The sequence below is a fragment of the Spirillospora sp. NPDC000708 genome (genome assembly GCF_040299565.1).
GTDB lineage: Bacteria > Actinomycetota > Actinomycetes > Streptosporangiales > Streptosporangiaceae > Spirillospora.
On record NZ_JBEPCJ010000001.1, the window covers coordinates 57,281 to 97,832 of the forward strand.

The 40,552-nt window shown below is 72.6% G+C and carries 42 protein-coding genes (1 of these 42 only partly in view); 29 read left to right on the forward strand and 13 right to left on the reverse strand.

The features are described from left to right. From kdpB to ABT299_RS00270, 4 genes are all read right to left on the reverse strand, one after another. A protein-coding gene (kdpB, locus tag ABT299_RS00255; protein WP_500249232.1) for a potassium-transporting ATPase subunit KdpB crosses the window boundary here: on the reverse strand, positions 1–112 show its start. The gene continues 2,066 nt to the left of window position 1, outside the view; only the first 112 of its 2,178 coding nucleotides appear in the window; it begins with the start codon at positions 110–112; its stop codon lies beyond the left edge, outside the window. Beyond that, positions 109–1,779: a potassium-transporting ATPase subunit KdpA gene (kdpA, locus tag ABT299_RS00260; RefSeq protein WP_500249233.1), complete on the reverse strand. Its 1,671-nt coding sequence runs from the start codon at positions 1,777–1,779 to the stop codon at positions 109–111. The genes kdpB and kdpA overlap by 4 nt, the downstream gene beginning before the upstream one ends. Further along, on the reverse strand, positions 1,780–1,869 hold the full coding sequence (gene kdpF / locus ABT299_RS00265; RefSeq protein WP_190851987.1) for a K(+)-transporting ATPase subunit F: 90 nt from the start codon (positions 1,867–1,869) through the stop codon (positions 1,780–1,782). Positions 1,870–1,945: 76 nt separating this feature from the next. Beyond that, the gene (locus ABT299_RS00270) at positions 1,946–2,461 is read right to left on the reverse strand and encodes a hypothetical protein (RefSeq protein ID WP_500249234.1); all 516 of its coding nucleotides are present in this window, start codon (positions 2,459–2,461) and stop codon (positions 1,946–1,948) included. A 392-nt stretch (positions 2,462–2,853) separates the two neighbouring features. On the opposite strand from ABT299_RS00270, the gene ABT299_RS00275 reads away from it, so the two are divergent. From ABT299_RS00275 to ABT299_RS00285, 3 genes are all read left to right on the forward strand, one after another. Then, the gene (locus tag ABT299_RS00275; RefSeq protein ID WP_387020444.1) at positions 2,854–4,284 is read left to right on the forward strand and encodes a sensor histidine kinase; all 1,431 of its coding nucleotides are present in this window, start codon (positions 2,854–2,856) and stop codon (positions 4,282–4,284) included. Continuing rightward, positions 4,281–4,958, forward strand: a complete 678-nt coding sequence (locus ABT299_RS00280) for a response regulator (RefSeq protein ID WP_190851980.1) — start codon at positions 4,281–4,283, stop codon at positions 4,956–4,958. Before ABT299_RS00275 ends, ABT299_RS00280 begins: the two co-directional genes overlap by 4 nt. 145 nt (positions 4,959–5,103) lie before the next feature. Further along, positions 5,104–7,074, forward strand: a complete 1,971-nt coding sequence (locus ABT299_RS00285) for an APC family permease (RefSeq protein ID WP_500249235.1) — start codon at positions 5,104–5,106, stop codon at positions 7,072–7,074. Positions 7,075–7,083: 9 nt separating this feature from the next. Here the strand turns inward: ABT299_RS00285 and ABT299_RS00290 are convergent, their stop codons facing one another. From ABT299_RS00290 to ABT299_RS00315, 6 genes are all read right to left on the reverse strand, one after another. Further along, a complete protein-coding gene (locus tag ABT299_RS00290) occupies positions 7,084–7,566 on the reverse strand; it encodes a MarR family winged helix-turn-helix transcriptional regulator (protein WP_500249236.1) in 483 nt (160 codons plus the stop codon). Positions 7,567–7,574: 8 nt separating this feature from the next. Then, complete coding sequence (locus ABT299_RS00295) at positions 7,575–8,564, reverse strand: LysR family transcriptional regulator (RefSeq protein ID WP_500249237.1); 990 nt, start codon at positions 8,562–8,564, stop codon at positions 7,575–7,577. 162 nt (positions 8,565–8,726) lie between these two features. Next, positions 8,727–9,665 (reverse strand): zinc-binding dehydrogenase, encoded by a 939-nt coding sequence (locus tag ABT299_RS00300; protein ID WP_500249238.1) that lies wholly within the window; start codon positions 9,663–9,665, stop codon positions 8,727–8,729. Positions 9,666–9,670: 5 nt separating this feature from the next. Then, the gene (locus tag ABT299_RS00305) at positions 9,671–10,087 is read right to left on the reverse strand and encodes a cupin domain-containing protein (RefSeq protein WP_500249239.1); all 417 of its coding nucleotides are present in this window, start codon (positions 10,085–10,087) and stop codon (positions 9,671–9,673) included. Next, on the reverse strand, positions 10,084–11,019 hold the full coding sequence (locus ABT299_RS00310) for a branched-chain amino acid transaminase (protein WP_433136938.1): 936 nt from the start codon (positions 11,017–11,019) through the stop codon (positions 10,084–10,086). The genes ABT299_RS00305 and ABT299_RS00310 overlap by 4 nt, the downstream gene beginning before the upstream one ends. Positions 11,020–11,365: 346 nt before the next feature. Further along, entirely contained in the window at positions 11,366–12,487 is a 1,122-nt protein-coding gene (locus ABT299_RS00315) for a PucR family transcriptional regulator (protein ID WP_500249240.1), read from the reverse strand. Positions 12,488–12,579: 92 nt separating this feature from the next. Here ABT299_RS00315 and ABT299_RS00320 point away from each other — a divergent pair, with 92 nt between their 5' ends. The 24 genes from ABT299_RS00320 (at position 12,580) to ABT299_RS00435 (ending at position 36,712) form a co-directional block, all read left to right on the forward strand. Next, a complete protein-coding gene (locus tag ABT299_RS00320) occupies positions 12,580–13,584 on the forward strand; it encodes an alpha/beta hydrolase (RefSeq protein ID WP_500249241.1) in 1,005 nt (334 codons plus the stop codon). 142 nt (positions 13,585–13,726) lie between these two features. After that, positions 13,727–14,719 (forward strand): sugar ABC transporter substrate-binding protein, encoded by a 993-nt coding sequence (locus ABT299_RS00325; protein WP_500249242.1) that lies wholly within the window; start codon positions 13,727–13,729, stop codon positions 14,717–14,719. Positions 14,720–14,728: 9 nt separating this feature from the next. Next, positions 14,729–15,493, forward strand: coding sequence for an ATP-binding cassette domain-containing protein (locus tag ABT299_RS00330; RefSeq protein ID WP_190851960.1), 765 nt, complete (start codon positions 14,729–14,731; stop codon positions 15,491–15,493). Further along, the gene (locus ABT299_RS00335) at positions 15,490–16,515 is read left to right on the forward strand and encodes an ABC transporter permease (protein ID WP_387020416.1); all 1,026 of its coding nucleotides are present in this window, start codon (positions 15,490–15,492) and stop codon (positions 16,513–16,515) included. Before ABT299_RS00330 ends, ABT299_RS00335 begins: the two co-directional genes overlap by 4 nt. Before the next feature lie 78 nt (positions 16,516–16,593). Beyond that, a complete protein-coding gene (locus tag ABT299_RS00340) occupies positions 16,594–17,592 on the forward strand; it encodes an alpha/beta hydrolase (RefSeq protein WP_387020413.1) in 999 nt (332 codons plus the stop codon). Next, positions 17,589–18,641, forward strand: coding sequence for a carbohydrate kinase family protein (locus tag ABT299_RS00345; RefSeq protein ID WP_500249243.1), 1,053 nt, complete (start codon positions 17,589–17,591; stop codon positions 18,639–18,641). The genes ABT299_RS00340 and ABT299_RS00345 overlap by 4 nt, the downstream gene beginning before the upstream one ends. Then, positions 18,638–20,110, forward strand: coding sequence for a mannitol dehydrogenase family protein (locus ABT299_RS00350; protein WP_500249244.1), 1,473 nt, complete (start codon positions 18,638–18,640; stop codon positions 20,108–20,110). Before ABT299_RS00345 ends, ABT299_RS00350 begins: the two co-directional genes overlap by 4 nt. 292 nt (positions 20,111–20,402) lie before the next feature. Next, positions 20,403–22,172 carry an AAA family ATPase gene (locus tag ABT299_RS00355; RefSeq protein WP_500249245.1) on the forward strand — a complete coding sequence of 590 codons (1,770 nt, stop codon included), beginning with the start codon at positions 20,403–20,405 and terminating at the stop codon, positions 22,170–22,172. Continuing rightward, positions 22,172–22,750: a Pvc16 family protein gene (locus ABT299_RS00360; protein ID WP_500249246.1), complete on the forward strand. Its 579-nt coding sequence runs from the start codon at positions 22,172–22,174 to the stop codon at positions 22,748–22,750. Before ABT299_RS00355 ends, ABT299_RS00360 begins: the two co-directional genes overlap by 1 nt. A gap of 37 nt (positions 22,751–22,787) precedes the next feature. Beyond that, on the forward strand, positions 22,788–23,921 hold the full coding sequence (locus ABT299_RS00365; protein ID WP_500249247.1) for a phage tail sheath family protein: 1,134 nt from the start codon (positions 22,788–22,790) through the stop codon (positions 23,919–23,921). Positions 23,922–23,930: 9 nt separating this feature from the next. Beyond that, positions 23,931–24,371: a phage tail protein gene (locus tag ABT299_RS00370; RefSeq protein ID WP_190851943.1), complete on the forward strand. Its 441-nt coding sequence runs from the start codon at positions 23,931–23,933 to the stop codon at positions 24,369–24,371. Then, entirely contained in the window at positions 24,368–24,736 is a 369-nt protein-coding gene (locus tag ABT299_RS00375) for a phage tail assembly protein (protein ID WP_190851941.1), read from the forward strand. The genes ABT299_RS00370 and ABT299_RS00375 overlap by 4 nt, the downstream gene beginning before the upstream one ends. After that, positions 24,733–24,888, forward strand: coding sequence for a DUF6760 family protein (locus ABT299_RS00380; RefSeq protein WP_387020397.1), 156 nt, complete (start codon positions 24,733–24,735; stop codon positions 24,886–24,888). The genes ABT299_RS00375 and ABT299_RS00380 overlap by 4 nt, the downstream gene beginning before the upstream one ends. After that, positions 24,885–25,796, forward strand: coding sequence for an eCIS core domain-containing protein (locus ABT299_RS00385; RefSeq protein WP_500249248.1), 912 nt, complete (start codon positions 24,885–24,887; stop codon positions 25,794–25,796). Before ABT299_RS00380 ends, ABT299_RS00385 begins: the two co-directional genes overlap by 4 nt. 1 nt (position 25,797) lies before the next feature. Next, complete coding sequence (locus ABT299_RS00390; RefSeq protein WP_500249249.1) at positions 25,798–26,517, forward strand: CIS tube protein; 720 nt, start codon at positions 25,798–25,800, stop codon at positions 26,515–26,517. Further along, positions 26,514–28,121 carry a phage baseplate assembly protein V gene (locus ABT299_RS00395; protein ID WP_500249250.1) on the forward strand — a complete coding sequence of 536 codons (1,608 nt, stop codon included), beginning with the start codon at positions 26,514–26,516 and terminating at the stop codon, positions 28,119–28,121. The genes ABT299_RS00390 and ABT299_RS00395 overlap by 4 nt, the downstream gene beginning before the upstream one ends. After that, positions 28,118–28,453, forward strand: a complete 336-nt coding sequence (locus tag ABT299_RS00400; RefSeq protein ID WP_387020386.1) for a hypothetical protein — start codon at positions 28,118–28,120, stop codon at positions 28,451–28,453. The genes ABT299_RS00395 and ABT299_RS00400 overlap by 4 nt, the downstream gene beginning before the upstream one ends. Continuing rightward, positions 28,450–28,833, forward strand: a complete 384-nt coding sequence (locus ABT299_RS00405) for a GPW/gp25 family protein (RefSeq protein WP_500249251.1) — start codon at positions 28,450–28,452, stop codon at positions 28,831–28,833. The genes ABT299_RS00400 and ABT299_RS00405 overlap by 4 nt, the downstream gene beginning before the upstream one ends. Continuing rightward, a complete protein-coding gene (locus ABT299_RS00410; RefSeq protein ID WP_500249252.1) occupies positions 28,830–30,899 on the forward strand; it encodes a baseplate J/gp47 family protein in 2,070 nt (689 codons plus the stop codon). The genes ABT299_RS00405 and ABT299_RS00410 overlap by 4 nt, the downstream gene beginning before the upstream one ends. Beyond that, the gene (locus tag ABT299_RS00415; protein WP_500249253.1) at positions 30,896–32,473 is read left to right on the forward strand and encodes a phage tail protein; all 1,578 of its coding nucleotides are present in this window, start codon (positions 30,896–30,898) and stop codon (positions 32,471–32,473) included. The genes ABT299_RS00410 and ABT299_RS00415 overlap by 4 nt, the downstream gene beginning before the upstream one ends. A 12-nt stretch (positions 32,474–32,485) precedes the next feature. After that, complete coding sequence (locus ABT299_RS00420) at positions 32,486–34,360, forward strand: hypothetical protein (RefSeq protein ID WP_500249254.1); 1,875 nt, start codon at positions 32,486–32,488, stop codon at positions 34,358–34,360. A gap of 2 nt (positions 34,361–34,362) precedes the next feature. After that, entirely contained in the window at positions 34,363–34,596 is a 234-nt protein-coding gene (locus ABT299_RS00425; protein ID WP_190851921.1) for a hypothetical protein, read from the forward strand. A gap of 5 nt (positions 34,597–34,601) precedes the next feature. Next, positions 34,602–36,413 (forward strand): hypothetical protein, encoded by a 1,812-nt coding sequence (locus ABT299_RS00430; protein ID WP_500249255.1) that lies wholly within the window; start codon positions 34,602–34,604, stop codon positions 36,411–36,413. Positions 36,414–36,514: 101 nt separating this feature from the next. Continuing rightward, the gene (locus ABT299_RS00435; protein ID WP_387020366.1) at positions 36,515–36,712 is read left to right on the forward strand and encodes a three-helix bundle dimerization domain-containing protein; all 198 of its coding nucleotides are present in this window, start codon (positions 36,515–36,517) and stop codon (positions 36,710–36,712) included. A gap of 20 nt (positions 36,713–36,732) precedes the next feature. Here the strand turns inward: ABT299_RS00435 and ABT299_RS00440 are convergent, their stop codons facing one another. After that, complete coding sequence (locus ABT299_RS00440; RefSeq protein ID WP_500249256.1) at positions 36,733–37,251, reverse strand: VOC family protein; 519 nt, start codon at positions 37,249–37,251, stop codon at positions 36,733–36,735. Between ABT299_RS00440 and ABT299_RS00445 the strand changes: the two genes are divergently transcribed. Continuing rightward, positions 37,250–38,113, forward strand: a complete 864-nt coding sequence (locus ABT299_RS00445; RefSeq protein ID WP_500249257.1) for a helix-turn-helix transcriptional regulator — start codon at positions 37,250–37,252, stop codon at positions 38,111–38,113. The two genes, ABT299_RS00440 and ABT299_RS00445, sit on opposite strands and share 2 nt — an antisense overlap. 123 nt (positions 38,114–38,236) lie before the next feature. On the opposite strand, the gene ABT299_RS00450 is transcribed toward ABT299_RS00445, so the two are convergent. Then, positions 38,237–38,521 carry a hypothetical protein gene (locus ABT299_RS00450; RefSeq protein ID WP_190851906.1) on the reverse strand — a complete coding sequence of 95 codons (285 nt, stop codon included), beginning with the start codon at positions 38,519–38,521 and terminating at the stop codon, positions 38,237–38,239. Between the two features lie 345 nt (positions 38,522–38,866). Next, entirely contained in the window at positions 38,867–39,019 is a 153-nt protein-coding gene (locus tag ABT299_RS00455; RefSeq protein WP_500249258.1) for a hypothetical protein, read from the reverse strand. Between the two features lie 135 nt (positions 39,020–39,154). On the opposite strand from ABT299_RS00455, the gene ABT299_RS00460 reads away from it, so the two are divergent. After that, positions 39,155–40,447 (forward strand): serine hydrolase domain-containing protein, encoded by a 1,293-nt coding sequence (locus ABT299_RS00460; RefSeq protein WP_500249259.1) that lies wholly within the window; start codon positions 39,155–39,157, stop codon positions 40,445–40,447. The last annotated feature ends 105 nt before the right edge of the window (positions 40,448–40,552 follow it).

A 40,552-nucleotide genomic window follows, 5' to 3' on the forward strand; every position in this document is an offset into this window, starting at 1 on the left:
GGGACTTCACCATCTGCTTCGGGTCGAGCAGGCCGCCCTGGATCCTGCCCCCGCCGCGGTGTTCCGGCGGTCGCGGCGCCGAACCCGACGCCTGAACGGTCTGAGTGGTCATGAGTGGATTCCTTCGGCCAACGGCCCCAGCGCCAGCGCGGGGAGGAAGGTGAGCGCGACGAGGACGACGGTGACGCCGACGACGAGGCCGACGAACTGCGGCCGGTGCGTGGGCAGCGTGCCGTCCGACTCCGGGGCCTGCCCCTGCCGGGCCAGCGATCCCGCCAGCGCCAGGACGAAGATCATCGGCAGGAAGCGCCCGAGGGCCATGCACAGGCCGAGCGCGGTGTCGTAGAACACGGTGTTGACCGTGAGCCCGGCGAACGCCGAGCCGTTGTTGTTGGACGCCGAGGTGAACGCGTACAGCACCTCCGACAGCCCGTGCGCGCCGTGGTTCAGCATCCCGTCCCGGCCGCTGCGGGTCGCCATCCCCACGCCCGTGCCGACCAGCACCAGGATCGGCGTGATCAGGAAGTACATCGAGGCGAGCTTGATCTCGCGGGAGCCGATCTTCTTGCCCAGGTACTCGGGCGTGCGGCCGACCATGAGGCCCGCCACGAACACCGTGATGACGGCGAGGATCAGCATCCCGTACAGGCCCGAGCCCGTCCCGCCCGGCGCGACCTCGCCGAGCATCATGTTGAACATCGTCATCATGCCGCCGAGGCTGGTGTAGGAGTCGTGGAAGGAGTCCACGGCGCCCGTCGAGGTCAGCGTGGTCGCGGCGGCGAACGTCCCGGAGTTCGACACCCCGAACCGGGCCTCCACACCCTCCGTGGCCCCGCCGACCGCGGTCGGCACCGTCCCGTGGTGCATGAGCTGGAACACCTGGACGAGCGCCACGCTGATGATCGCGAGGGTCGCCATCACCGAGACGATCGCGTAGCCCTGCCGGTCGCTGCCGACCATCCGGCCGAACGTGCGGCACAGCGCGAACGGGATGAGCAGGATCAGGAAGATCTCCAGCCAGTTCGTCCAGGGGGCGGCGTTCTCGAACGGGTGGGCGGAGTTCGCGTTGTAGAAGCCGCCGCCGTTGGTGCCCAGCTCCTTGATGACCTCCTGGCTCGCGACCGGCCCGCCGGTGATCGCCTGGTGCCCTCCGGCCAGCGTGTTCACCACGTGGTCGTTGGCGTCCCCGAAGTTCTGCACGAGCCCGCCCGCGATGAGGACGAGGGCCCCGACGAACGCGATCGGCAGCAGGATCCGCAGGCTGCCGCGCACCAGGTCGACCCAGAAGTTCCCGAGCCGGTCGGTCCGCTTGCGGGCGAAGCCCCGCACGAGCGCGATGGCGACGGCCATGCCGACGGCGGCGGACACGAAGTTCTGCACCGCCAGACCCGCCATCTGCACCAGGTGGCCCATCGTCGACTCGCCCGAGTACGACTGCCAGTTGGTGTTGGTGACGAAGCTGACCGCGGTGTTCCACGCCTGGTCCGCCTTGACCGGCGGGAAGCCGAGGCTCAGCAGCAGGTGGTTCTGGAGCCGCTGCAGCCCGTACAGGAACAGGATGCTGAGCACCGAGAACGCCAGCACGCTGCGCGCGTAGACGGGCCAGGTCTGCTCGGCGTCCGGTCTCGCTCCGATCAGCCGGTAGATCGCCCGCTCGACGCGCGTGTGCCTGGTACCGCTGTAGACGCGGCACATGTAGTCGCCCAGTGGCCGGTACACCACCGCAAGGGCGAGCACGAGGGATCCGATGAAGATGATCCCCGCGAGGGTCGTACTCATCTAGAAGCGCTCCGGGTACAAGAGTGCGGCGATAAGGAAGATGGTCAGGATCGCGGCGAGTACGAGACCGACCGCGTTCTCGACGGTCACAGCTTCTCCACGCCCCTCACCACTAGCCCGAGCAGGACGAACACGCCCACGGTCAGCAGAACGAACACCACGTCGCTCATAGTCGTTTTCCTTGTCGAATGTCATCGCGGCCGGAACGCCCTTGACGGCGGGCCGTCCGCCGATCGCGCTGGTAAGGGATCGCGTGGGGGACCTTCGCGGAACGGGGCGGCAGACCGTCCGCGCCCGTGTCCGCGTGTTCCGCCGGCCACTCCTCGGGCGGCGCCGGCCAGCCGGACGCCTCCCGCTCGGGGACGGCCCGGCGCATCCGCGCGCCCGCCGCACCCGCGGCGGCGCCCGCGCCGATCAGGACCACGGCCCGGGCGGCGTCCGACGGCCCGCTGACCACCAGGTCACCGGACCCGGCGACGTCGAATCCCGTCACCAGCGCCCAGGCCGCCGTCCCAAGCAGGGCGCCCGCGAAGGGCGGCGCGGCCAGCGACCAGCCCGCCACGGACATCCCGGTGACCGCGAACCCCACCGGCCAGGGGGCGTCCTTGAGCACGACCGTGATCACGAACGCGCACAGCACACCCCCTCCCAGCGGCCACGCGGCCGCTTCCAGGCGCTCCATCGCGGCCTCCCAGCGCATCTCACGCCCCGGCTCCTTCCAGGGCACAATGGAGTAAAGCGCCGTTTTGGGGAGAGTTGACCGACCTTGACGCGTTTTTAGCGGCGCCGGCCGCAGTATTAACGCGTTCCTAACGCCGGGCCCCTCCCGCAGTGGCGCAGGTCACCCACAGCCATGGCGAGCGCACTTCACAGGGACTCGCAAAAGCGGCCTAAACCACTCTCCCGCCGCATTGACGCGCTTTTAGCGCGGTCGATTATCAGCGGTCGCGAAAGCGGTTTCGCGGGTTGCGAAAGGGGGCCGGAGGCCGATGACCGCCGTCAGCGGCCGCCCCTCACGGCCTGCCCCGGGCGGTGGCCTGTGGCGCGGGGACCGCGGCATACGCTGGGATCATCATGAGGACGCCGAAGGACGGCGCGCTGAGCCGCCGCAGGCTGGTCGCCGGATGGGTCCTGGCACTCGCCGGGCCGCCGCTGCTGACCCTGCTGCTCCTGCCGTGGCGCGGCGACCTGGGCCTCGCGTCCGAGCTGCTGGTGTTCCTGACCTTCACCGTCCTCGTCGCGCTCGTCGGCGGGCTCGGCCCGGCGCTGTTCACCGCCATCGCCGGGAACCTCCTGACGAACTGGTTCTTCACCCCGCCCTACTACACGCTCACCATCGCCGATTTCGAGCACGTCCTGGCGCTGGTGCTGTCGGTGGTGGTCGCGGCCGCGGTGTCGCTGGTGGTCGACCTCGCGGAGCGGCGGCGCCGCTGGGCCGTCCAGGCCGGGAGCGAGTCGGTGACGCTGAGCCGGCTGTCCACCACGGTGCTGCTCGGCGAGGACACCCTGCCCGACCTGCTGCGGCAGGCCCGGGAGACGTTCGCGCTGACATCGGTGACCATGCTGGAGCGGACGCGGCACGGCTGGGACGTCATCGGGTCGTCCGGCGACGGGTACTGCACGGACCCGCACCAGGCGGACATGCGGGTGGAGGTGACCGGCGACCTGCTGCTGGCGCTGCGCGGCCGGGTGCTGCCCGAGGCGGACCGGCGGGTGCTGTCCGCGTTCGCGCACCAGGCGGCGGCCGCCGTGGAGCGGCAGCGGCTGCAGGCCGAGGCGACCCGCGCCAGGGAGCTCACCGAGATCGACAAGGTGCGGACGGCGCTGCTCGCCGCCGTCTCCCATGACCTGCGCACCCCCCTCGCGTCGGTGAAGGCGAGCGTGAGCAGCCTGCGCCAGGACGACGTGGAATGGGATCCCGAGGACCGGGCGGAACTGCTCGCCACGATCGAGGAGTCCGCCGACCGGCTGAACCGGCTGATCGCCAACCTGCTCGACATGACCCGGCTGGAGACGGGCGCGGTCGCGCCGCTCACGCGTCCGGTGGCGGTGGACGAGATCGTGCCGTTCGCGCTCGCCGCGGTGCCGGAGGCCCGGATCGAGGTGGACGTTCCCGAGACGCTGCCACCGGTGCTCGTCGACCCCGGGCTGCTGGAGCGCGCGCTCGCGAACGTGGTGGAGAACGCCGTCCGGCACGGCACCGGCCCCGTGCAGGTCGTCGCGAGTGAACTACGCTTCGGCCGTGCGGAGGGGCGGATCGAGATCCAGGTGGTGGACGACGGGCCCGGCGTGCCGGACCACGACAAGGACCGCATCTTCGGGTCCTTCCAGCGGCTCGGGGACGCGCCGAAGGGCGCCGGCGTGGGGCTGGGCCTCGCGGTCGCCCGCGGGTTCACCGAGGCGATGGGCGGGACGCTCGTCGCGCGTGACACCCCGGGCGGCGGGCTGACCATGGTGTTCGCTCTGCCGATCGCGCAGGACCCACCGGTGGCGGAGGACCGATGACCCTGGTGCTCGTGGTGGAGGACGAACCGCAGATGGTCCGCACGCTGCGGATCAACCTGAAGGTGCGCGGCTACGAGGTGCAGGCCGCGCCGGACGGCCGGACCGCGCTCGACCTCGCCGCGCGGCGCCCCCCGGACGTGGTGATCCTCGACCTCGGCCTGCCCGACATGGACGGCACCGAGGTGATCCGCGGCCTGCGCGGCTGGCTGAGCGTCCCGATCATCGTGCTGTCGGCCCGGCACGGGTCGTCGGAGAAGGTCGCCGCGCTCGACGCGGGCGCCGACGACTACGTGACGAAGCCGTTCGGGATGGACGAGTTCCTGGCGCGGCTGAGGGCGGCGATCAGGCGGTCCGCGCCGGTGGAAGGCGGCAGCGCCGTGGTCGCCACCGACTCCTTCACCGTCGACCTCGCCGCGAAGCGCGTCACGCGGGAGGGCGCCGACGTCCGGCTGACCCCCACCGAATGGCACCTCCTGGAGCTGCTGGTGCGGCATTCGGGGCGGCTCGTGAGCCAGCGGCAGCTGCTGCGCGAGGTGTGGGGCCCGGCGTACGAGACGGAGACGCACTACCTGCGCGTCTACTTCGCCCAGCTCCGCCGCAAGCTGGAGCGCGACCCGTCCCGGCCCCGTCACCTGATCACCGAACCGGGCATGGGCTACCGCTTCGAGCCCTGACCGCGCGCTTCCGGCCCGGCGGCGAGCCGGGCGGGATCCCCGCCGAGCCGGGGGTGTTAAGAGCGCGTCAAGATCGACGCCGTCGCCGTCAAGAGCGCGTTAAGGAATCTGTCGACACGGCCGGGCGGGGCGGTCGGATGGGACCGTGCGCAATGTCCTGACCCCCAAGCGCCTGCTGGTCGGCCGCCCCCTGCGGAGCGAGCAGATGGGCGAGACGCTGCTCCCCAAGAAGCTGGCGCTGCCGGTGTTCTGCAGCGACCCCCTGTCGTCCAACGCCTACGCGACCGAGGAGATCCTGCTCGGCCTGAGCCTGGGCGGGCTCGCGCTGTTCCACGTCGCCCCGTGGATCGCCCTCGCGGTGATCGTCCTGCTGACCGTGGTGGTGCTGTCGTACCGGCAGACCTGCCACGCCTACCCCAACGGCGGCGGCGCGTACGCGGTCAGCCGCGAGAACCTGGGCGTGAACGCGTCGCTGACCGCCGCGAGCGCCCTGCTGGTCGACTACGTGCTGACCGTCGCCGTGTCGGTCGCGGCGGGCGTGGCCAACATCGTCTCGGCCGTCCCGGCCCTGGCCCCCTACTCGGTGGTGCTCTGCCTTGGGCTGGTCGCCCTGCTGGCCCTCATGAACCTGCGCGGAGTCAAGGAGTCGGGGGCGGTGTTCGCCGTCCCCACCTACGGGTTCATCGCCGTCATCGGCATCGTGATCGTCTGGGGGCTGGTCCGGGCGCTGCTCGGCGACACCCCGCAGGCCGAATCGGCGCACTTCGGGATCGCGGCGCACCACCAGACCACCGGGCTGCTGGCCGTCGCCCTGATCCTGCGCGCCTTCTCCCAGGGGTGCACGGCGCTGACCGGCGTCGAGGCCGTCAGCAACGGGGTGCCCAACTTCAAGAAGCCCAAGAGCAGGAACGCCGCCGACACCCTGGCGATCATGGGCGGGCTCACCATCGCGATCTTCGCCGGGATCACCTGGCTGGCCCTGGCCTCGCACGTCCGGATCGCCGACAGCGTCTCCGCCCTCACCGGCGCCCCGTCCGGCTACGAGCAGAAGACGGTGATCACCCAGGTCGCCGCCGCGGTGTCCGGCTCCGGATCGTGGCTGTTCTACCTCGTGGCCGGATTCACCGCCGCGATCCTGGTCCTGGCGGCCAACACCGCCTACAACGGCTTCCCGATCCTCGCCTCGATCCTCGGCGAGGACGGCTTCCTGCCCAAGCAGTTCTCCCGGCGCGGCGACCGTCTCGTCTTCAGCAACGGCGTCGTCATCCTCGCCGTCCTCGCCGGCGGCCTCATCTGGATCTTCAACGCCAGCACCACCCGGCTCATCCAGCTCTACATCATCGGCGTCTTCGTCTCCTTCACGCTCAGCCAGGCCGGCATGGTCAAGCACTGGACGACCGCCCTGCGCGCCGCGCCGCCCGGCGCCCGCCACGCGCTGCACCGCGCCCGGGCGATCAACGCGGCCGGCACCGTCCTGACCGCGCTCGTCCTGGTCGTCGTGCTGATCACCAAGTTCACCCACGGCGCCTGGATCGTGGTCATCGCGATGCCGCTGGTGTTCCTGATGATGAAGGGCATCCACCGCCACTACGCGCGGGTCGCCGTCGAGCTGTCGGCCGGCGACGGCTCCCTCGCGCTGCCGAGCCGGATCCACGCCGTCGTCCTGGTCTCCAAGCTGCACGCCCCGACCCTCCAAGCGCTCGCCTTCGCCCGCGCGACCCGCCCGTTCGACCTGACGGCGGTGACCGTGTCGACGTCCGCCACCGACACCACCGCGCTCGAGGAGGAATGGGCCCGCCGCGACATCCCCGTCCCGCTCAGGGTCCTGGACTCCCCCTACCGCGACATCACCGGCCCCGTGCTGGACTACGTCGGCCGGATCCGCCGCAAGAGCCCCCGCGACGTCGTCTGCGTCTTCATCCCCGAGTACGTCGTCGGCCACTGGTGGGAGCACCTTCTCCACAACCAGAGCGCGCTGCGGCTGAAGGCGCGGCTGCTCTTCCGGTCCGGGGTCATGGTCACCAGCGTCCCGTGGCAGCTCGGCTCCGCCGAAGCCGCCTTCGCCCGCCGGACCGACGAGGCGGCGCTGTCCCCCCGCCACCAGGCCGCCCACTGATAGTCCGCTTCAAAGGGCACATCGGCCTCCAAGGGCACGTTCGATCGCGCCGCTGATCGACGTCATCGCCTCGACGATCCGCCGCCGGTCGCTCTCCGAGAACGCGCCCAGCCTGGCGCGCAGCACCTCCGCCATGCGGTCCTCGATGACCTCGAAGGCGGCGCGGCCGCGCCGGGTCAGCCGGACCGTCTGGAAGCGCCTGTTCTCCGGCGACCGGTCCCTGATGATCAGTCGGTCGGCCTGGAACCGCGCCAGGACGCGGCTGAGGTAGCCGGGATCCATGCCGGTCCGCCGGCGCAGCTCCATCACCTCGGTGACGTCCCGCTGCGCCAGCTCGACGATCACCCAGCCCTCGGTCACGGAGTACGGGGCGTTCTCCCAGCTGAGCCGCAGGCCGTCCACCAGGTACCGGTACATCCGGCCGAGCGCCCGCGCGTCGCCGACGAGATCGCCGTCACGCGGCCGCACGGCGGGCTCCGGCGCGATATTCATTGACCAAGTCAAACATATGTGCCCCCGCTCGTCTCCAGCCGGCGGTCCGGGCGCAGAGCGTGCCGCTCGGGCTCCGCGACGGGCAGGCAGTGCGGCCCCAGCCCGGCGGCGACCCGGCGAAGATGCTCGATCATGGCCGACGAGGAGGGCAGCCGGTACTCGCCGGCCGGCGTCGCGGCCGCCACGGTCCGGGTCAGCGACGGCTCGCTCAGCGGTCGCACCACCAGGCCGGACGGGGTCGCCGACAGCGTGAGCGACGGGGCGAGGGCGACGCCCAGGCCCGCCGCGACGAGACCTCGCACCGTCATCTGGTCGTCGGTGCGGAACGCGATCCGCGGCTCGAAACCCGCCTTCCGGCAGGCGCGCGGAAGGACGTCGATGGTCGAGCCGTGATGCACGCCCTGGATCCAGCGGTCCTCGGCGAGGTCGGTCAGCCGGAGCCGCTCGCGGTCCGCGAGCGGGTGGTCGAGCGGAAGCGCGACGTGGAGGGGGTCCACGAGAAGCGGGCTGAGCTCCACATTCGCCGGAACCTCCAGCGGCACTACGGGGAACTCGTAGACGAGGGCGAGGTCCAGCTCGTACATCGCGACCGCGGCCATCGCCTCGTCCCGGTCGATCTCCGTCAGGTCGACCTCCACATCGGGGAGCCGCTGCTGGAACGCGCTCACCGCCCGGGGCATCAGGGTGGCGTTCGCCGTGGTGAACGACCCGAGCCGCAGCCGGCCGCCGGAACCGTGCGCGACGGCGGCCAGGGACGTCTCGGCCGCGCGCAGCTCGGCGAGGACCACCTCGGCGTGCCTCACCAGCACCCGTCCCGCCTCGGTCAGCCGCACGCCTCGCGCATGGCGCACGAGCAGCTGCGCCCCCGCTTCCCGTTCGAGCACGGCGATCTGCTGGGAAACGGCGGAGATGGTGAAGGAGAGGGCCTCCGCGGCGCGGGTCAAAGAGCCGTGCCGCGCCACCTCCCGGAGCACACGCAGCCGCGTCACGTCGAGCATGGCGCAATGCTAGAACGAGGGTTCGGGACTCCCCCGGCTCCCGGGGAAAGGCCCCTCCCGAGCCGGACGGCGGGCCGGGTGAGACCACGCCGACCGCGATGAGGACCCGCTTGCCGCGTCATCGTTCGCCTCCTGGAAAGGGACGCTCGGAAATTCGGCTTGTCAGCCCTGCTTTTCCCTCGTCACCCGGAGCACCGCTTTCCCCGCCAGGCGCCGGTCGCGCAATCGGTGCAGGGTCGCCCGGGCGTCGCGCCAATCGTCGACGGCCGCGATGTCCACTGCCAGCTCCCCCGTGGCGACCAGCCGGGCAAGGTAGGCGAGGTCATCCGCGGTGCGGGGGCCGTCCAGGTCGTTCAGCACGTAGAAGCCGCGCAGAGACGCTTCCTTCGGGTAGAAGTCGCTCACTGAGAACGACGTGGCGGCGCGCGAGGAATTGCCGAAAGAGACCACGGTGCCGTGCGGCGCGACGAGGCGGAGCGCCTCCCGCAGAGACTCACCGCCGCCGGTCTCCAAGACGAGGTCGAACCCCGCCTTCACCCCTTCGACGCCGACGACGACCTCGGCGGCGCCGAGCGCGGCGAGACCCTCGCCGCGCTCGGGCCGGCCGACCACCGCCGTCACCTCGGCCTCGAACCGCCGCGCCAGCTGGACGGCGAACCGCCCGACCCCGCCGGCCGCCCCCGTCACCAGAACGCTGGCCCCAGCCAGGTCACCTCCCATGCGCAACGTCCGCAGCGCGGTCAGCCCGGCGGTCGGCAGCGCCGCCGCCCGCTCGACCGTGAGTCCCTCCGGGACGGCGGCGAGCCGGGCCGCGGGGACCGCGACCCGCTCGGCCCAGCTGCCCCCGTCCGCGATGCCGAACACCCGCGTGCCCGGGACCGGGCGACCGGGGGCCGGGGCGGTGCCGGACGTCCCCTGATCCGCCACCACCCCGGCGAAGTCCCAGCCCGGCCGCCAACCCGCGGCCGCCGCCGTCAGACGGTGCAGTTCGCCCCGGTTGACCGAGACGGCCTGCACGTCCACCAGCACCTCGCCGGCGCCGGCGGACGGCTCGGGCACCCGGACCAGCTCCACCAGACCGTCGTCGCCCGTCGCGGACACGGCTCTCATGATCCGGCCGGCCAGCGCGGAGGCGCTTCGGGTGCCCGGTCCAGCCCTTCCCAGTCGCTCCGGACGGGCGAGAACGCCTCGACGACCACCGCGCCGTCGGCACCGGCGTGCACCTCGTGCGGCACGTCGGCGTGGATCCGCCACATGCCGCCGGGGCCGCACTCGCGCGTCTCCGGACCGATGGTGAACCGCAGGGAGCCCGCCAGGCAGAGCCCGACCTGCTCGTTCGGGTGCCGGTGCGCCGGCACCAGGCCGCCGGGCGGGATCTCCACGACCGCCAGCGTGATCAGCTCGCTCTCGACGACCCTGGCGACGACGTCCTCCCAGATGCGCAGCGGCCGGATCGAGTCCAGGTCGCTCAGGGCGCTCTCCGTCCCGGTCCCCGTCCGGGCCCGCCTGCTCGACTCGTTCACGCCTCCGCCTCCGTGCCGAATACGGGAGTGGTCCACTCGTGGTGCCGGTCGCCGCCCCGCCGGGCGATCGACGACAGTTCGCGCTGCAAGGCCAGCGTCGTCTCACCCGGCCTCCCGTCGCCCACCGGGCGCCCGTCCACCTCGATGATCGGCGCGACCATGGCGGCCGTGCCGCACAGCAGCGCCTCGTCGCAGGCGTACAGCTCCGAGCGGTGGACACGGCGCTGGACGACGGTGACGCCGAAGTCCTCGGAGAGCAGCCCGGTCACCTGGCGGCGGGTGATCCCCTCGAGGATGTCGTCGGTCGCGGCGGGCGTGGCCCACTCGTCCCCGCGGCGCACCAGGACGTTCGACGTCGTCGCTTCGGCCACATGGCCGTCGGTGGTCAGCAGCAGGGCCTCGTCGAACCCGCGCTGGACCGCCTCCGTCTTGGCCAGCGCGGGGCCGACATAGCTCCCGATCACCTTGGCGCGGTTGGGCACGGCGACGTCGGTGCCGCGCCGCCAGGTGCTCACCATGCACCGGATGCCCCGCGGGTCGATGTAGTCGCCGGGCATCGGGGTGGCCGGGATGCACAGCCGGCTGCCCGAATCGTGCATCCGGACGGCGAGCTGCTCACCGGCCAGGAACAGCAGCGGGCGGACGTAGCTGTCGGCGCGCACGCCGTTCCGGCGCAGCAGTTCGCAGGTCACCGCCACCAGATCCGCGGGCGCGTACGGCAGCCGGAGGCCGAGGATCCGCGCGGAACGCTCCAGCCGCTCGTAGTGCGCCGGCGCCTCCAGCAGAAAGAGGTCTCCCCGCTCCTGGTTCCACGTGGCCCGGATCCCCTCGAAGGTCCCCGTTCCGTACGAGACGACGTTCGCGAGAACACTCAGCCGCGCCTCATCCGACGAAACGAATTCGCCATCGACGAAGACCACGTCGTAAGGCATGCCGAAAACGGCGGGATCTCGCGGCCCTACTTCTGCCTGTAGACTCACTGCACTGACCTCCCCTTCACCGAGGAACGCCTGTCAGCAGCACGTTAAGCCGGTCGCCGCGTTAAGCACAATCGAAGGCTTCTTAATCAAGCCTTCAGCATTCCTGTAAGCGACGCCAGGCCGCCCGCCCGGGCACTGAGCCTTGCCGAGACGCACCGCGAAACCCGGCAATTCCCTTGCCGTTTAGACCAATTGAAATTCGCGAATTCAATATGATGAGCGGGACCGCAGGCGCCGTCGGAAAATCCTGCGCACACGGCGGCGCGCCGATGCCCCCGTTCCGTGCGGGGCCCGGACGTCACACCGTCCGGCCCCCGCGCGGTACGGCGTGCAGGTGCCAGAGCAGGAGGGCCGTTCGCCCGCGGTAGCGGCCATCGCTGGAGCGAACGTCGAACCCGAGGAGATCGGAGATCCGGTCGATGCGATAGGCCACGCTGCTGTGATGCATGTGCAGGGCCGCGGCCACCTCGCGCAACGAGCCCTGCCGCCCCAGCTGGTCGAGGATCTTCATGTCGGTGCCTCCGGAGCGGGAGCCGGCGAGTTCGCCGACCGCCCGGACGTCGGGCAGCGCCCTGATCTCCTCGGAGTCGAGATCGGCCAGCGCGATGACGCCGCCCAGGTCCTCGGCGAGAATCCAGTCGGACGGGTCGGCCCGGAGAGCCGCGAAGCGGATTCCCCGGCGGGCCTGCGACCAGGAGCGCCCGCACTGCTCGACCGCCACCTCTGGGCCGACGCAGACCGCGATGCCGTCGGGCGTCGGAGTACGCGGGGCGGGACCCGCGGCGATGAGCACGGCGAGATCGTTCGTCATCGCGGCCGCCACGGTCCGGCCCTTCGTCGCGCCCGCGACGGCGGCCCGGAAGGCGGGCAGGATCTTCTCGACCCGGCCGTCGGCGTGCACCGCGAGGACCCGAACCGGCTGGCCCATCCGGAAGCCGAGAAGGCGCGCCGCCCGGGCCGTCTCGGCCTCGCCCGCGTGATCGTTCAGCAGGGTGTGCAGCAGCTCCGGGTGGGTGAGGCCGGCCTGGGCGTCGTCGCCGTACGAGCGCGAGTACAGCGCCGCCATCGTGAGCGCGAACCGCGCGATGATCAGCTCGTCCCACTCGTGGCCGTCCGCCTCGTCCCGGCGTTCCAGCCAGACGCGCCCGACGGGGCCGTTGTCGACGATGACGTCGCTGATGAGGACGTCCGGCCCCGGGCCCGGCGTGTCGACCGTCCGCCCGGCCGGATCGACGACGTGGACCGCGCCGACCTCGTCGAAGATGACGCCCGCGGTCGTCTCGGCCAGGATCGCGGTGGCCCGGGCGACCGCCTCCGCGTCGGCCCGGTGCGCGAGCAGCTGATCGAAGAACTCGATGACCTGCAGGCCGCGCTCGGCGCTGGAGTCGATGCTCGACAACCGGTTCAACAAGCCTCGCACGGCCCGTACTGTACTCGGCGCCCCTCCTCGGGACTAGCCATCTGGCGGACGGAGCATGGCAGCGGACCGGCGCGATGTGCCATGATCGACGCATGCCGACCGCACCGTCCGATCCGAGCGGTCGGGACGGGGCGGATCCCTCTCTCCGGCCCGGCGGGATGCGGCTCGATCCCGAGCTCGCCGCGATGCAGGTCCTGATGCCCCGCATCGACATCGCCGAGGTGGAGCAGGCCCGGGCGACGGAGGCGATGCTGGTCGCGAACATGCGCTCGTCCGACCGCCGCCACGAGGTGGAGACCACCGATTCGGTCGTCCCGCGGCCCGACGGCACTCACCTGGCCGTCCGGGGTTACCGGCCGAGGACGCGAAGGCGCGGCCCGCTCCCGATGCTGCTGTTCATCCACGGCGGCAGTTTCGTCACCGGAGACCTGGAGACCGAGGACGCCCGGTGCGAGATCTACGCGGCCGAGGCCGAGTGCGTCGTCTTCGCGGTGGACTACCGCCTCGCACCGGAGAACCCTTTTCCGGCGGGTCTCGACGACTGCTCCACCGCCCTGGCCCACCTGCGCGACCGGGCGGACGAGTTCGGCATCGACAACGGTCGCGTCGCCATCGGCGGGCTGAGCGCCGGAGGCGCCCTGGCCAGCGGAACCGCGCTCCGTTGCGGCGAGGACGGAAGGCCGGCCCTCGTTCTGCAGATGCTACTGTTCCCCGTTCTCGACGCCGGTCTCACGACCCACACCGCGCGGCATTACTCGGACACCCCTGTGCTGACGCACGAGACGCTGCTCGACATGTGGCGCCTCTACCTGGGTCCGGAGTGGAGACCGGGCCAGGCGTCCTACCCGGTCCACAGCTCGCCCGCTCACGAGCCGGACCTCTCCCTCTCGCCCCCCACCTACCTCTGCACCGCCGGCCACGACCCGCTGCGGGACGAGGCGCTGGAGCACGCGCAACGCCTCATGCGCGCGGAGGTCCAGGTCGACCTGCGGGTGTACGCCCGCGGGTTCCATTCCTTCGACTCGTTCCACGCGACCCGGCTGGGCCGGTCCGCGATCCGCGACCAGGTCGAGGCGCTCCGGGCCGCCTTCGCCTGACTTAGCCGAATGGCGGAATATCCCGGGCGAACGTCAGCCACTCGTCCGTAGACACCGCCCCGGGGGAAACCTAGCGTTTACGTCACCGTAAACGAACGTCCGATCTCCCGGCGAGACGGGCGCCTTCGGAAGGATCCTGCGCATGGCTGCTCGACGATACTTGCGTTACGCTCTCGGTGCCGCGATCGTCACCACACTTTCCGCAGGTGTCACCGCGTGCAGCAACGCCACCGGTGACACCGCCGCCAAGCCGTCCGCGGGATCGTCGGGCAAGCCGATCAAGTCCATGCTCTTCGTGAACCCGCTGCCCAATTACCCCGCCTGGAAGACGATCGGGCAGTGCATGAAAGCGGAGGCCGAGAAGAACGGCATCGGCTTCTCGCAGGCCGGCCCCAACGGGAACAACATGGACACCAAGCTGATGCTCGACCGGCTTCAGCAGGGCATTTCGAGCAAGGTGGACGCGCTGGTCACCTTCCCGGCCAGCGCCGAGCAGTTCGATCCGATCTTCGCGCAGGCCCGCGCGGCCGGCGCCTACGTCGCGACCGTCGAGGGCGGCCAGACCAAGAACCAGAACCTCAACGCCGGCACGTCCTTCGAGGAGTTCGGGCGGCTCGCCGCCAAGACCGTCGCGGCGAAGGCCGGGCAGCAGAACGTCGCGTTCCTCACGCAGGGCCCGACGGGGCCGGACGCGACCTTCGTCAACGCGTTCAAGGAAGCCGCGAAGCAGTACCCGAACATCAAGATCATCGACACCCGGTACGACGGCGGGGACGTCGTCAAGACGACCGACCTGGCCACCGCGCTGATGACGGCGCACCCCGAGCTCAACCACTTCGTCACCAACGAGGGAGCGGACACCCCCGGGATCACCGCGGCCATCAAGCAGAAGGGCCGGGTGGGCAAGGTCTTCCTCACCACGAACAGCATCTACAGCGGTTCGGTGGAGGGCATGAAGGCGGGGATCGTGTACTCCTTCCTGCTGCAGAACATGTGCGAGATCGGCAAGGCGCCCGTCGACGCGCTGGTCAAGCTGTCCAAGGGCGAAACGGTCCCGCCGAACATTCCGACGCCGATCGACTTCGCCACCGCGTCGACCGTCGATTCCCTCACCAAGAGCGGCGACCTGCAGTAAGGAGTTTCGGTGACCAACGCGGAGACGGCGCGGACCGACGCGCTGACACTGGTGGGCGCGAGCAAGAACTTCGGCCACGTACAGGCCCTGCACGAGGCGGACCTGCGGGTCTCCCCCGGACGCGTGCACGCGATCGTCGGCGACAACGGAGCCGGCAAGTCGACCATGCTGAAGATCCTCTCGGGCCTGCACAAGCCGGACGGCGGCGAGCTGCGGGTCGCGGGGGCGCCCGTTTCCTTCGACAGCCCGGCCGAAGCGCGCGAGCACGGCATCGCGACCGTCTACCAGGACCTCGCGCTCGTCGAATGCCTGGACGTGGCGACGAACCTGCACCTGGGCGACATCCCGAAGAAGAGGTTCTTCGTCGATCGCAGGCGCATGGAGCGCGACGCCGAGCGGGTGCTCGCGGATCTCAACGTGCGGGTCGGCTCGGTGCGGACGCCCGTCGGGATGCTCTCGGGCGGGCAGCGCCAGATCATCGCCATCTCGCGCGCGGTGCGTCTGGAGGAGAGCGAGATCGTGCTGCTGGACGAGCCCACCGCCGCCCTCGGAATCCAGGAGCGAGGCCATGTCGGCGGCATCGTCGAGCGGCTGAAGGCCAAAGGAAAGGCCGTCATCATCATCTGCCACGACCTGGACTTCGTGTTCACCTACTGCGACGAGATCACCGTGATGCGCCTCGGCCGGACCGTCGCTCATCTCGACGCCGCGGCGACGGACCGCGACGAGGTCATCGGATACATCACCGGCGCTCGCCAAGGGACCACGGCATGACCGTCAACGGAAACACGTCCACGGCGACGGCGCCGGGAGCGACCGACACGCCGATCATCAGGCTCGGGCTCGGCCGGCGGCTGCTGGCCCGGCAGGAGCTGACGCTGATCGCCGTCCTGATCCTGGTCGGCGTTCTCGCCACGCTGCGCAACCCCTCCTTCGGCGAGTCGGACAACCTCCTCCAGGTCGTCCGCGCCGCGGTCGTGACCTTCATCGTGGCGTGCCCGCTCACGCTCGTGACCATCGGCGGGGGCTTCGACTTCTCCGTGGGCTCGGTCTTCACGCTCGGCGGGGTCTCGGCGGCGTACTTCATGACCCACGGTGTCATCTGGCCGCTGGCGATCCTCATCGCCCTCGCGGTCGGCGCGGCGGTCGGAGCGCTGAACGCGGTCGTCATCGACCGCCTCAAGGTGCCGCCGATCATCACGACGCTCGGCACCTTCTACGTCATGGGCGGCGTGGTCATCCTCTTCACCCATGGAATCGACATCGCACCGCTCCCGCTGCAGTTCGATTCACTGGGCACCGGTTCGACCCTCGGCCTGCCGAACGTCATCATCGCGGGGATCCTGGTGGGCATCGCTTACCACCTCGTCCTCGAACGCACCCGGTACGGATACAACGTGCGATCCCTCGGAGGCAACCGGCTGGCGGCCACGGAGAACGGCATTCCGGTCCGGCGTCTCGACGCGTGGCTCTATATCGGGGCCGGTGCTCTCGCCGCTTTCGCGGGCATCGTCTACGCCGCCCGCACCGGCAGCGGGCAGGTCGGCGCGGGCGGAGCGTCGGTGACCCTGACCGCGATCAGCGCCGTGCTCATCGGCGGCACCAGCCTGTTCGGCGGCATCGGGACGATCACCGGTACCGCCCTCGGCGCGATCCTGTTCGCGGAGATCGACAACGCGCTCGCCGTCGCGGGAATCGACGCGCTCTACTCCAACATGATCATCGGCAGCATCCTGATCTTCGCCGTCGCCGCCGACAGCATAAGGCGCGGGCGGATGTTCTCCCTCAAGCGCTGATCCCGCCCCCCGTCTCCCGTCCGGCGCCGATGCGCGCCGGCACATCCGCCGCGCGCGGTAGTGAAAGTGGTTCCCTTCATGCATCCATCCCTGGACCCCGCCGTCCGGCACCTGATCGCCGAGCTGGACGCGCTCGGCGAACCCGGCGCCGAGGGCCTCGACGACCTGACGCCGGAACAGGCCCGCGCCTGGTACACCGTCCTGCGCCGGATCCTCGGCGGGGAGAGGACGGCCCCCGAGGTGGCGTCCGTCCACGACGCGCAGGTGCTCGACGGCGCGCACGCCGTCCCCGTCCGCGTCTACGACACCGAAGAATCGATCATGATGCCCGACCGGGTGGTGCTCTGCGTCCACGGCGGCGGCTGGGTCGTCGGCGACCTGGACGGCGCCGACCACCTGGCCCGAAGCGCCGCCCGGCGGCTGCGCGCACGGGTGGTCTCCGTCGACTACCGGCTCGCACCGGAGCACGTCTTCCCGGCCGCGTACGACGACTGCGCCGCCGTGCTCGCCGAACTGAGCCGGACGCATCCCGAGGCCCGGATCGCGGGCGTCGGGGACAGCGCGGGGGCGAACCTGGTGGGCGCGCTCGCCGCCGCGAGCCGGCACCGCGACGATCTGCGGGTCGACGCCCAGCTGCTCCTCTACCCGGCTCTGGACCCGTCGATGGCGAGCGATTCGATGAGTCGGATGGCGGAAGGCTACATCCTCACCAAGGCGGACATGGCGTACTACTGGTCCTGCTATCTCCGCGATCCCGCGCATGCGTCCGACCCCCGGGCCACGCCGGCGGCACTGGCGGATCTCGCCGGAATGCCCCCGACCGTCCTGGTCACGGCGGGCTTCGACCCCCTTCACGACGAAGGGATGGCCTACGCGCGCAGGCTCGTCGCGGCGGACGTCGCGACGGCCTACCTGCCGTTTCCCTCGCTCGTGCACGGCTTCGCCGATATGGCCGGCAGGGTCCCCGCCGCGCTCGACGCGCTCGACAACGCTCTGGCCGCACTCGATCTGTACTTCGGGGCCGCGACGCCGCAGCGACGGCTCGGCCCGGCATCCAGCGAGGTCTCCCCCATATGACACCGATTCCCTCCAGAGGCAGCGGCGCCGCGTCCGGCGCGGGCGCACGGACCACGGCGCCCGGCGATGACCACGATGAGACGACGCGGCGTCCCCCGGCCGTGGTCGTCATCGGCGAGTCGGTCATGGACGTGATCGGCGACCCCGCCGGGAACGGCTCGATGACGCCGGGCGGCTCCCCTCTCAACGTCGCCGTCGCGCTCGGACGGCTCGACGTCCCGGTCCAGTTCCTGACGGCGCTCGGGTCGGACGCCTACGGGGACCGGATCCTCGCCCACCTCCACGACGCGGGGGCCGACGTCGTATCCGCGGGACCGGTCGGAGCCGACACACCGGTGGCCACCGCGAAACTGGCCGCCGACGGCTCGGCGCACTACGACCTGGAGTTCACGTGGGACCTCCGCCCGGACGTCCCGGTCGGCGAGGCCGGTCTCCTGCACGCCGGCTCGCTGGCGCTCTTCCTGCACCCCGGCGCCGGCCGGGTCGCGGAGATCCTGGCGGCCGCACGGCGGCGCGGGGCCGTGGTGAGCATCGACCCGAACGTCCGGCCCTCGCTGCTGCCCCCGCCGCGAGAGGTGCGGAGGCTTTTCGAGGACCTCTGCGCCCACGCCGACATCGTGAAGCTCAGCGACGAGGACGCGTCCTGGCTCTACCCCGACCTCGCCCCGGGGGACCTGGTCGGGAAGCTGCTGGGGCTCGGCGCAGCCCTCGTCGGGCTGACCACCGGGGCCGGCGGCTCCCTGCTGGCGTCCGGCGACCACCGGGTTCGCGTCCCCGCGACCCCCGCGCGGGTGGTCGACACGATCGGCGCCGGTGACGCCTACATGGCGGGCCTGCTCTACGAGATCGTCGAGCGGGACCTCGCGCGATCACTGCGCCGCCCCGGCGGGCTTCCCGACGACACGTTGCGGTCCATCGGCTCGTTCGCCGCCCGGATCGCCGGGGTGACGGTGACACGCCGCGGCGCGGACCCGCCGCGCCTGTCCCACCTCGGGTCCGGAGTCCCCCGCCCCGACGCGCCCGCCTCGACGAACCAGGAGGCCAGATGAAGCTCACCCCCGCCAACCTTCCCGCCATCGCGGCGCGCGTCCCAGTGCCCCGCTACGACCGGTCGAGGCTTCGCCCCGGGATCGTCCACATCGGGGTGGGAGGGTTCCATCGCGCGCATCAGGCCATGTACGTCGACGCCCTGTTCAACGAGTCCGGCGAGAGCCCCTTCGGCATCATCGGTGTGGGCGTCCGTCCCGAGGACGAACCGATGCGCGACGCGCTGCGCGAGCAGTCCACCTTGTACACGCTGGTGGAGAAGGGGGCGGACGGCCCTCACCGCCCCCGGGTCATCGGGTCGATGATCGACTACCGGTTCGCGCCCGACGCCCCCGAAGCGGTGCTCTCGGCCCTCACCGATCCCGCCGTCCGGATCGTCTCGTTGACGATCACCGAAGGCGGGTACCACGTGAACCAGACCACGGGCGCGTTCGAAGCCGACGCGGCCGTTCTCGCCGAGGCGCGCGACGGCGCGCGGCCGACCTCGGCGTTCGGGTTCCTGACCGAGGCCCTCGCACGGCGGCGCGCGGCCGGCACCGCGCCGTTCACCGTCATGTCGTGCGACAACGTCCCGCAGAACGGCCGGATCGCGCGGCGGACGCTCAGCGCCTTCGCCCGCCTCAGGGACGAGCGGCTCGGCGAGTGGATCGACCGGGAGGTCGGCTTCCCCAATTCGATGGTCGACCGCATCACCCCCGTCACCTCCGACCTCGACCGCCGGCGGCTCCTCGACGAGTTCGGCGTCGAGGACTCCTGGCCCGTCGTATGCGAACCGTTCTCCCAGTGGGTCGTCGAAGACCGCTTCCCCTCCGGCCGGCCCGCGCTCGAACGCGTCGGCGTCCGGTTCGTCGATGACGTCGAGCCGTACGAGTCGATGAAGCTTCGCCTGCTCAACGCCGGTCACCAGGCGCTCTGCCATCTCGGCTACCTGGCCGGGTACCGGTTCGCGCACGAGGTCTGCCGCGACCCCTCGTTCGTCCGGTTCCTCAGCGCCTACATGGAGGAGGAAGCGACCCCGACGCTGGAGCCGGTCCCCGGCGTGGACCTGCCCGCGTACAGGAGGCAGCTCATCGAACGCTTCTCCAACCCGGAGATCAGCGACACTCTGGCCCGGCTGTGCACCGACGCCTCCGACCGCATCCCCAAATTCCTCCTGCCCGTCGTCCACGACCGCCTCGCGGCGGGGAAGGACGTCCGGCGGTCGGCTCTGGTGGTCGCGGGCTGGGCCAGGTACGTGCAGGGAGTCGACGAGCAGGGCCGGCGGATCGACGTGGTCGACCGGCGCCGTGGCGACCTGGCGGCCCGAGCGGCGCGCCAGCTCACCGACCCCCTGGCCTTCCTCGACGACGAGACCCTCTTCGGCGACCTCCGTTCCCGACCCGCCTTCGTCGAGCCCTTCACCAGGGCTCTCGACAGCCTCCACAGCATCGGCGCACGAGCCACCGTCGAGAAGTGGGAGAGCCGCACCTGACGGCGCCCCCCAACTCGCCGTCGACCGGGCGGGGGACGGTCGGCGCCGGGCGTGGATCCTTTGGCTGGATGTGGCCTTTTTTGTGCGGGTTTTCGAGCCGGGGGCCTGGCAATTTCAGGAGTTATCGGGGCGAATTCCTGATCATTTTAACGTGCCGTGAAGTCGACGCCCGCCGTGTATGGATTTCGATTACCTTCCGTGGTCTCATTAATGGGCGGCCACGCTCCTCGGCGGGTCCGTGGCCTTGCGAAGGACGAGCTTGTCCGCGAGGCCGGTTCACATGGATCCGCACATGGGGGCAGGTGTGTCGAACGTGGCGCCGGTGGCACCGTCGGCCCTAAATGGCCTTTCCGCCGGAATCGCGACCACCGGCGGGCAATGGCTGCGCGAGACCTATGCGCTGACCGACACCGAAATGGGCATCACCGCTCTGGCACTGGAGCCGGAGATCACCGGGCGGCCCTGGCCGGCCGTCGCCGACGCGCTGGCGGCGGTGCCCGGAGCGGAAAGGCGGCATTTCCAGGGCGACGCCCCATTGATCTCCGAGCGGATCGTCGCGCTGCTGGGCGAGGGGCCGTTGATCACCCGCCGGATGGCGCTCGACGAGCAGATCATCGACGTCCTGCTCGGGCAGCACGGGCTGGACCGGCGCCTCGTCCCTTCCTGCGCGCTGACCGCGCCCCCGCCGGACCTGTGGGCGGAGGTGCCGCTGCCCGACGACGCTCGGGCCGGGCTGCTCGCCGCCGTCCGGGCCGCCTCACCCGGCCGGCTCCGCCTGCACTTCCGCGGTCCACCGGGATCCGGCCGGCGGACCACTGCCCGCGCCCTCGCCGGGCGGCTCGGCATGCCGCTGCTGGCCATCGAGACGAATCCCGGCCCCGACCTGATGTTCCACGTACTGCGCGAGGCGGCCCTGCACGGTGCGCTGCTCTACGGCCCGGACGACCTGGCGTCCGAGATCCGCGACCACCCGGGCATCGCCGTGCTGGCGGGCGACGGTCCCGCGATGCCGGACGGGGCGGTCGAGGTCTCCTTCTCCCGCCCGTGCTACGAGGTCCGGCGCCGCGTCTGGACAGCCCGCCTGACCGCCGCCGGCATCAGCGCGGAACCGGCCGCCGAGCTCGCGGCCCGCTTCCGGTTCGGCCCCGGCCGGATCGGCGGAGCCGTCGCAGCGGCCGCCGCGGCCCGGGGCGCCGGGGGCGCCGGCCCCGGACGCGAGGAGCTGTTCGCCGCGGCGCGCGCCCAGACCGGCCGCGAGCTGGCCGCCCTCGCCCGCAGGATCGAGCCGCTGCACACCTGGGACGACCTGGTCCTGCCGCCCGGCGAGCTGGACCAGCTCCGCGAGCTGTGCACGCAGGTGACCGCGCGGCGAACGGTCTGGCACGACTGGGGCTTCGCGGCCGGGACCGCCCGGGGGCGCGGCGTCACGGCGCTGTTCACCGGCCCGCCCGGCACCGGCAAGACGACGGCCGCCGAGGTCGTCGCCGGGGAGCTCGGCCTCGACCTGTACGCGGTCGACCTGGCGGCGGTGGTCAGCAAGTACATCGGCGAGACCGAGAAGAACCTGGAGAAGGTCTTCACCGCGGCGGGCGAGACCGACGCGGTGCTGCTGTTCGACGAGGCCGACTCGCTGTTCGCCAGGCGCGGCGACGTCCGCGACGCGCGCGACCGCTACGCCAACATCGAGACGTCCTACCTGCTGCAGCGGATGGAGCACTACGACGGGATCGCGCTGCTGGCCACCAACCTGCGCCGCCACCTCGACCCGGCCTTCACCAGGCGGCTGCGGTTCATCGTCGAGTTCCCCGTTCCCGGCGGGCCGGAGCGCCGCCTCATCTGGGACCGCTGCCTGCCCGGGCGGGCTCCGCGCGGCGACGACCTCGATCTGGCCGAGCTGGCGGCGCGGTTCCCGCTCACCGGCGGCGAGATCCGCGGCGTCGTGCTGCGCGCCGCGTTCCGCGCCGCGGCGGCGGGCAGGCCGATCGGGCAGGGCGACGTGCTGGAGGCGATCCGCCGCGAGCACCGCAAGACCGGCCGGTTCGCCCCCGGGTCGGAGGGCTGATGTTCCAGGACCTCGACCAGACCCTCGCCAAGCTCGTCCAGGACGCCGCCGCCCCCGAGGCGCTGCGGGCCGCGCAGGTCGCCTTCGACACCCCCGACCGGGACTACCGCCCGGACCAGACCACGCTGGACCTGTTCCTGCACGAGATCGCCGAGAACCGGCCGCTGCGCGACGAGGCCCGGGTGATGGAGCGCACCGGCGACTCCGTCACGAGCCGGCCGCCCCCGCTCCGGCTCGACTGCGGCTACCTGGTGACCGCCTGGTCCCATCAGACGGCCGGGCTGCGGGCCGCCGAGGAGCACGCGCTGCTCGGCGCCGCCCTGGTCTGGCTGGCCCGCTTCCCCACCGTCCCGGACCGCTTCCTGCAGGGAACGATGGCGGCGCAGCCCTACCCGGTCCCGGTGACCGTCGCGCGGACCGGGGAGGGGCGGGCGATGGGCCATTTCTGGAGCGCGCTCGGCATCGCGCCGCGGCCCGCGTTCGGGCTGACGCTGACGGTCGCCGCCGAGCCCTTCGACCAGACCGCCACCAGCCCGATCGTCAAGGACGTGCTGCTCAAGCCCGTCCTGAAGGCATGAGCCGCGGGCACGACCGCTTCGAGCGACAGGAGAGACGATGGCCTACGACACCATGGCCCCCGGCGTCTACGTCAAGGAGATCACCCAGGCCGGGCCGATCGCCGGGGTGAGCAGCACGGTCACGGCGTTCCTGGGGACGCCCGCGACGCTCCCGCCCGCCTCCGAGACCGGCGTGCCGTTCCCGGTCACCACGTGGACCGCGTACGTCGCGAAGTACGGCGCCTACAAGGCGGGCCTGTCCCTGCCGTACGCGGTGAAGGGCTTCTTCGACAACGGCGGCGGCTTCGCCTACATCGTCCCGATCGCGGACCCGACGGGGATCGACCCCGCGCTCGGCCGCCTCACCCGCTACCCCGACGTCAGCATGGTCTGCCTGCCCGGGACGGTCACGGTGGCGTCGCAGGCGAAGGTGCTCGGCCACTGCGACGCGATGGGCGACCGGTTCGCGATCCTCGACGGCGTCCAGGACCCGAACCCGGTGAACCCGCAGAGCCCGCTGCTGACGCAGCGGGCCGGCCTCGACTCCGCGAGCGGCCTCGGCGCCCTGTACTGGCCGTGGCTGGTCATCGCCGACCCCGCCACGCCGGACGCGCGGCTCACCGTTCCGCCGTCCGGGCACGTCGCGGGCATCATGGCGCGCTGCGACGACTCCGTCGGCGTGCACCGGGCCCCGGCCAACGAGGCCGTCCGCGGCGCCCTCGACCTGGACTACCAGCTCAACGACACCGAGCACGGGCAGCTCAACCACGCCGGCGTCAACGCGATCCGGCGGTTCCCCGGCGGCCCGCCGCTGGTCTGGGGCGCTCGCACCCTCACCACCAGCACCAACTGGCAGTACGTGAACGTCCGGCGGCTGGTCTGCTACCTGGAGGACTCGATCAAGCAGGGCGTCCGCTGGGCGGTGTTCCAGCCGAACAACCTCGCCCTGTGGCGGGGGCTGGAACGCACGATCACCGAGTTCCTCACCCGGATCTGGCAGGCGGGGGCGCTGTTCGGGGCCACCGCCAAGGAGGCGTTCTACGTCTCGATCACCGAGGAGCTCAACCCGCCCGACGTCCGGGCCAGGGGCGAGGTGGTCATCGAGATCGGGCTGGCTCCGAGCCGTCCCGCCGAGTTCGTCGAACTGCGCATCGGCCTGTGGGACGGCGGCGCGTCCATCAGCGAGCGTTAAGGAGCAGCAGTGCCCACCACCGGACAGCGGGTCGACCCGTACCGCAACTTCAACTTCCTGGTCGAGCTGGAAGGCATCGCCCAGGCGAGCTTCGTCGAGTGCGGCGGCCTCGGCTCCACCACCGAGGTCATCGAGAACCGGCAGGGCGGGGACAACACCACGTCCTACAAGCTGCCGGGCCGCACCAGCTACTCCGACATCTCGCTGAAGTGGGGCCTGACGGCGTCCACTGAGCTGTGGGACTGGCGGCAGCAGATCGTGATCGGCGCGATCGTCCGCAAGAACGGCTCGATCGTGGTGTTCGACCTGGACAACAGCACCGAGGTGGCCAGGTGGAACTTCGTCAACGCCTGGCCCTCCAAGTGGGAGAGCTCGGCGTTCACCGCCAAGGGCAGCGACATCTCCATCGACACGCTGGTGCTCGCGCACGAGGGGCTGACCCGGGTATGAGCGCGCTGGCCACCGAGATCGAGTTCGAGCTGCCCAAGGGCTACGTGGACGCGGACGGCACCCTGCACCGCGCCGGTGTGATGCGGCTCGCGACGGCGGCCGACGAGATCTACCCGCTGAAGGACCCGCGGGTCCGCAACTGGCCCGCCTACCTGGTCGTGCTGCTGCTGTCGCGGGTGGTCACCCGGCTCGGCGGGCTGCCCGAGATCAACCCCGGGGTGATCGAGGGCCTGTTCTCCGAGGACCTCGCCTACCTGCAGGACCTCTACAACCGCGTCAACGGGCTGGCGCCCGGCACCGCCGCCGTCGAGTGCCCGCACTGCGGGCGGGGCCACGAGGTGGAGGTGCCGCCGCTGGGGGGATGACCGGCTACCCCCTGGACCGGGTCCATCAGGAGGTGGCCTTCCTCGCACGGCACGCGCACTGGACCCTCACCGAAGTCCTGGACCTCGACCACGCGGCCCGCCGCCGCTGGGTGACCGAGGTCCTCGACCAGATCGCCCGGGAGGCGGGATGACGACGCTCGGAGAACGGCTCCAGGAGGCCGGCCGGCACCTGGCGGCGCGCCATGTGCCGGAGTTCCCGTGGACGGCGGCGCTGGACCCGGTGCTGGCCAGGGCGGCGCGGAACGCCGCACCGCTCGCGGGCCGGTTCGACCGCGTCGAGCGGCCGCCCGACGGGCCGGCGCGCCCGCCGGACCCACCACCGAGGTCCCGGCCGGGCACCGGTCCCGGCCTGCCGGCGCCCGGGGCGGCGGACGCGTCGCCGGGCGGCGCGCCGCAGGCCGCGGGGGCGGAGCCGGAGGTGCCGCTCCCCCGGGACGTCCGGGTCAGGCTCCGCGACGTGGCGGGCCCGGGAGCCGAGGTCCTGCGCCCGCACGCAGGGCCGGCCGCCGACGCGGTCGCGCGCGGCCATCGGGCCGACGCGGTGGCGCTGGGCGCCAACGTCTACTTCCGGGACGGCCGCTACCGCCCCGACGAGCCTGCGGGGTTCGGCCTGCTTGCCCACGAGGCGGCGCACGTCACGCAGACCCGCTTCCCGGGCCTGGGCGGCGAGGGCCGTCCGGGTGCGGAGGCCGGGCACGCCGCCGAAGCCCACGCGCTGGCCGTGGAATCAACGGCCCGCCTGAGCCTCCCGGTGCCGGAGGCGTGGCCCGGCGTCGTCGCGTCCGGCCGTCCGGCGGACTGGCCCACCGAGGCGGGACTCGCGCCCGTCCCGGCGACGGACGCGCCGGGCCCTTCGCCCGGAGGTGCCGGCCCTCCCCCGGCCGAGATGGCGGGCGGGCCGCCACCGGCCCCGCTCGCGGCCGCGATCGACAGGGACACCGCCGCGCCGGCGGCCCCCGTGGACGTGGAGCGGCTGCGCCGCGAGGTCGTCGCGGACCTGATGCGGCAGGTGCGGGCCGAGTTCGAGCGGGGAGGCTGAGATGGCGCTGCCGGGACCGGGACGTCCGGTACCGAAGCCGACGGGCCACGAGCTGGCCAAGGCGACGATCGTCGACACCGGGACGGGCACCGCGTACCCGGTGATGTACAACCCCGAAGAGCTGAAGGTCGAGCAGGGCAACGCCTACGCCGAGATCCCGGTCCCCGGTTTGGACGCCCCGCCGCTGCAGTACATCCGGGGCAAGGCGCGCACCCTGTCGATGGAGCTGTTCTTCGACACCTACGAGTCCGGCGAGGACGTGCGCGCCTACACCGGCCCGATCGTCGCGCTGCTGGACCGCGGCCCTCGGACGATGGCGCCGCCGGTGCTGCTGTTCTCGCTCGGCCGGGTGCGGTTCCGGTGCGTGCTGCTGGAGGCCGGGCAGCGCTACACGCTGTTCCTGCGGGACGGCACCCCGGTGCGCTCCACCCTGTCGGTGCGCTTCCAGGAGTACGCCGAAGCGGGGGCGCCGCGCATCGCGGAGGGGCTCGTCCTCGGCCCGCCGAGCCCGCGGACGCCGATCGGAGGCGGGGCCGAGGGCGGGAGCGGGGGCGGCGACGCCGTCCATGTCACGGCGGTCGGCGAGACGCTCGGCTCGATCGCCGCCGCCTATCTCGGCGACCCCGGCCGGTGGCGGCGGATCGCCGACGCCAACAAGATCAAGGATCCGCTGGACGTGCCGCCCGGCACCCGGCTCGTCATCCCCGGGGGGCGCGGATGACGGCGCCGCGGTGCGAGGTGCGGATCTCCGGGGTGGCGCTGTCGGCGGACCTGGCGTCCCAGGTGCTCGGCGTGGTCGTGGAGACCGACCTCGACCTCGCCGGGTCCTTCGCGGTCACGCTGCGCAACGCGGGCAACGCCCTGCTCGACTCGGCGCTGCTCGACCCCGGCCGCACCGTCGAGATCCACCTGGGCTACGGCGGCGACCTCGTCCCGGCGTTCCTCGGCGAGATCGCCGCCATCGAGCCGTCCTTCCCGGCCGACGGCCCGCCGACGGTCCGGGTGTCGGGCTACGACAAGTCGTACCGGATGCGGCGCGCCCAGCCGGAGCCGACCGAGTACGCCCTCGCCAACGACGGCGTCATCGCGGCGCGGCTGGCCGCCGAGAACGGTCTCGTCCCCGTCGTCGATCCCACCCCGGGACTCCACGAGAAGCTCATCCAGACCGAGAGCGACTTCGCGTTCCTGAAGTCGCGGGCGGCGCGGTACTTCTTCGACGTCTACGTGGAGTGGGACCGGCTGCACTTCCGGTTCCCCCGTCCCGGGCCGCCCGCGCACACACTGGAGTGGGGCAGGAACCTCTCCTCCTTCTACCCGCGCATCTCCGCCGCCGCGACGGCCGGGCTCCAGGTGATCCGCGGCTACGACCAGGAGCTGGCGCAGGCCGTCTCCGCGACCGTGCTGGCCGGGGAGCTCGACCTGGACGACCTGGTGGAGCGGCTCGGCGGCGCGGCCCTGGACCTGCTGGCCTCGCTGGCCCGCAGGGGCGTCCGGCAGCAGACCGTCGAGAACCCGCTGGACGCGATGCTGCTCGCCCGGTCCGTGCTGGCGGACCTGCTGGACGGCCTGTACGAGGGCACCGGGTCGTGCGCGGGCATTCCCGACCTCCGGGCGGGCGACCACCTGCGCATCGAGGGCGTCGGGCGGCGCTTCTCGGGGACCTACCGGGTCCGCAAGGTCACCCACCGGCTGGACGGCGGCGGCCTGACCACCGAGTTCTCCATCTCCCCGCGCGGGCACTCCAGCCTGCTCGGGCTGCTGCGCAAGAAGCTGGTGGAGGAGCCGTCGCCGAACGAGGCGGCACGCTTCCACGGCGTGGTGGTCGGCGAGGTGCAGGACAACGACGAGCTGCGGGCGATCCCGCCGAAGATCCCGACGGGCCGGGTCCGGGTGTCCTTCCCCGGGCTCTCGGACGCCTTCACCAGCGGCTGGGCGCCGTGCGCCACGCCGATGGGCGGGAAGGGCATGGGCTTCTACGCGCTGCCCGAGCCGGGCGACCAGGTCCTCGTGGCGTTCGAGAACGGCGACCTGTCCAAGCCGTACGTCGTCGGCGGCCTGTGGAGCGCGGTGCACGGGCCGCCCACCACCAACCTCGACGGCACCAACAGCCAGCGGGTGATCAGGAGCAGGGCGGGCCACACGATCACCTTCGACGACACGGCCGGCGCGGGGAGGCTCCGCGTCGCCGACGCCAAGGGCGGCTCCATCGAGCTGGACGCCGTCACCGGGGCCATCACGATCCGGGCGGCGGGCGACATCGTCCTGGCCGCGCACGGCGGGCGGACCACCATCACGATGACGGAGTCGCAGGTGAACGTGACATGAACGTGCTGACGACGGGCTCCACCATCACCTGCGGGCACACCCCCGCCGGGCACGTCCGGCCGGTGAGCGACGCCAAGCTCGCGGTGGCCGGCGAACCGGTGCTGCTGGAAGCGGGCGTGACCGCGTTCGACGAGCAGTGCCTCCCGGTGTCGTCGAGCGACGTGCCCTGCCGCACGGTCCTCGCGATCACCGGCGGGCGCTCGGTGAAGCTGTTCGCCGGAGGGAAGCCGGTCCTGCTCGCCTCCCTGTCGGGCACCACCGGCGGCCACATCGGCGCCGTGGACGGGAAGCTGACGGTGACGTCCGCGCAGACCACGCTGGGGGCGCCGTGACCGAGCAGGTCCACGGGCGCGGCCTCGCCTTCCCCCTGCGGCTGTCCGCCGGAGGCGTCGCCGAGTCCGCCGGCGCCGCCAAGGTCGCCGAATCGATCCGGATCATCCTCGGCACCCAGCGCGGCGAGCGGGCGATGCGCCCCGACTTCGGCGCCGACCTGCGCGCGCTGGCGTTCGCGCCGAACAACGGCGCCACCGCCGACCTGGCCCGGCACAACGTCACCGACGCGCTGACCCGGTGGGAGCCCCGCATCGACGTCCTGGACGTGACCGTCGCCCAGGACGGCGCCCGGCTGCTCATCGACGTGCGGTACCGGCTGCGCGCCACCAACGAGGTGCACAACCTCGTCTACCCGTTCTACCTGGAAGGCGGACGATGACGTTCGAGTCGCGGCGGGGCCGGATCGTCCCCCCGAACCTGGACGACCGGACCTGGCAGGACCTGGTCGACCAGATGCGCGCGCTGATCCCCGTCTACGCGCCGCAGTGGACCGACCACAACCCGAGCGACCTCGGCATCACGCTGATCGAGCTGTTCGCGTGGCTGGCCGAGGGCATGATCTACCGGCTGAACCGGGTCCCCGACAAGAACTACGTGGCGTTCCTCGACCTGCTCGGGATCACCCGCCGGCCCGCGGTCCCGGCGCGCACCGATCTCACCTTCTCCGCGGGCGCCGGCCCGGTCGTCGTCCCGGCGGGCACGCAGGCGCAGACCGGCGGCGACCAGCCGGTCGTCTTCGAGACCGACTCCGACGTCCGGGTGCTGCCGACCACGCTGAAGGCCGCGGTGCTGGTGTCGGGAGGCGCGTACGACGACGTCACGTCCGCGCTCGGCGCGCAGACCGCGATCCAGGTGCCGGGCGGCGGGACCGTCCAGCTGTGCCTGGGCTTCGACCGCGGAACGGCCGAGGAGCTCGCACCGGCGGTGCGCCTGTACAGCGGCGCGCCGCCCGGCCTCACCGTGACCTGCGTCTGCTCCTCGGGCGACGCCGACCCGCTGAGCTGGCCGGCCGCGCCCGGAGCGAGCGACGGGACCGACGCGTTCACCCACGACGGGGCCTTCCGGGTCACGCCGCCGACCGCCTGGAGCGCGCAGCAGCCGACCGGCCCCGCGAGCGGCCACCCGTGGGAGACGGTCCCGCCGCGCACCCCGGCCGGCGCGGTCACCGACGCGCTGTTCTGGATCGGGCTGCGGATCGCCAACGGCGGCGGCCCGGTCACCATCGGACTGGAGCGGCTGCTGTTCAACGCGGCGCCCGCCCGGACGGCCCTCACGGTGCGGATCCCGGAGGTGCTCGGCACCAGCACCGGCACCCCCATGCAGGTGTTCGCGCTGGCGCAGCGGCCCCTGGCCCGGCGGCCCTCGTTCGAGGCTCCCTACGGCGACCTCGCGATCCAGGTCGGGACCGGCAGCCCGCCGGTCTGGCAGGACTGGACGCTCGCCGACGACCTGCCGCCGGGGCCCGGCACCGTCTACCGCGCCGACCCCGTGACCGGCGAGATCGGGTTCGGTTCCTACGACCCGCACACCGTCTCCGGGCAGAGCGGGCACGGCTCCATCCCTCCGGCCGGCAGTCGGATCCGCGCGGTGCGCTACCGGTACGTCACCGCCGGGCAGGCCGGGAACGTCGCGCCGAACCAGGTGACGGTGCTCGGTACCACGCCCGCCGGGTCGGTCCCGGCCGGCGTCTCGGCCGTCACCAACCTCGGGCCGGGACGGGACGGCGTGGACGAGGAACCCGTCGAGGACACCCTGGCCAGGGCCCCGCAGGAGCTGAAGATCCGGGACCGGGCGGTGACGGCCGACGACTACGAGTTCCTGGTGCGCGAGGCGTTCGGCCCGATCGTGGTGCGCTGCCTGCCGCCCCGGCTGCACGGGGACGACGGCACGCCGTACGACCACGGCGGGATCGTCCGCGCGCCCGGCACCGTGAACCTCCTCATCGTGCCGGACCAGGGCGCGTCGGTGGCGCGGCCCGTGCCGTCCACGAGCGACGTCGACGAGGTCGTCGCGCATCTGGAACCGCGCAGGGAGCTGACCGCGCAGCTGGCGGTGTCCGGGCCGCGGTACCTGCCGGTGATCGTGACGGTGGAGGTGACGCTGTGGCAGCGGGCGACCAGCGCCGGAGCGGACCCGGCCCGGGTCGTCGCGGACACCCTCGCCCGGATCCAGCGGTTCCTGCACCCCACCCGCGGCGGTCCGGACGGCACCGGCTGGCAGGTCGGGCAGCCGGTGTTCGCCTCCGACCTGTTCCAGGCGATCGCCCCGGCACAGGACCTCGGCTACCTCTCGAAGCTGCTGGTGCGGCCCGACGCCCCCGCCTACACGCCGCCCGCCCGGCCGTTCCCGCTGTCCCCCGACGGGGCGTCGGTCCGCGTGGCCGACTACGAGCTGGTCTGCGCGTCCGCCACCCAGACGATCACGACGGTGAACGCGCAGGTATGAGCGGCTACTCGCGGTACCTGCCGCCCGTCCTCGCCGGCGCCCCGCTCGGCGACCTGCTGCGGATCTTCGAGAAGACCCTCGGCGGGCTGCCCGACGGCGTCCCCGCGCACGACGCGCTCGCCGCGGAGATCGCCGCGCTGGACCGGCTCGTCGACCCGTGGACGACCCCCGAGCGCTTCCTGCCGTGGCTGGCCTCCTGGGTGGCGCTGGAGTTCCCGACCCTGCAGGGCGCCGACCTGTGGGACGAGTACCAGCGCCGCCGGGTGATCTCCCGGATCGCCTCGGTCTACCGGGGCCGCGGCCGCCAGTCCGCCCTGAACGCCTACCTGGACCTGTACGCCGTCGGCGCGATCCGGCCGCGGATCACGCTGGACGTGGGGCGGCGCCTGCTCGCGGTGGCGCCGTCGGGGGCCGTGTCCGGGCTCGTCACCTTGGGGCCGCTGCCCGGCGGCTCGGGCGGCGCGGGCGGCTCGCCGCTCGGGCTGATCAGGCCGGAGTGCGTCGCGGTCGCCGCGGACGGAAGCCTGTTCGTCGGCGACCGCGGCCTGCCGAGCGGCGTGCCGGTCACGGCGCCGGCCCGCGTGTGGCGGCTCGACCCGTCCGGCCGCCACGACATGGGCGGCACGCCGCCCCGGCCGCTGCCGCTCGTGCCGGACACGCCGTTCACGCGGGTCGCGGCGGTGGCGGTGCGCCCCGCGCGCGGCGGACGCCCGGAGACCCTGTACGTCCTGGACGAGCCCGGCCGGCTGTACGCGGTGCCCGCGCCGTTCCAGGACCGCTCCGCGACCCTGGTCACCTCCCTCGCCACGGCCGGCACGACCTTCCGGCCGAGGGCGATGGCGATGGACCCCGCCTCCGGCGACCTGCTGGTGCTGGACGCCGGCGACGGCCCCGACGCGCCGAACCCGCCGAAGATCCTCACCGTCCGGCCCGACCCGCCGGCGGTGACCCGCAACGCGCTTCCGTCCGCGCGGGAACCGCTGTCGCTGATGATGGACCGCGACGGCACCGTCCTGGTCGGGGACGGCGGGCCGCAGGAGCCCACCGGACCGGAGCAGTACCCGGGCGCGCTGCTGAGGGTGGTGCGCTCCGGCGCGTCCTGGACGGTGACGCCCCTGCCCGTCGGGCCGCTGGTCGCGCCGACCGGCCTGGCCCGGGGGCGCGACGGCCGGTTGTACGTCGTGGACGTCGGCCTGAAGCCGCTCCTGCCGTCCGACGTCGACCCCTTCATCTGCCCGGTCGCCGAGGACGCCGGCGTCTTCCTGATCACCGGGGACAGGGCCGTCCGCGTCACCCCGCCCGCGCAGTTCGTCTACCCGGCCGGTCTCGCCGCTGCGGGCGACCGCCTGGTGGTCTGCGACCCGGGCCAACCGCCGGGGGGCGGCCTGGCGCCGTACTGGTCGCGGGTCAGGCCGTTCCGGTTCAACGTCGTCCTGCACTTCGCCGCGGACCGGGTGCCCGCCGACGAGGACGCCCGCCGGCGGGCGCTCGGCAACATCGTCGACAACGTCAGCGCGATCGTCGACGAGGAGAGACCCGCCCACACCCTGTGGGACCTCATCACCTCTATCTAGGAGGACGCTTCCATGGGCGAGGGCGCCATCATGCGCATCGAGTACTGGGACCCCGGCAGGCCCACCATCGTCCGGTCGGGGGCGACCGGGCACAGCGAGTCCGTCGTCGACATGGAGGAGTACCTGCTCCCCTTGGACCGGATCCGGACCGCGGCGCTGCACTCCTCGGGCGTCGCGGCCGGGCTGACCGTCCGCGTGGCGGCCGGGTCGGCGCCGACGGTCCTGCCGGGCAGCGCGATCGACTCCTCCGGCCGGGTCGTCGCGGTGGTGGAGGGCGGCACGGTGATCGTCGACCCCACCGTCCCGCCCGACCAGATGAGGGACGTCCCGACCGTCGTGGTCCCGGCCGGCGGGGTGGCCGCCGTGACGACCGGCGCGACCGGCGCGTGCCTGCTCACCCTCACGTGGCGGGAGGTGATCGGGCAGGGCACCCTGACCAGCGCGCCCGTCCTGCTGCACGCGCCGTGGCTGCGCCTCGTCCCGGCCCTGGGCTTCGTCGACGACGGGCGGCAGGTGGTGCTCGCGGCGGTGACCCTGGACGCCCAGGGCCAGGTCACCGGGCTCGACCCCGGACCGCGGCGGGTCGCCGCCCGGCTGTCGCTCCAGGAGCCGACGTCCGCCGCCGTGGCCGTCGCGGCGATGACCGGGGAGGTCGGGCAGCGGGAGACCGCGCTGATGGAGGCGGACGCGGGCGGCGTCCGGCTGACCCTGCTGCCGGGCACGGACGGGGCGCGCCCGCTGCTGCGGCTGACCGGCACCGGGCTGCGGCTGCCGTCCCCGACCGGCGCGAGGGAGCACGAGCTGGCGGTGGACGATGGCGGCGGCTTCCGGCTGACCGACTGCGGCGCGAACGCCGACCGCCTCATCGTGGACCCCGCCGGACAGGTCGGCATCGGCGCGACCGGGCCGCAGCGGATCCTGCACGTGGAGGGCTCGGAGATCCACAGTGGCGGCACCGCGGGCGGCCTGTCCTTCGCCGACCGGTCGGTGTCCCGCTTCGTCGAGAACCCCGGGCGGGGCGAGCGGTGGGTCTGGTACGCCGCCGACGGGTACGCCCGGCTCTGGTCGGGGTACGACCGGCTGTCCGTCGGCGCCCCCGGGGACGGCGGCGCCCTGGACGTCTCGGCCCGGATGCGGGTCCGGCAGGGCGGCAGCGACACCGCGGGCATCTGGTTCCACCAGAACAACGGGGGCGACCGGGGCTTCGTCGGGATGGCCGGCGACCAGATGCTGGGCATGTACGGCACCGGGCACGGCTGGGGCCTGCAGATGAACGTCGACTCGGGCGAACTGGTCTTCGGCGGCCAGTTCGGGAACCCGTGGGGTCCCGCCATCCTCACGCTGTGGGGGTCACGGATCTGGGACCAGGGCGGCGGCGTCCTGCTCATCCAGAGCGGCGGCTCGATCGTCCGGACCTACAACAACCTGGAGGTGTACGGCAGCCTGCTGAAGGCGGGCGGCGGGTTCCGGATCGACCACCCGCTCGACCCCGGCGACCGCTACCTCGCGCACTCCTTCGTCGAGTCGCCGGAGATGCTGAACGTGTACTGCGGCACCGCCGTCACCGGCGACGACGGCCGCGCCGAGGTCGCGCTGCCGTCCTACTTCGCCGCGCTCAACCGCGACCACCGCTTCCAGCTGACCCCGGCCGGCGTCCCGACCGAGGTCGCCGGCGAGATCACCGGCGGCACCCTGACGATCCGCACCGGCCGCCCGCGCGTGACCGTCTGCTGGCAGGTCACCGGCGTCCGCCAGGACAGGTGGGCGCAGGAGCACCGGATCAGGACCGAACACGACAAGCCCGAGCACGAACGCGGCCGCTACCTGCACCCGGAACTGCACGGGCAACCCGCCCACCTGCGCATCGCCTCACCGAGACCGGAGTGACCATGCCCGACCGCCTCGAAGCCCGCCTCGCCGAACTCCGCCAGGACCTCGCCACCGGAGAACGGCGGCTGCGCGACCTCGTGACCCAGGAGACCGCCCTCCGCGAGACGCTGCTGCGCATCAGCGGCGCCATCCAGATCCTGGACGAGCTGATCGCCGAGTCCGCCGCCGGCGACGACGGCGCCCCGCTGAACGGCGACGCCGGACCGTCCGGCGACGTCCTGACGGTTCCCTGACCGCGATGGGCGAGCACGCCGTCGAGAAGGCGGCCGTACCCGCACCGCCGGTCCCCGCGCCCGCCGGCCGCGAGGCGCGGCCGTCCCCGCCCGCGGGGGACGCCCGCGCCACGCTCACAGCGGTGATGGAGGCCGTGGACGGGCTGGCCCCCGCGTCCGACGGGACGCTGCGCACCACCTACCGGGGGACGCCCCTCTCGCTCACCCGGGACCGGGCCGAACGGCTCCGCGCGGCGGCCCGGTCGGCGCTGGCCGACGGGCTGGAGCGCGGCGCCCGGCGGGCGGACCTCGCCCTCACCCGCTACGAGGCGCACGCGCGCCTCGACGAGCAGATGCCGATCAGCTCCGGCGCCATCAAGGCGTGGGCGTCCCTCACCCAGTCCGGCTACCACGACCCCGGTCCCGACCTGCCGGCCCTGAAGGCGGCCCTGGCGCGGAGCGAGGCCGCCGCCCGGCAGGCCCTCGGCCACGGCTCCTTCACCGAGGCCGCCCGGCACCTCGCCGACGCCGACGCCGCGTCCGCGCAGATCTCCGCCCTGGTCGGCCGCTACATCGAGCAGACCCTCCAGGGCGGCGAGCGCCTGCTGACCACCCTGGAGATCACCGAGCAGGTCGCCTTCATCACCCTGGGCGTGCTCGCCACCGTCGCGTCCGGAGGCGCCGCGCTCGGTCTCGCCCCGGAGGTCCTCGGCACCGGCATCGGCGGCCTGACGCTGGGCGAGACGCTGACCGCGGTCTCGGTCGGCGCGCCGATCGCCGCCAACATCGGCAAGGGCGCCGTCGCCGCGGCGCAGGGCGACACGGTCGACTGGACCTCGATCGCGCTGGACACCGCCGTCCAGATCGTCCTGGTCCGGCTCGGCGGCCGCCTCACCGGCGCGCTCTTCGCCCGCTTCGCCGGCGACCCCGCCGCTCAGACGCTCGCCCGCCAGGCCGTCGCAGCGCTGGCCGCCGGCCTCGCCACGCACGAGCTGTCGCAGGCGTTCGCCGTCACCGTCGACCAGGTCCTGGCCCGGTGGCGAGGCCGGTTCAGCTGTCAGGGCTTCGCCGACGACCTGATCCTCCATCTCACCGACCCGGCCGGCCTGTTCATGGCCGCTCTCTCCAGCGCCGTCCACCTGGGCGTCCACCGCAAGGTGACCGCGCCCAAGGCCGTTTCCGCGCGACCCACGCCGACCGCTCCCGCCAAGAGTCCCGGCCCGGAGCAGGCGGCTGGGCACACGTCCGCTCCGAAGCGCGCGTCCGAGCCCGCGCCGGGAACGCCCGTACCGCCTCCCCATGACGAGGTCACCGGCGTGGCCGCGGACGATGTGACAGCGGTGCCGGCCGCCGAAGGGGTGTCGCCGGCGGAGGGCGCGCCCGCTCCCCGCCTGGCCCGCGGCAACTTCGGTGAGCGAGCGGCGACGGAATGGCTCGCGGCCGAGGGGCACACGATCCTGTCGTACAAGCCGGATGTCCGCGGCACGAACCAGGGAGGGATCGACATGGTCACGATGAAGGGCCAGAAGGTGTTCTTCGTCGACAACAAGGCCCTCACCCGTGCCGGCAACGTGAGCTCGGTGAGCGCTCTGACCACCAACTTCGAGAAGAACAAGGCGGCCGTCCTCCGGGAGCTCAAGGCGGCACTGGCCGGAGCCGGTTCCGCCGAGGAGCGGACCGTCCTGCGGCAGGCGGTCGGAGCGATCGAGCAAGGTCGCTATGTCAGGGTGGTGACCAACGCGAACGTGGCCCCCGAAGGCAGGACCCTTTCCGGTCTCTCGTCCCGCCTCGCCTCCCAGGGCATCGAGTTCATCGACGTCATGGGCGGCCCTCGGTGAACTCTCGGTAAACAGACCTTGGCGTGCGCATGGGGTGCACATGAGCGGTTACGGATTTCCTGGGGAGATCGACCTGACCCTCATGGAAAGGAGCCGGAACGATGGACACCGAGGTCTACGAGAGGACCGCCATGGAGCAGGTCACGACGCGCCTGCTGAAGACCTACGGTGATCACTACAGCCCGCAGGAGATCACCCGGACGGTCGAGGCCGTCCACCACCACTTCGACGGGCGGCCCATCCGCGATTTCGTCCCCATCCTGGTCGAACGGCACGCTCACGAACACCTGTCCGGCTGAGTCGACTTACGGCCGGAGAGTCATGTGCCGGGGTCGCTGAGCTCGATGATGGTGCCGACGTTGTCGGTGACGAAGGCGATGCGCCGACCGGTCGCCGCTATCTCCATGGGGCCGCCGATCAGCGGCACATCGAGTTCGAGAAGCCGGGACAGTGCCGCATCGAGGTCCGCCACGGCCAGGCAGAAGTGATGCAGGCGCGACGTGTGCATGCTCGTGAGGATGTCGTCGGCCGACGCCGCGCCCCGGTCCGAGGCGCCCGCGAGGAGCTCGATCTTCACGTCGCCTGCGGTGAGGAAGACGAACGTCGTGCCGTGGGCCTCGAACCGCTGGTCGACGGCGAAACCGAGGTTGCGCGAGTACCACGCGATGGTGGCGTCCAGGTCCTCCGGCGTAACGGTGATGCCCACGTGGTCGTGGGAGAACGTCAAGGTCATGACCACGAGGCTCGCGGGTCGCCGGGGCGGCGGCCAGAGAGAGGAATTCGGTAGGAAAACCGTTACCACCTTCGCGGCGGCGCCGGGTGCGACAATCGGTTTCATGACCGCTGACGTCGCGAAACTCGGCCCGATGCTGCGCACCTGGCGCGGCCGTGTCGCGCCGGACGCGGCGGGACTGCCCGGCGGCCACAGGCGCCGGGTCACGGGACTGCGCCGGGAGGACCTCGCCGAGCTCGCGGGGATCTCGGTCGATTACGTGGTCCGCCTGGAGCAGGGGCGCCATGCGACGCCGTCGGCACAGGTGACCGCCGCGCTCGCACGCGCCCTGCAACTCACCGACGCCGAGCGGGACCATCTCTACCGGCTGGCCGGGCTCGCCCCTCCGGCCGGCGGGGAGATCTCGGACCGCATCCCGCCCGGCCTGCACCGCATGCTGGACCGGCTCGGCGGCTCCGCGGCCGCCGTGTTCGCCGCGGACTGGCAGCTGATCTGGTGGAACCGCTGCTGGGCGGCGCTGCTGGGCGACCCGTCCTCGACGCCGTCGGCACTGCGCAACTTCGCGCGGGACACCTTTCCGGCCGACGGGGCCGCCCCCCGCCTGTCGCACTGGCCGGTGACCTCGCTCAGCCGGTCCGAAGTCGAGGCTTCCGTCGTGTCCGACCTGCGCCGCGCCACCGGACGGTTCCCGGACAGCGCGCGCCTGGCGGGCCTGATCCGGGACCTCGCGGCGAGCAGCCCGCGCTTCGCCGAGCTGTGGGCGTCCGGCGCGGTCGGCGCGCACCGGGAGGACCACAAGATCGTCCAGCACCCGGCGGCAGGGCCGATCGCGGTGGACTGCGACGTCCTGAGCGACGGCGACGCGGAACGCAAGATCGTCGTCCTCACCGCGGCGCCCGGTACCGAGGATGAGGCCAGGTTCCGCCTGGCGGTGATGGCGGGCGCTTCCGACTCCCCGAACGCCTGAGCCGAACGCCCCGGTCAGCGGGTCTCCCGCGCGGCCGTGATCATTGGAATGGAGGAAGGGCCGGCGTGCGAACGCCGGCCCTTCCCCTCTGCGGGCCGAAGCCCGCGAGTGCGTCGTTTCGGATCAGTGACCCGAGACCACCGAGCTGGCGGAGCAGGTGAACGACGAGTTGGGGTTCTCGGAGCTGAGACCCAGCGCGCCGACGAGGCCGCCCTGCGAGTGGGTGATGTTGCTCTGGCAGTCCGGGACGACCGCGGTCGTGCCGCCGTCGTGGCCGCCGCCGCCGAGGTTGAAGTTCTGGTTGTCGTTGTCGCTGTCGCCACCGACGAGAAGGGTGGAGAGCACCGCGCGCTCCGGCAGGACCTCGCCGGCCAGCTTGTCCAGCTCGGTGTAGCTGAAGGAGTTCATGTGTTCCCTTTTCTTCCTTGTCACGCCCGGATCCCCAGTGTGGGCACCGGTTGTCCCCACCCCGATCAGGTGAGGTGACTATACGTATAGCAGAGGTGACGGAACGTTGTCAGGTGACGGATGGGGCGGCGATTCCAACGGACTTGTCCGGACCCATCGCCTTCCGCTCGGCCGATCCGCCCTTGATCGTTCGGGCGTTCACCAGGGAACTTTCGGCTTCGTCCCGCGCGCTTCTCGAGCCCCGGCGGTCATGGGCCACTATCCTCGGTCCAGCGGTGGGATCCGATCTCCGCTTGTCCGTCCCTTGTGGGTGCCTGGCGACCGCGCCGGGCACCCACGGACCGATCAGCGGCCGACGAGCCGGGCCGGCCGGGCGACGTCGCTGCACAGCCCGCGCTTGACGAACAGCTCGCCGAAGCGGGCACGCCGCGCCGCGACCCGGACGTCGGCCATCAGCGCCAGCGCCGCGTTCCTGGAGCGCCGCGAAGCGCGCTTCACCGGACGATGACGCGCGCGGGAACAGTCGGGCGCGCGTCATCGGCGTTGCGGAACCCGCCCAGTGCGCGGACGTCGGCTTGCCTGCGGGCGGCGGGCGCCCTAAGGGGTGTCGGCGCAGCCGTCTACGGTGGGCGGATGAGGGTGGAGATCGATGAGATCGGGGGGTGGCTGCGGGAGCGGCTGCCGGGGCTGGCGGAGGAGCACGGGGTGCCGGGGGTGGCGGTCGCCGTCGACGCCGGGGGCCGGGTGGTCGAGGCGGCGGCGGGGGTGCTCAGCAAGGCGACGGGGGTGGAGGCGACCGTCGACTCGGTGTTCCAGATCGGGTCGATCACCAAGGTGCTGACGGCGACGCTGGTGATGGGGCTGGTCGCGGAGGGGCTGGTGGAGCTCGACGCGCCGGTGGCCACTTACCTTCCCGGGTTCCGGGAGGCGACCGTCCGGCAGCTGCTGTGCCACACGGCCGGGTTCGAGGGGGACGTGTTCACCGACACCGGCAAGGGGGACGACTGCCTGGAGAGGTACGTGGAACTGCTGGCCGACGTGCCGCAGCTCTTCGAGCCCGGGGAGATGTTCTCCTACAACAACGCGGGCTTCAGCGTGCTCGGGCGGATCGTCGAGGTCGTGCGGGGCGAGCCGTTCGACCGGTGCATGCGGGACCGCCTGTTCACGCCCCTGGGCATGACGCACGCGGCGAACGATCCGTACGAGGCGATCCTGCATCGGGCGGCGGTGGGGCATCTGCGCGGGCGGCCCGCACCGGTCTGGGCGCTGGCGCGCTCGAACGCGCCCGCCGGGTCGATGCTCGCCATGACCCCGCGCGACCTGGTGGTCTTCGCCCGGGCGCACCTGGCCGACGAGGGGCTGCGGGCCATGCGGGAGCCGCAGGTCGCCCTGCCCGACATCGGCTGGGGCAGGGCGTGGGGCCTGGGCTGGGAGCTCTACGACCTGCCGGGCGGCCCGGTGTTCGGTCACGACGGCAACACCATCGGGCAGTCGGCCGTCCTGCGGGTCGACCCCGGCCGCGACGTGGCGGTGGCGATCTGCACCAACGGCGGCGACCGCAAGCCGCTGATGAAGGAGATCCTCGGCAGGGTCATCGAGTCGCCCGCCGAGCCCGTCCCCGATCCCGTCGCGCGCCCGGACGTGAGGCGCTGCGCGGGCGTCTACCTGTCGAGCACGAGCCGGACCACGGTGACCGCCGACGAACAGGGACGGCTGTGGCTGGAGAAGGTCCCCGTCGGCCTCGCGGTAGGGGCCGGCGACGAGCCGTACCGCACGGAACTGCTCGGCTGGCGGGGCGACTCCCTGGTGCCCGCCGAACCCGGCCACGGCCCGGTCGCGTTCCTGGGAGACGACGGCGAGGGTCGCGCGCGCTTCCTGCACACCGGCCGGGCCGACGTTCGCGTGGCCGGGCGGGTCGAAGCCTGATCCGCTCTCGTTCAGCCGGTCGCGCCAACGCCGAGCCGCCGCTCGCTTGCGGCGCCCCGCCGGACAGGCCCGCGGGGGAGTGGGGGGGGGGGGGGGGGGCGGCGG

Bases quoted from the DNA above. Each gene is read 5' to 3' on its own strand.
- ABT299_RS00345 (WP_500249243.1), top strand. From the start codon at position 17,589: ATGACACCGATTCCCTCCAGAGGCAGCGGCGCCGCGTCCGGCGCGGGC.
- ABT299_RS00390 (WP_500249249.1), top strand. From the start codon at position 25,798: ATGGCGCTGCCGGGACCGGGACGTCCGGTACCGAAGCCGACGGGCCAC.
- ABT299_RS00290 (WP_500249236.1), bottom strand. From the start codon at position 7,566: ATGAATATCGCGCCGGAGCCCGCCGTGCGGCCGCGTGACGGCGATCTC.
- ABT299_RS00280 (WP_190851980.1), top strand. From the start codon at position 4,281: ATGACCCTGGTGCTCGTGGTGGAGGACGAACCGCAGATGGTCCGCACG.
- kdpA (WP_500249233.1), bottom strand. From the start codon at position 1,779: ATGAGTACGACCCTCGCGGGGATCATCTTCATCGGATCCCTCGTGCTC.
- ABT299_RS00350 (WP_500249244.1), top strand. From the start codon at position 18,638: ATGAAGCTCACCCCCGCCAACCTTCCCGCCATCGCGGCGCGCGTCCCA.
- ABT299_RS00355 (WP_500249245.1), top strand. From the start codon at position 20,403: ATGGGGGCAGGTGTGTCGAACGTGGCGCCGGTGGCACCGTCGGCCCTA.
- ABT299_RS00360 (WP_500249246.1), top strand. From the start codon at position 22,172: ATGTTCCAGGACCTCGACCAGACCCTCGCCAAGCTCGTCCAGGACGCC.
- ABT299_RS00320 (WP_500249241.1), top strand. From the start codon at position 12,580: ATGCCGACCGCACCGTCCGATCCGAGCGGTCGGGACGGGGCGGATCCC.
- ABT299_RS00340 (WP_387020413.1), top strand. From the start codon at position 16,594: ATGCATCCATCCCTGGACCCCGCCGTCCGGCACCTGATCGCCGAGCTG.
- ABT299_RS00415 (WP_500249253.1), top strand. From the start codon at position 30,896: ATGAGCGGCTACTCGCGGTACCTGCCGCCCGTCCTCGCCGGCGCCCCG.
- ABT299_RS00295 (WP_500249237.1), bottom strand. From the start codon at position 8,564: ATGCTCGACGTGACGCGGCTGCGTGTGCTCCGGGAGGTGGCGCGGCAC.
- ABT299_RS00395 (WP_500249250.1), top strand. From the start codon at position 26,514: ATGACGGCGCCGCGGTGCGAGGTGCGGATCTCCGGGGTGGCGCTGTCG.
- ABT299_RS00445 (WP_500249257.1), top strand. From the start codon at position 37,250: ATGACCGCTGACGTCGCGAAACTCGGCCCGATGCTGCGCACCTGGCGC.
- ABT299_RS00275 (WP_387020444.1), top strand. From the start codon at position 2,854: ATGAGGACGCCGAAGGACGGCGCGCTGAGCCGCCGCAGGCTGGTCGCC.
- ABT299_RS00335 (WP_387020416.1), top strand. From the start codon at position 15,490: ATGACCGTCAACGGAAACACGTCCACGGCGACGGCGCCGGGAGCGACC.
- ABT299_RS00380 (WP_387020397.1), top strand. From the start codon at position 24,733: ATGACCGGCTACCCCCTGGACCGGGTCCATCAGGAGGTGGCCTTCCTC.
- ABT299_RS00310 (WP_433136938.1), bottom strand. From the start codon at position 11,019: ATGCCTTACGACGTGGTCTTCGTCGATGGCGAATTCGTTTCGTCGGAT.
- ABT299_RS00410 (WP_500249252.1), top strand. From the start codon at position 28,830: ATGACGTTCGAGTCGCGGCGGGGCCGGATCGTCCCCCCGAACCTGGAC.
- ABT299_RS00435 (WP_387020366.1), top strand. From the start codon at position 36,515: ATGGACACCGAGGTCTACGAGAGGACCGCCATGGAGCAGGTCACGACG.
- ABT299_RS00425 (WP_190851921.1), top strand. From the start codon at position 34,363: ATGCCCGACCGCCTCGAAGCCCGCCTCGCCGAACTCCGCCAGGACCTC.
- ABT299_RS00325 (WP_500249242.1), top strand. From the start codon at position 13,727: ATGGCTGCTCGACGATACTTGCGTTACGCTCTCGGTGCCGCGATCGTC.
- ABT299_RS00450 (WP_190851906.1), bottom strand. From the start codon at position 38,521: ATGAACTCCTTCAGCTACACCGAGCTGGACAAGCTGGCCGGCGAGGTC.
- ABT299_RS00400 (WP_387020386.1), top strand. From the start codon at position 28,118: ATGAACGTGCTGACGACGGGCTCCACCATCACCTGCGGGCACACCCCC.
- ABT299_RS00420 (WP_500249254.1), top strand. From the start codon at position 32,486: ATGGGCGAGGGCGCCATCATGCGCATCGAGTACTGGGACCCCGGCAGG.
- ABT299_RS00270 (WP_500249234.1), bottom strand. From the start codon at position 2,461: ATGGAGCGCCTGGAAGCGGCCGCGTGGCCGCTGGGAGGGGGTGTGCTG.
- ABT299_RS00365 (WP_500249247.1), top strand. From the start codon at position 22,788: ATGGCCTACGACACCATGGCCCCCGGCGTCTACGTCAAGGAGATCACC.
- ABT299_RS00375 (WP_190851941.1), top strand. From the start codon at position 24,368: ATGAGCGCGCTGGCCACCGAGATCGAGTTCGAGCTGCCCAAGGGCTAC.
- ABT299_RS00385 (WP_500249248.1), top strand. From the start codon at position 24,885: ATGACGACGCTCGGAGAACGGCTCCAGGAGGCCGGCCGGCACCTGGCG.
- ABT299_RS00440 (WP_500249256.1), bottom strand. From the start codon at position 37,251: ATGAAACCGATTGTCGCACCCGGCGCCGCCGCGAAGGTGGTAACGGTT.
- ABT299_RS00430 (WP_500249255.1), top strand. From the start codon at position 34,602: ATGGGCGAGCACGCCGTCGAGAAGGCGGCCGTACCCGCACCGCCGGTC.
- ABT299_RS00460 (WP_500249259.1), top strand. From the start codon at position 39,155: ATGAGGGTGGAGATCGATGAGATCGGGGGGTGGCTGCGGGAGCGGCTG.